Here is a 56,992-nt window from a genome sequence, read left to right on the forward strand (position 1 = left end):
CTTTCATCGGAGCTCAGGATGTAGAACTGCACGTGGACGTAGTTGGTGGCAGCATCCACGGCGTCTGCCATCGTTTTGATGGTCCCGGCATAGTCGCCCAGCAGCCGCCCGGAGTTCCCTGCAAGCATTGGCAGCCCGCCATAGGTGCTATTCATGTCCACCAGCGAATTGAACCAGGCCGGGTTCCCTTCGTGGGTTTGCTCCAGCCGCTCCTCGGCGGAAACCGAACGCATGAACTCGGTGATTTCCTGCTGCACCTCACGGCGCTTGCGCGGCAGCTTGGGGGAACCGATGAGCAGGAAGGCGAGCACCCCGGCGTAGGGGATCAAGAAGATCGCCAGCAGCCAGGCCATGCCCGAGGTGGGCTTGCGGTTGCGTGGCACGAAGATGATGGCCAGTACGCGAATGGCCAGGTCTATGACCACCAGGGCGCTCGCCCACCACCAGGCAGCAGTAAACATGTAGGTGTTTCCCCCGAATTAGTTGAAGATGTTTCCTTTGTACGCTAGTCGATCGGCGGTTCCATCGGGGACAGCGTGTACCGCAGAGCCTGTCGCGTCGGCGGGCACCGGTGTGCAGCGACCAGCTTTCTGCTTCGGGGGCACGAGTCAGCGCGCGCAGGGGCGGGCACCATGGGCGGTGGACGCAGCTGCCGCACCTTGGGGAACCTCTCGCCGTGACGCCCACCGGCACCGATGCTGCACACCAGCAACCGACAGCCGCTGGTCGACAGAAAGCAGGGAGCCCCCGTGGCGACGATCAAGGGAACCACCCTCGAGGAATACTTGGGCAAGGTGCCCGCCGAACTGGCCGATCGGGTCGCGGCGTTACACGGCGCCTTGGCCCGGGCGCTGCCCGAGGCACGGGTGGAGATCAAGTGGGGACAGCCGGCCTTCGTTGATACAACGATCCTTATCTCCTACGCGGCATACACCAGGCACATCAACCTCTATACGACTCTGAGCTCGCGTGCGGCGCTCGCCGAGGCCGGGGACCTGGCTGGATTCACCACGGGCAAGGGCTCGATCCAATTGCCGCACGATGACCCGCTGCCGCTGGAGCTCATCACCCGGATCGCCGCGGCGCGGGCTGCCGAATATCGCGAGCACCACGTGCTCTGGCGCTCCTAGCCTTCACCGGTGTAGGTCCAGTGCCAGGGCTCTCCGGCCACGGTGTTGCTGAATCCGAACGCGCCGGCGTTGGAGAACATCCAGTCCAACGCCGCACCGTCCAGCGTCATGTCGAGGCTGATGCCCAGCCCATGCTCGCTGGTGCCCACGGGGGCCGCGGTGCCGCCGTGGGCAAGCAGGCCATGGCGCTTGACCAGGCCCTCCTGCTCGGCCAAGGTGCGGTAGGCGGAATTCACCTGCACCGCGTGCCCAGCCCGGGCCATCGCCTGCGACAGGGCGGTGAACGCCGAGGCGGCCTCGGGGACCAGGAAGCGCCCGAGGCGTACCTGTACCAGCTGATCCATCGGGATCTTGCCGTTGGCGTGGGCGTTGCCCGGCTGCCGGGCCTGGGCAAGCGCGGTATCCGCCGCCATCGTATCGGGGCCGGTCCCTGCGGCCGGGGTGAGCGCAAAGACGATCCCGAGGATCGAGGCGATGAGCATGACCAGGCCGGTCAGTGCTGCCGCCCATCGGATGGTCCGGGCCACGGGCGAGGGTGGAAGTTGCGAGGGGAAACTCATCATGACTCAAGTCTTCCCGCAGAGCACCGGGTCGCACATCGGGCGACGGGTTGAAACTTCGGGGCGTGAAACGGTACCTACGTCGGAGCCGTGCGGTACCTGCGGGTGAGTTGTTGGGGACCGGGGCCGACTAACGTGGGAACCATGCACACTTGCGTTTGTCGTCAATTGGCGGTTCGGGTCCCTCCTCGTCGCGGGACCACACGGCTCCTGAAGCCCCTCGCGTGAGCGAGCGGGCGGGCGAGCCGGAACCGTTCCCCTGGCGCGGACGCTGGGGATGGCGTTCGGATGTGACCGCGGTGGTGCTCTTCTTAGCGGTGGTGGTGCTGAGCCACGAGTTCCTGTTCATGGCACGGGTCTCGGGCAGCTACCTGGGGGACACCGCGTACTTCGTCTTGGCCGGAGCCGCGGCCATTGGCTGTGCCCGGGTCCTGCCGGGGGTGGCCCTGACACTCATCTGGGTCGGCACCTTGCTGCAGATGCTCTCCGGATTCGACGTCGACATGTCCCAACTCGCAGTCCTGTACGTGGTGGGCATGGTCGCCCGCTACGGGAATAGGCTGTGGGTTTTCATGGCAGGTCTCTCGATCGCCGTCGGGTCGGTGCTGGGCACCTTTTACATCGCCAGGGTTGGGTCCTGGGTGTCCGTGCCGCTGTTCGCGGCCATGGAATCCAACGCCTGGCCGGTCAACAACCAGTTGATCGCGATTTTTGTGGTGGTCACCGCCGTGATGACCTTGCCGTGGCTGTTGGGGTTGCTGGTGCGTCTATTCGCCGGCAAACAAACCGCCGAACGCGGTTCTGCCCAGGCCCGCGAGGAGGCGGACAATGCCCTGGAACTCGTCCGGCTGCGCACCGAGAATGCTGCGCTGGCCCGCGACGTGCACGACGTGGTGGGCCATTCGCTGGCGGTGATCATCGCGCAGGCCGACTCCATCCGGTTTATCCCCGATACCGACGTTCTCCGGATTCGTGAGACCACCGGCACCATCGCCGATGCGGCCCGCAGGTCCCTGGGTGAGGTGCGCCAGGTGCTCTCGCAAACCGCCGAAGCCCCGCCCGCGGCGCGTCTTGCAGCCAGTTTTTCGGCCCCGCCGACAGCCCAGTCCACGGCGTTACAGACCGCGCAACTGGGTCTGGTGCTCCCGGACGCCAGCCAGCTGTCGGCGATTCTGCACAATGTGCGCGGTGCCGGGTACGCGGTCAGCGAGGAAACCCTGGGCGATCCGGTGCCGCTGCCTGCCGAGCTGGTTCCGGCTACCCGCCGGATCATCCAGGAGATGCTCGCCAATGCCCTGCACCACGGCTGCCCCAGCACCCCGATTTATGTGCAGCACTATTGGGGTGCCACCAGCTACACGCTGAGCGTGACAAACTACTTTGATGCGGCACAGGACACCGGACGTAGCGGAACGGGAATTGTGGGCATGCGCCAGCGCCTGGCCAGCCTCACCGGAACCCTGAGCATCGACACCGAGGACGGCACCGCCGGTGCCCCCGACCGGTTCACGATTGCCGCGACATTTCCGATCACCACCGAATGGATGAGAAGTTGACCCACCCCAGGATCCGTGTGGCATTGGTCGATGACCAGCAACTCTTCCGCTCCGGCCTCGCGGTGATCATCGGTGCCCAGCCCGATATGGAGGTCATCGCCCAGGCTGCCGACGGAACCGAGGCGCTGGCCCAGATCTGCACGCACGGCCCCGACGTGGTGCTGATGGACGTGCAGATGTCACCCATGGACGGTGTCGAAGCCACCCGCAGGATCTTCGGCGACGGCGAGGTGAACATGGGCGCTAGACCGAAGGTCATCATGCTGACCACCTTCGACTGGGACGAGCACGCAGCAACAGCCATCAGACACGGGGCCAGCGGCTTCATCCTCAAGGACAGCACCCCGGAATTCGTCTGCGAGTCGATCCGTGCTGTGCATGGCGGCAGTGCGGTGATCGCCCCGCAATCGTTGGCGGCGCTGCTGCGTGACGAACCTGTTTCCACCCCTGAGCTGCCCGGTCAATACTTGGAGCTGACCGAACGGGAACGCGAGGTGTTCAATGCAGTGGCGCTGGGACTGACCAACCAGGAGATCTCCTCGAAGCTGTTCCTGAGCGAGTCGACGGTGAAAACCCACATTGGGGCGATCCTGCGCAAGCTTTCGCTGCGCGACAGGGTGCAGATCGTTGTCTACTCCTATGAGAACTGCATCGGTCGCTGAGCGCGTGCCCGCTCGCGGACTAGGCTCTGTGGGGCATCACACGTGCGTTCGATTGGTGGCGGAAGGGCCCCTGACTGTAGGGTCATGGGTAGCCAAAGAACCTTTTCTCAAAGGATCCGCGGTTAGGCCCCCGTGGAGATTCGCCGTCACCACGGGGGCTGCCTTAATCTTGCGGAACCTCGTTCCACGCCGCCACGGCCTTGGCCTCAAAGACGGCACCCAGGCGTGTGTTTCCCGCCAGGTCGCGTGCGACCCGAAATTCCGTGGCTGCTTCCTTCCCTCGCCCCAACCTGGCCAACAGTTCTCCGCGGACCCCGGCACCAGATGCGATCCTGCCAACGCCCCCTGCCGAACGAGGTCCTCGACCAGCTGCCGTCCCGTCTCCGGCCCCTGAGCCATGGAAACCGCGACGGTCCGGTTCAGCTCCACCACAGGCCCCGGAGCCAATCGGCACAAGGCCCGTAGAGCTGCACGATACGTTCCCAATTGGTTTCCGCAACGCTGGGCGCCACACAATGGCAGGCGGCGATGGCCGCCTGAAGCCCGTAGAAGCCCCTGCCGTGGCCCATCGCGTTGGCACGCTCCAATGCCGCCAGCCCCCGACTGATCTGGGCGTAATCCCAACGGGTGCGGTCCTGGTCAGCCAACAGGATCGGGCTGCCGTCGCGCGAGATTCTGGCAGCGAACCGCGAAGCCTGCATCTTCATCAGGGCGATAAGCCCATGCGCCTCGGGTTCCCGGGGGAGCCGCCCGGCCAGCACCCGGCCCAGCCACAGTGCCTCGTGTGCGAGATCGCGGCGGATCAATTCCCCACCGTTGGAGGCCGCATATCCCTCGGTGAATACGAGGTAAACGACGGCAAGGACCGTGGAGAGGCGTTCGCCCCAGTCTTGCGGCTCGGGTGTCTCAAACGGTATTCGGGCCGCGGCCAGTGTCTTTTTCGCGCGCACGATCCGCTGCTGGATGGTGGCCACCGGTACCATCATCATTCGCGCGATTTCTTCGGTCCGCAATCCGCTGACCACCCGCAGCGTTGGGGCGCCACAGGTCGATGGATTTACGTTTGGCCACAGCGGTGATCCAAGCAGTGGGATTTCTGGGGATACCCTCGAGTGGCCATTGTGCCAAGGCATCGGCCAGTGCTTCCTGCGCGAGGTCTTCTGCGGTCCCCACACCACCGGTCAGCCTGGCCAGCGAGGCCACAATCCGTGCACCCTCGACGCGCCAGAGTGCGTCGAGGGTGCGTTGGGTATCGGGCACGGATTACCTTCCTGGGGGTGTCTGGCTCAGGGCTGTCCCACTTCTTCGCGCCAGGTTTCCTCCTTTTTGAGGTATTCGTTGTCGGCGAATTCCGCAAAATCGGCCATCTCGGTGACACGACGGACCTCGAGCTTGGAGCCGGCACCCAACGGTGCCCGACTGGCCCATTGCACGGCTTCCTCCTTGCTGGAGACCTGCAGGACACAGAAACCGTTGAACAGTTCGTGGACTTCACCGTATGGGCCGTCGGTGACGATCGGTGTTTCCTCCGAGAAATCGATGACGAAGGCGTCCTCGAGGTCGTCGGCTAGTCCCTCGCCGGCCAGCAGCACGCCGGCCTTGAGGAGCGACCCGTTGTAGGCGCCCATTGCACTGATGATTTCCGCGAAGTCGGCGTTTTCGTAAGCTTCCTTCGCAGCTGCGCTCGAGCGCATGATCAACATGAATTTCATGGTGTTCTCCTCGAGGTCTGGAAGGAGCGCAAAAAACGTCCTTCACTCATTACGTCGAACGAAGGACCGCAAAATCGACACCTGGACAAAAGAAGTTTCAGGAGAATGTTTGCCGCCGTCTGTGAGGCCGGTCGTGGCCGAGTCATGGGCGGCAGCAAATACGACCCAGGGGAGCGGGCGGAAGCTGCAGAAGACAAAAAGTCGCTATTTCCGGGTTGAACCTGGAAATAGCGACTTTTACATGGTGCCCTCGGCGGGATTTGAACCCGCGACCTTCCGCTTCGGAGGCGGACGCTCTATCCCCTGAGCTACGAGGGCAATTGGCAGGAAATGTGGTGAAGTAAAGATCTTTTTCCTGCTGGGAACGTAGATGAGCTTAGCAGGTGTCGGGCCCGGAATGACAAATTGACGCCTCCACGGAGGAAGCCTGTGTGGCAGGGGTGATCGATGTGTGCGACGCCGCGCCGTCATAACGACAAAGGACGCTCCCACCCCCGGTTATCCTTGTGAGGTGACTCCTGAAGAACTCTCCACAGCCATTTCCGCCTGCCTCCGCGACGCACTCGACGCGGGGCAAATTTCCGTTGACGTACCTGCGAATGTGCGGGTAGAGCGACCGAAGAGTCGCGAACACGGGGATTGGGCCACCAACATCGCCCTTCAGCTGGGTAAGAAGGCGGGGATGAACCCCCGCGACTTCGCCCAGATCCTTGCGACCCGCCTGGCCGAGATCGACGGGGTGAAGAAGGTCGAGATCGCTGGACCCGGCTTCCTGAACATCACCCTCGAGGCAGGTGCCGCCGGAGAACTGGCCAAGACCATTGTCGAGACGGGTGCCGCCTACGGCACCAACGAGGCATTAGCCGGACACGAGATCAACATGGAGTTCGTCTCGGCGAACCCCACCGGTCCGCTGCACATCGGTCACACCCGGTGGGCCGCACTGGGTGATTCGATCGCCCGCGTGCTCAAGGCCAGCGGCGCGTCGGTCACTTCCGAGTACTACATCAACGACGCCGGCAACCAGATGAATATCTTTGCCCTGTCGGTCTACAACCGCTTGCACGGGCTTCCGGTCCCAGAGGGAGGCTACCCGGGTGGGTACATCCAGGACCTGGCCGATGTTGTTGCCGCCGCTCACCCCGATATCCGCACCCTCACCCAGGACGCGGCACTGCCGATCGTGCGCAAGGCCGCCTACACGGCCCAGATGGCTGACATCAAGGAGACGCTGAACGACTTCGGCGTCGAATTCGATGTGTTCTTCTCCGAGCAGGAGCTGCACTCCGGCGGAGCCGTCGAAGACGCAGTGGCCCGCCTGCGCGAGCAGGGCCACATCGATGACACCGATGGGGCGGTCTGGCTGCGCACCACCGACTTCGGGGACGACAAGGACCGCGTGCTGATCCGCGCCAACGGGGAACCGACCTACTTCGCCGCCGACGCAGCGTACTACCTCTCCAAGAAGGACCGTGGCTTCACCGAGAAGATCTACCTGCTCGGCGCGGACCACCACGGCTACGTTAACCGCCTCAAGGCCATCGCCGCCTGCGCAGGGGACGACAAGGAAAAGAACATCGAGGTGCTGATCGGGCAGCTGATCTCCGTGAACGGTGCCCGGCTGTCCAAGCGCGCCGGCAATATCATCGAGCTGCGCGACTTGATCAACTGGCTTGGCGCCGACGCTCTGCGCTACTCGCTGGGCCGTTACCCGGCCGATTCGCCGATGACCATCGACCCGGAACAGCTCAAGAAGAACACCAACGACAACCCGGTGTTCTACGTCCAGTACGCTCACGCACGTTCCCGCGCCGCCTCCCGCAACGCCGTGGAGAAGGGCGTGGAGCGTACCGACTTCGATGCGACGTTGCTCACCCATGAGACCGAAAACGATCTGCTCGCAGCCCTGGGGCAGTTCCCCTCGATCGTGGCGAAATCCGCCACGCACCGCGAACCGCACCGCATCGCCCGACATATCGAGCTGCTGGCCGGCGCCTACCACTCCTGGTACGCGGCCTGCCGCGTGACTCCCATCGGCGAAGGGGCCATCGAGCCGATTCACCGCACCCGACTCTGGCTCAACGACGCCACCACCCAGGTCCTGGCCAACGGGCTTGACCTGCTGGGCGTCTCCGCGCCGGAAAAGATGTAAGGAAGAACCATGAGCATTTCACCACTGGCGCCCGCCTGGCTCTCCTATCCGGAAGATGCCAACGCGCTGCGTCCCATCGAATGGGCCGGCGGTGTCGCCCGCACCGGGAACGGCGAACTCGCCGTCCAGGGCATCGGCGTCGCCGAGCTGGCCAAGGAATTCGGCACCCCGCTGTTCGTGCTTGACGAAGATGACTTCCGGGCCCGGGCCCGTGGCTTCAAGCAGGCATTCGACGCGGCCTTTGCCGATCTCTGCGGCGGGGTCGATGTCTACTACGCCGGCAAGGCGTTCTTGAGCACCGAGGTCGCCCGCTGGGTCACCGCCGAGGGCCTGCGCCTAGACACCTGTTCCGGCGGGGAAATGGCCGTCGCTCGCGTGGCCGGTGTGCCGGCAGCCAACCTGTCGCTGCACGGGAACAACAAGTCCGTCGACGAAATCCGTACCGCCCTAGAGATCGACCTGGGCCGCATTGTTGTGGACTCCCTCGACGAACTCGAGCGGGTGGCGCTGCTGGCCCGCGAAACCGGCAAACGCGCCAATGTGATGCTGCGGCTGACCCCCGGGGTCCACGCCAGCACCCACGAGTTCATCGCCACAGCGCACGAGGACCAGAAGTTTGGTCTGTCGATGATTGAGCTGGGCGAAGAACCCTCCCCGGCGGCCGCGGCGGTCAGCTATGCCCTGACCCACCCGGAATTGAACCTGTTGGGCTTGCACGCCCACATCGGCTCGCAGATCTTCGAGGCCGAAGGCTTCGAACTGGCCGCGCGCAAGCTGCTTAGTTTTCAAGCGGAGATCAAGAACAAGCACGGTGTCGAACTGCCCGAGCTTGATTTGGGCGGCGGCTACGGCATCGCCTACACCGAGGCAGATACCCCGCGTGAACCAGCGGTGCTGGCTGCCGCGATGGCCGATGTCGTCGCTGCCACGGCTCGCGAACTGGGCATTTCCATCCCGCGGATCTCCATCGAACCTGGCCGTGCGATCGCCGGCACCTCGACCTTCACCTTGTATGAGACGGGGGTGCGCAAGACCGTACAGGTCCAGGCCGAGGACGGCACACTGTCCCCGCGTCGCTACGTCTCGGTTGACGGTGGCATGAGCGATAACGCCCGGCCGGTGCTTTACGATGCCGACTACACCGCGGTGCTTGCTTCGCGTGTGACGGAAAGTGAACCGATTGTTTCCCGTGTGGTTGGTAAACACTGCGAATCCGGTGACATAGTCGTACGAGACGTTTACCTGCCCGAGGATGTTGCCGCCGGTGACCTCTTGGCCGTTCCTGGCACCGGGGCGTACTGCTGGGCATTGGCCAGCAACTACAACTACCTAGGGCGCCCGGCCGTGGTGGCGGTGCGTAATGGCGCGGCCCGCGCCATTATCCGCAGGGAGACGGAAGCTGATCTTTTGGCCCGCGATTTGGGAGCATAGAAATACACGTGAAGACACTTAAGGTGGCCTTGTTGGGCTGCGGAAACGTCGGCGCCCAGGTGGCCCGGATCCTGCTCGAAGACGCGGAGATGCTGGCCGAACGGTCCGGTGCGAAGCTTGAACTTGTTGGCATCGCGGTGCGCAACACCGCAACCAAGCGCGCCGTAGTGATCCCAGAGGGGCTTTTCACCACCGATGCAGAGGCCTTGGTCGACCAAGCAGATATCGTCATCGAACTGCTCGGCGGGATGGAACCCGCTAGTTCGCTGATCCGCCGGGCGCTGTCCCGCGGTGCCTCGGTCATCACCGGAAATAAGGCCCTGTTGGCCGCCCAAGGGCCGGAATTCAACGTCCTGGCTTTTGAATCCGGTGCTCAGCTGCGCTACGAGGCAGCGGTGGCAGGCGCCATCCCGATCCTTCGCCCGATCTACGATTCCCTCTCCGGGGATACCATCACCAAGGTCATGGGCATCGTCAACGGAACCACCAACTTCATCCTCGACGCGATGGACACCACCGGTGCAGCCTTCGCCGACATGTTGGCCGAAGCCCAGGAGCTGGGCTACGCCGAGGCGGATCCCACAGCAGATGTGCAGGGGCATGACGCCGCGGCCAAGGCCGCGATCCTGGCCTCGCTGGCCTTCCAAACCGACTTCGACCTGGCCGACGTGCATTGCGAGGGGATCACCAAGATCACCGCGGAGGACGTTGCAGCGGCCAAGGATGCCGGCATGGTCATCAAGCTGCTGGCCATCGCCGAACGTGGCGTCAACGGAATTGGTGTGCGTGTGCACCCGACGCTGCTGCGCCGCACCCATCCGCTGGCAGCAGTTCACGGAGCCTTCAACGCGATCTTCGTCGAGGCGGAGAATGCCGGCGAACTGATGTTCTACGGGGCAGGAGCCGGGGGAGCCCCCACCGCCTCCGCCGTGCTGGGCGACACCGTCGCGGTGGCCCGCCGCTTGGTGACCGGAGGCCCGCTCCCGGCCATCGCCTTGCAGCAGCCCGCCAAGGTCATGGACTTTGCCGACATCGCCACCAGCTACTGGATCAGCCTGAGCGTCTCCGACGAACCCGGAGTGCTCGCTTCGATCACCGAGATCGTCGCCCATCACGGGGTCTCGATTGAGACGCTGCTCCAAGGCGGCCTGTCGGAAACCGAGGACGGGGTAGCCGAACTACGCATAGTCACCCACCGTTCCACCGAAGCGGCGCTTGCCGCCACCGTGAAGACCATCTCCGAATTGGCTGCAGTCCAAGAAATAACCTCCGTCCTGCGAGTAGAAGGAAACTAAGTGGCCCACCAGTGGCGCGGAGTCATCCGCGAATATGCCGACCGCCTGCCCGTTGACGAGAACACCCGGGTCATCACCCTCGGCGAGGGTGGTACACCGTTGGTCTTCGCCCCGGCTCTCAGTGAGCTCACCGGCTGTGAGGTCTACCTCAAGGTCGAGGGCATGAACCCGACCGGGTCCTTCAAGGACCGCGGCATGACCATGGCGATGACCGCAGCTGTAGCTGCCGGAGCCCAGGCAGTGGTGTGTGCCTCCACCGGCAACACCTCCGCCTCTGCTGCCGCCTACGCCACCCAGGCCGGCCTCAAATGCGCGGTGTTGGTTCCGGACGGCAAGATCTCCATGGGCAAGATGTCCCAGGCCATCGCGCACGGTGCGGACATCATCCAGATCGACGGCAACTTCGACAACTGCCTCGAGGTGGCCCGCAAGCTGAGCGAAAACTACCCGGTGTTCCTGGTGAACTCCGTGAACCCGGCACGTATCGAGGGGCAGAAGACCGGGGCCTTCGAAGTCGTCGATTTCCTGGGCGACGCCCCCGATTACCATGTGCTGCCGGTGGGCAACGCGGGCAACATCACCGCCTACTGGAAGGGCTACCAGGAGTACTCCTCCGAGTACACCAACCAGGCAGGCGAGAAGCTCGCTCCGGTATCCACCAAGACTCCGATCATGTGGGGCTTCCAGGCTGCCGGGGCAGCACCCATCGTGCTGGGCCACCCGGTGACCGAACCGGACACCATCGCCACCGCCATTCGCATCGGCAACCCCGCCTCCTGGAAGCAGGCCGAAGAGGCCCGCGACGATTCCGGCGGGCTCATCGACTCGGTGACCGACGATGAGATCCTTGAGGCACACCGCTGGCTTTCCTCCCGTGAGGGTGTCTTTGTGGAGCCCGGCTCCGCGGCCGGCGTTGCTGGTCTGATCAAGCACCACGCCGCGGGCAACGTCCCGACCGGCAAGAAGATCGTCATCACGGTGACTGGTCACGGTCTGAAGGATCCGGACTGGGCCCTGAAGACCGCCGATGGCAAGCCCGTTACCCCGACCAAGGTCGAGTTCGACGTCGTGGCTGTGGCCTCGGCGCTGGGCCTGGCCTAGGCCGCGGCACAACCTCATGGCGGATACCAATACCGTGCGGGGCCAGATCCGGCCCGGACAATCGATCGCCGTGCACGTCCCGGCCACCAGTGCGAATCTGGGGCCCGGCTTCGACGTGCTGGGTCTGGCCTTGGGCGTCGGCGACACCTTGGTGGTGCACACCCTGGACACCGAGGGCGTCAGCGTGCACATCACCGGGGAGGGCGCCGACACGCTGCCCACCGATGAGTCGCACCTGATTGCCCGGACGATCTTGGAGCGCTGGGCGGAACTGGGCTATGCCCCGTCCGGCCTGCGCATCGAGGCCACCAACAATATTCCGCACGGCCGAGGCATGGGTTCCAGCGCCGCGGCCATGGTCAGCGCACTTGCCGCGGCCAATGCGTTGCTGCCGGCCTCCGCACAGCAGGGACTGGACGAAATCTTCCAGGCCGCCTCGCGTTGGGAAGGCCACCCGGATAATGTTGCCCCGGCCGTTTACGGCGGGCTGACGCTGTCTTGGTGCACCGAGGCAGGGTTCGGCACCGTCCAGGGAGTTTTGCACCGCGACATCGTCCCGGTCATCGCCATCCCGGATATCGAGCTGTCCACCGCCATGGCGCGCGGGCTGCTGCCCGATACCGTGCCGCATGCAGTTGCCGCGGCCAATGGAGGACGGGTCGGCCTGCTCATTCATGCCCTGGCCCACGATCCGTCGCTGTTGCTGCTTGGAACCGAGGACCACCTGCACCAGGAATTCCGCGCTCCGGCGATGGAAGCTTCCGCCGAGCTGATCGCGCACCTGCGCGCGGCCGGCCACGCGGCGGTGGTTTCCGGCGCTGGGCCCACGGTAATGGTGTTGGCAGCAGGCCAGCAACGCGCCCAGGAAGCGGCGGAAGCGATTTCCGCGTTCTCTGCGCAACACCCGAAGCCCCTCTGGCGTGTCCGGATTGAGTCTGTACCCCCAACGGGTGTTAGAGTAGACTTGCTTTAGCACCCGCCTGGAAAGAACCATCCGGCTACCAATGGTTGGTTCACTGCGTTTCGTGCAGCCATCAATTCCTTTCCCCGCCGTGACGGGCGAATCTTGGGGGACTTGATATCACAAACCATTTTCGTTGGGCGAGCTGACACACCCACACCATCCGATTGAAACCGTCAACTCATGTTGGTGATTCGATCCTCTGGTGTGTCTTACGAACGACCGATGCATCCGTCCCGTGATTACGAGACGGTGTCCGGTTGAACCTTCTTCCGCATCTGACGCGGAAACAAGGAGTAGTCATACGTTGCGGATCTCTCTGATGCGATCCGCCCGACGAGGGGAAGGAACCTTCGTGACAGAAACCACCAGCCTCAGTGCAGGCGTGGAAGAAAACAACGCACCCAAGGGCGGCGGACTCGCCGGCCTGAAACTTGCTCAATTGCAGGTGCTTGCGTCCCAGCTGGGTATTACCGGCGGTTCGCGAATGCGTAAGAACGATCTTGTGACCGCGATTTCTAATCACCAGCGCGGTGGCTCTGTGGCCGACCGTGATGCCAAGGCGAAGGCCGAGCCCAAGGTCGATGCAGCAGCAAAGGCCGAGGCAAAGGCGCCGGTCAAGGCAGCATCCAAAACAGAGGCAAAGGCTCCGGCCAAGACCGCCACCAAGGCACCGGCGAAGACCGCTGCGAAGGCTCCGGCCAGGACCGCAACGAAGCTCGCAGTAGAGGCTACCGAGGCGCCCGCAGCAGAGACGAAGACTGCACCGGCACGTCGTAGCCGCCGCGCCGAGTCCTCCGGAACCCTTGCTCCGGCAGCCGAGGCCGCCCCGGCCGCAGCCGTCGAGCCAAAGGTCACCGAGACTCAGGCCACCGAAGCCAAGACCACCGAGGCGCCAGCCGCCGAGGAACGTGCTCCGCGTCGCAACACCCGCAACCGTCGTGCCGAATCCGCCGGTACCTCGGCGACCGAGGCACCGGCGGAAGCCGCCCCGGTCCAGGAGAACACCGCGAGCGAGTCCACCGATTCCAACGAGTCGGCCCAGGATTCCTCCGATTCCCGCAACGATCGCAACGACCGCAGTGACCGCCACGAGCGCAACCGCAACCGTCGCGACCGCAACCGCAACCGCCGCGAAAACAACAACGGCAACGAGTCCTCCGAGCAGGGCGAGCAGGCTGAGTCGGTCGAGGCAAACTCGAACGATGGCAACAATGATCGCTCGAATGACCGCAACAACGACCGTTCAAACGATCGCAACAACGACCGTTCGAACGACCGGAACAACGATCGCAACAACGGTACCGAAGAGCGCACCCGCGAATCTTCCGAGGACCGTGTCGCCAACCGTCGTGAGCGCAACCGCGAACGCAACGAGCGCAACCGCGAACGCAATGCGAACCGCAATGACCGTGGCAACGATCGCTCCAACGACCGGAGCAACGACCGGAACAACGATCGCAACGACCGGAACAACCGTCGCGGCCGCAACCGCAACCAGCCGGACGTCGATGACACAGAGTTCAGCGACTCGGATGTGCTGCTGCCGGTAGCCGGAATCCTGGACGTCCTGGATAACTACGCATTCATCCGCACCTCCGGCTACCTCGCCGGCCCGTCGGACGTCTACGTCACCCTGAACCAGGTCAAGAAGTACAACCTGCGCAAGGGCGATGCAGTAGTCGGCGCCATCCGCGCCCCACGCGAGAACGAGAACCCCAACTCGCGTGCCAAGTTCAACGCCCTGGTCAAGCTCACCGCGATCAACGGCAAGCCCACCGAAGAAAACGTCAACCGCGTTGACTTCTCCAAGCTGACCCCGCTGTATCCGACCGAGCGTCTGCGCCTGGAAACGGATCCGAAGCTCATCGGACCGCGTGTCATCGACCTGGTCGCCCCGATCGGTAAGGGCCAGCGCGGCCTGATCGTTTCGCCGCCGAAGGCCGGCAAGACGCTGATCCTGCAGTCCATCGCGAACTCCATCACCATCAATAACCCCGAGGTTCACCTCATGATGGTGCTCGTGGACGAACGTCCCGAAGAAGTCACCGACATGCAGCGCACGGTGAAGGGCGAAGTTATCGCCTCGACCTTCGACCGCCCGGCAGATGACCACACCACCGTGGCCGAGCTGGCCATCGAGCGCGCCAAGCGCCTGGTGGAAATGGGCATGGACGTCGTGGTCCTGCTGGACTCGATGACCCGCCTGGGTCGTGCCTACAACCTGGCCGCCCCGGCCAGCGGCCGGATTCTCTCCGGTGGTGTCGATTCCTCGGCACTGTACCCGCCCAAGCGTTTCTTCGGTGCTGCACGCAACATCGAAAACGGCGGCTCGCTGACGATTCTGGCCACCGCGCTGGTGGAGACCGGGTCCAAGATGGACGAGGTCATCTTCGAAGAGTTCAAGGGCACCGGCAACATGGAACTGCGCCTGTCCCGCAAGCTTGCGGACAAGCGCATCTTCCCGGCCGTCGATGTCAACGAGTCCGGTACCCGCCGCGAAGAGAAGCTGCTCTCGCCGGACGAGGTGCGCATCATGTGGCGTCTGCGCCGCGTGCTCTCGGGCCTGGATACCCAGCAGGCGTTGGAGACTCTCACGGGCAAGATCCGCGAGACCGCCTCGAACGCCGAGTTCCTGATGCTCATCAACAAAACCACGCTGGGCTCCAAGAACGACGCCTAGCTGCCTTATACGCCCAGTTTCACCGTGCCCGGATACCCGGCGCCGGTGAGGCTGGGCGTTGGTCGTTAACCCCCAAGATCGATATTCGTTCCCTACACTGGGAACCCAGTCGTAGTGAAGGAAGCCGAAATGATGTTTGAGTCCGTACAGGGCCTTCTCGATGAGCATGCAGCCCTCCAGGCCCAGCTCTCGGACCCTGCCGTTTACCAAGACCAGTCCCTGGCCCGCAAGTTGGGCCGCCGCGCGGCCGAACTGAACGGCATTGCCGAGGCGCACCGGCGTTGGAAGCAGGCCACCGAGGACCTCGAAGCCGCCTCGGAAATGGCCGACGAGGACCCCGATTTCGCCGCAGAGGTCGAAGAACTGAACGAGAAGCTGCCGGTGCTCGAGGAAAAGCTGCGCCGGCTGCTGATCCCGCGGGACCCCAACGATGCACGCGACGTGATCCTCGAGGTCAAGGGCGGCGAAGGCGGCGACGAGGCAGCACTCTTCGCCGCGGACCTGTTGCGCATGTACACCCGTTACGCGGAGCACCGTGGGTGGAAGACCGAGATCATCTCCTTCAACGAGTCGGATCTGGGTGGTTACAAGGACGTCCAGATGGCGATCAAGGGCAAGTCGAATGACCCGGCCGAGGGCGTTTACGCGCACCTGAAGTTTGAGGGTGGGGTGCACCGCGTCCAGCGTGTGCCGCAGACCGAATCTCAGGGCCGCATCCACACCTCTGCCGCCGGCGTATTGATCCTGCCCGAGGTCGACGAGCCCGAAGAAGTCGACATTCACCCGAATGATTTGAAGGTCGATGTGTACCGGTCCTCGGGCCCCGGTGGCCAGTCGGTGAACACCACCGACTCCGCGGTGCGCCTGACCCACATCCCCACCGGCATCGTGGTGGCCATGCAGAACGAGAAGTCGCAGATTCAGAACCGCGAGGCCGCCATGCGTGTGCTGCGCTCGCGGCTGCTGGCCCACCAGCAGGCCATCATCGACGCGGAGAACTCCGATATCCGTAAGTCGCAGGTGCGCACCATGGACCGCTCCGAGCGCATCCGTACCTATAACTACCCGGAAAACCGGATCGCCGACCACCGCACCGGCTACAAGGCTTACAACCTTGACCACGTGATGAACGGTGAGCTCGATCCGCTGATCAACTCCTGCATTGAGATGGATGAGCAGGACCGTCTCAACGCCCTCGGCGGGGACCAGGAAAAGTAAGAGAATTGTCCACACTCGAAGGCACCGGCACACCCCTGTCCGGGCACCTCGCCGCTGCCACCGCCGCCCTTGAACGGGCGGGGGTGCCCTCGCCGCGGGTTGACGCCGAACTTTTGGCTGCCCACGTGCTGGATGTTTCACGCGGCCGGTTGGCCACCATGAAGTTGATGGGCAGCGCCTTCGCCCCGGAGGAGCATGCCCGCTTCACCGAATTGATCGGTCGCCGGGCCACCCGCATCCCGCTGCAGCACCTGACCGGACTCGCCCACTTCAGGTATCTGGAGCTGGCCGTGGGACCGGGGGTCTTTGTGCCACGCCCGGAGACCGAATCGGTCGTGCAATTGGCTCTGGACTTTGCCCGGGAGCTGGTGCGGCCGGTGTTGGTAGATCTGGGCACCGGGTCGGGGGCGATCGCCGGGTCATTGGCCCACGAATTGCCCGGATCCAGCGTGCATGCGGTGGAACTCTCCGACGATGCGCTGGTGTACGCGGCGCGGAATCTAAAGCCGCTGGGTGTGCACCTGGTGCAGGGAGACCTGGCCCACGCCTTCACCGAGCTGGATGGCAGCTGTGATGTGGTGGTCTCGAATCCGCCCTATATCCCGGCCAACGCCGTCCCGCGCGAACCGGAGGCTCGGGACCACGACCCGGCGATGGCGCTTTATGGGGGAGGGGCGGACGGGATGGTCCTCCCGGCCGCGGCTACCGCTTCGGCGGCACGGCTGTTGCGTCCCGGCGGCTTCTTCGTGATGGAACACGCCGAGGTCCAAGCCGAGGCCATCACCGCCGTGTTTGCCGCCTCCGGACACTGGGAGCAGGTCACCACCCACCAGGACCTGAACGGACGGGACCGCGCCACCAGCGGTATCCGCCGCTGAAACACCACGAACCATGGAAGAATGAGAGCCGTGACTTCACGATTTGATGCCCGCGATGAGCAGGAGCTGGACGCCGGTTTGGAAGCAGCGCGCGAAGCGCTGACCGATAAGCGCTGCATCGTGATGCCTACCGACACGGTCTATGGCATTGCCGCAGACGCCTTTTCCTCCCAAGCCGTAGCCACCTTGCTGGCTGCCAAGGGCCGCGGGCGCGCCATGCCTCCGCCGGTGCTGATCCCGCAGGCCGCCACGCTCGACGGTCTGGCCGTCGATGTCCCGGACTATGCCCGTGAGCTCGCCGAGAAATTCTGGCCCGGTGCGCTCACCCTGATTTTGCACGCCCAGCCGTCACTGACCTGGGACTTAGGTGAAACTCGTGGCACGGTCGCGCTTCGGGTGCCCGACGACGAGGTCGCTCGTGCGTTGCTGCGTACCACCGGTCCGCTGGCAGTGTCCTCCGCTAACCGAACCGGGAACCGCGCCGCCGATACCGCCGAAGAAGCCTTCGCCCAACTTGGCGAGTCGGTCGAGGTGTATCTGGAAGCTGGTCCACGCCCCGGCGCAGGTGGTGGAATGAGCTCCACCATCATTGATTGCACCCTGACGCCGCCACGCGTGGTGCGCCAAGGCGCTTTAGGCCTGGACGAACTGCGCACCGTGGTCCCCGAATTGCTAGATGTCCACGGCGAAGCGGATCCTCACCTTCCTACTCCTGAGACCACCGACCATGATTCGGAGGATCCGGCACCGACGGAATCCACCGAACCAGCACATGATTCTGCGCAGCCCGGATCCGGAACGGGGTATGCCCCCGGTGCCGAGGTTGCGAACGGCACGCCGAGCACCGACGCCAACCCGGTTGCTGCCGATACTCAAGACGGTACCGGAGCAGGGGAGACCGCCCGCGCGTCATGAGAAGCTACTTGTTGCTGATCGGGATCACCTTCATAACCTCGTATTTGGTCACCCCGGTATTCCGCGCCATTGGCGCGCGTTTCATGCCCAAAATCCCCGTTCGAGACCGTGACGTCCACGAGAAGCCCACCCCCAAACTGGGGGGAGTGGCCATCATCCTCGGGCTCGCCTTGGGTATCGGCCTCGCATCCCAGATGTCGTTCTTCGACGGAATCTTCAGAGCCCCGGAGCCAATCCTGGGCGTGCTGTGGGCGTTGCTGATCATCTTGGTCATGGGAGTGCTTGACGATCTCCTTGATCTGCGCTGGTGGATCAAACTCATCGGCCAGATCGGCGTGGGTCTGGTGATCGTGAAGCACGGGATTATTCTCAAGGCGCTACCGGTCGGCGCACTGCACTTCGACTCACCAGTGGTGCAGGTGGCGGTCACTGTAGTGATCATCGTCGGCACCATGAACGCGATCAACTTCGTGGACGGGCTAGACGGCTTGGCTGCCGGCATCTCTGCCATTGGTGCGGCAACCTTCTTTGTCTATAGCTACATGCTGGCCACACGCGTCAGTGCCGAGGACTACGCGAACTTCTCCGCACTGCTCTGCGCCGTACTGCTGGGCGCGACCCTAGGTTTCCTGCCACACAACTTCAGGCCGGCCTCGATCTTCATGGGGGAGTCAGGTGTCTTGGCGATCGGCATGCTGCTGGCCGTGGCCACCCTCGCTGTCACCGGCGACGTCCTGGGCGAAGACGCCTATCGCTTCCGCAATGTCCCGGCCTTCATGCCCGTACTGCTGCCTCTGGGCGTCATGGTCCTGCCATACCTCGACCTCGCGATGTCCATCATTCGCCGAACAGCCAACGGCAAGTCCCCGTTTACCGCTGACCGGGGACACATCCACCACCGGATGCTTGACCTCGGTCATCCTCCGGCCGTTGCCGCACTGATCCTCTACGCGTGGGCCGCCCTGGTGGCTTCGGGTGTCATCGTGATCTCGCTGGGCAACCGAAAAGTTGCCATCCCACTGTATGTTGCGGGCTTCGTTTGCGTGACCTTAGTCACCTGGTGGCCTATCCTAAAACGTCGCAGGAAGCGGCTTGCAAGGTCCCGCAAGGTCTAGTTGTCGTGCCCTTGAGATAGAGGGCGGATGGCAGGGGCGGGGCCTCCTTCTATCTCGTGTAGAATTCGAATGTCCTCCTTATGGGGGACTTGCCCCCAATCAAGCCTCAATGTCCGGTGGGTGTCCGCCACAAGCGGCCCCGCTGAATGCAAGGGAATTGGAATTACATGACCAAGCCGGAACGCGGCTCGAAGACCAACGGCGCGCTAGTCGCATCGTCGGCTCCGCGTTCCCCTTGGATGGGGATTTTGAAGACCTGCGTGGCCTACACCGTCGGTGCAGGAGTCATCGCATCCATTGCCGCATGGCCGATCCTCGGTTCGTCCGAGGCAGGCTCGCTGGCTTTCGGGTGCGCATTGATCGTGGTGTTTTTCGGGATCAGCCTGATGGTGGCCGAATGGGCCGGACGTTATCGCAGCTCTTGGGCGCTTCCAGCCTTCTTGTTCATGTACGTTGCCAAAATCCTGGGCATGGGTGCCCTGGTTATTTTTTCCGGGTTGCCTAGTTGGGTACTCGCGCCGTACTTCATGTGGGGAGCCGTTGGCTCCTTAGTGCTGTGGCAGTTTGGCGAGATCCGCGCCTTTTCTCGGGCTAGGCTTCCCATTTTCAATCACGAGGATCCTGTGGCCTCCCCTTCAGATGGAGGGGAACATGGAAAATCCTGATCTCAATCCCAACCCCAAGCCCACGACGAAACGGGCATCTGCCCGGGAGTACGTCAACTACGTTGTTGGCGGGCTCATCGCGTGGGGTTTGATAGGCTGGGGTCTGGATCTTTTGCTGGACACCCGCTGGATTGTTTTCCTCAGTGCGCTGATTGGCGCCACTGCAGGATGGTTTCTGGCTCGCCACCATTTGCGGCATCGACGCCGCGGGTTGTCAGCAAGTCATGAGATCGACCAATAGAACTTCACACGGTGGGTGGCGCTTTGCGCCAAATCACCGAATTTGCCCCCGACCGAAACTGCAGAGAGGACAGCGCGTTGACCGCGTTTGCGCTTCCGACGGCCACAGAACCATATGTCCCGCCGACAATTTCCGACACCCACCTTCCCGAGGTGCTGCCTTGGTTAGCCGAGTACGGGACCGGTTTCGGCAAGCAGATGATCATGATCATCCTTTCGATCATCCTGATCGTGTGGTTCTTCAAGGCCGCAATCAAGAACCCGAAGTTGGTTCCAGGTAAGACGCAGTTTTTGGCCGAAAGTGCCTACAGCTTCGTCCGTAACGGCATCGGCCGCGACATCATTGGCGAAAAGAACTTCGCCCAGTGGGTGCCGCTGCTGTTTGCCACGTTCTTCTTCGTCCTGCTGAACAACTTGTTCGGGGCCATCCCGTTCCTACAGATTCCGTCCTTCTCCCACGCCGGTTCGGCCTATGCCATGGCCATCATCATCTATGGCACCTGGATCGCAGTTGGCGTGAAGAACCACGGTATCCGCTACTTCAAGCTTGCAGTCGTTCCCTCGGGAGTACCTGGCTGGATCATGCCGCTGATGGTGCCGTTGGAAATCATTTCCAACTTCATCGTTCGCCCACTGACCCACTCGCTGCGTCTTATGGCCACCATGCTTGCCGGCCACATGATCGTCATGCTTGCTGCCTCCGGCGCACGCCACCTGATCGTTGTCCAGGAATCCCTGGCCATGAACGGCATTGGCATTGCGGTCATCGCAGGCTCGGTGGCCATGTACTTCCTTGAACTTCTGATCATGGTCCTGCAGGCGTTTGTCTTCGCCTTGCTGACCGCCATCTACATCCAGGGTGCCCTGGATGCAGACGCCCACTAAATCGGGCTTGCACCAATAAACAAAGTTTTCCCCTTCATCAGGGAATGACCTCACAACCTGCCGACAGAGTGTCGGTATCTTGAAAGGAACGAAATGGAACTCCACGGCTCCCTTAACATGATCGGCTACGGCCTGGCTGCAATCGGCTCGGCCATCGGCGTGGGCATGATCTTCGCTGCTTACATCAACGGCGTTGCACGCCAGCCGGAAGCACAGCGCATCCTGCAGCCAATCGCCATGCTGGGCTTCGCCCTTGCAGAAGCACTGGCCATCCTGGGCTTTGTCTTCGCCTTCGTCGTCGGCGCCTAGTTCCCTTCGTGGTGGCCCTGCCACTGTCGCAGGGCTATTGCAAATGGAACTTAAGAGATAAGGAAGAGTGAGAATGATCAGCAACGAATTGATCCTCGCTGCAGGTGCGGGCGCAAACCCGCTGCTTCCGAACCCGTGGGAAATTCTTGTCACTGCCGCAGGCTTTGCTGTCCTGCTGTTCTTGGTGGTCAAGTACATTGCCCCGGCATTCGAGAAGTCCTACCAGGACCGTGTCACGGCCATCGAAGGTGGACTTGAAAAGGCGGAGGCCGCACAGGCCGAAGCCAACGCCACCCTCGAGCAGTACAAGGCACAGCTGCTGGAAGCACGCACCGAAGCCAACCGTATCCGTGAGGATGCGCGCGAAGAAGGTGCCCAGATCCTCGCGGATCTCAAGACCAAGGCTGCCGACGAGTCCGCTCGCATCACCGAACAGGCTCAGCGCCAGATCGAAGCCGAGCGTGTGGCTGCAGTAACGTCGCTGCGCGCCGAGGTTGGTACTCTGGCAACTTCTCTGGCCAGCAAGATCGTCGATGACGCTCTTGAGAACGACGAGCGCGCTTCCCGCGTGGTCGATAAGTTCCTGGCTGAACTTGAAACCCAGCAGAACGCAGGTGCTTCGAACTAATGGCAGGTGTATCGAGCGAGTCATTGACCGCGGCGCTTGCGTCGTTGGAAACCAAGCTTGCACACGCGTCCTTGGACATGTCCGCCGAGCTGTTTGGGACGGTTGACGTCCTAGATAGCAACGCAGGCCTGCGTCGCGCACTGACTGATCCGGCCCGTGGGGCCACGGACAAGGCTGGGCTTGTTGCCCAGCTGTTGCACGGCAAGGTCTCGGCGAAAGCCGAATCCACCGTTGCGTCTCTGGCAACCTCGCGTTGGGGCTCGGCACGAGACATTGGCGATGCACTGGAGACCGTGGCGGCAACTGTAGCCATTGCGGTGGCAGAGCGTCAGGGCGGTTCCTCGGGACTGGAGAGGCTCGAAGAAGACCTCTTCGCGTTTATCCGTGTAGTTGGGTCCAGTCATGATCTGCAGCGTGCACTTGATGATCCGCAGGCCTCGGTAGAAGCCAAGAGCGCTCTGGCGCTCAAGCTGGTACCGAACGCCTCGGACGCATCAGCACTGCTGATCCGCCAGGCCGTCGCTTCGCCGCGCGGGCTCAAGCCCGTTGCACTTCTGGAGCGCTTCGTGGAATTGGTGGCTAAGCGCCAGGACCGCTGGATTGCCCAGGTGAGCGTCACCCGTGAACTCACCAGTGAGCAGACAGCGCGCCTGCAGGCAGGCCTAAACAACCTTTACGGCCGGGACTTGAAGATCAATGTAGAGATCGACCCGGCACTAGTTGGCGGCATCCGCATCAAGGTGGGCGATGAAGTTGTTGACGCAACCATTGCCACCCGCGTCTCGGAGCTTCGCCGCCAGTTGGCAAGTTAGGCAGACCCCCGCTTCACCGCGGGGGCCCGCCTGGCAGGCCAGTCACCATAGACTGAATCAAATTTCGGTTGCCGCAACGATTGATCGCGGTGACCACAACTTAGGAGAGCAGGGACTGCAGATGGCCGATTTGACCATCAACGCCGACGACGTCCGCAATGCCTTGAATGAGTTCGCAGCGTCCTACGAACCGGGCAAAGCAGAGCGCACCGAGGTCGGCCGCGTAACCACGGCAAGTGACGGCATCGCCAAGGTGGAGGGTCTTCCCTCCGTCATGGCCAATGAGCTGCTTCGCTTCGAAGACGGCACTCTGGGCTTGGCCCAGAACCTTGATACCCGCGATATTGGTGTTGTAGTCCTTGGCGACTTCACCGGTATTGCCGAAGGCCAGCGCGTTGAGCGCACCGGCGAAATCCTTTCGGTTCCGGTGGGCGACGCCTTCCTGGGCCGCGTGGTGGACCCGTTGGGCGAGCCGATCGATGACCTGGGACCGATTGCGTCCACCGGACGTCGTGCCCTGGAAACTCAGGCACCCGGCGTGACACAGCGTAAGTCGGTTCACGAACCGCTGCAGACCGGCATGAAGGCCATCGACGCGATGATCCCCATCGGCCGTGGCCAGCGTCAGCTGATCATTGGTGACCGCCAGACCGGCAAGACGGCCCTGGCCGTTGACGCCATCATCAACCAGAAGGCCAACTGGGCTTCGGGTGACACCACCAAGCAGGTCCGCTGCATCTACGTGGCAATTGGTCAGAAGGCTTCGACCATTGCCGCTGTGCGCCAGACCTTGGCAGACAACGGCGCCCTGGAGTACACCACCATCGTGGCCTCCCCGGCATCTGACCCTGCTGGTTTCAAGTACCTGGCACCGTACGCCGGCTCGGCCATTGGCCAGCAGTGGATGTACGACGGCAAGCATGTTCTGATCGTCTTTGATGATCTGTCCAAGCAGGCCGAAGCCTACCGCGCCGTTTCGTTGCTGCTGCGCCGTCCGCCGGGACGCGAGGCTTACCCGGGCGACGTGTTCTACCTGCACTCCCGCCTGCTGGAACGTTGCGCCAAGCTCTCTGACGAGCTCGGTGCCGGCTCGATGACCGGCCTGCCGATCATCGAAACCAAGGCCAATGACGTCTCGGCGTTCATTCCGACCAACGTCATCTCGATCACCGACGGCCAGATCTTCTTGCAGTCGGACCTCTTCAACGCCAACCAGCGTCCGGCAGTCGACGTGGGCATCTCGGTGTCCCGCGTGGGTGGCTCGGCGCAGGTCAAGGCCATGAAGAAGGTTTCCGGTACGTTGAAGCTTGAATTGGCCCAGTACCGCGACATGCAGGCCTTCGCCATGTTTGCCTCGGACCTGGATGCTGCTTCCAAGCAGCAGCTGACCCGTGGTGCGCGTCTGATGGAACTGCTCAAGCAGGGCCAGTACGCTCCGTTCCCGGTTGAAGACCAGGTTGTTTCCATCTGGATGGGTACCAAGGGCTACTTGGACGATGTCCCGGTTGAAGACGTTCACCGCTTCGAGACCGAGTTCCTCGCACACATGCGTCACCGCAGCAATGCGTTGACCGTGATTGCCGAAACCGGCAAGCTTGAAGACGAGACCGTCCAGTCGCTCGAGACGAACATTGTCGAGTTCAAGGCAGGCTTCTTCGGTCAGGGTGACGACAAGCTTGTCGCCGCAGGCAACGAAGAATTCGATGCATTGTCCGAGGGTTCCGTCGACCAGGAAAAGATCGTCAAGCAAAAGCGCTGACATCGCCTTTGAGTAGGGGCTGCCGCGCCACCAGGTGTGGCGCGGCAGCCGCTGCGAAGGGATAAGGAAAGGACAAACATGGGAGCCCAGATTCGGGTCTACCGCCAGAAGATTGCATCGACAACGTCGATGGGCAAGATCTTCAAGGCGATGGAACTGATCGCCTCTTCCCGTATTGGCAAGGCACGTGCGCGTGTCTCGGCATCGTTGCCGTATGCCAATGCGATTACCCGTGCTGTTACTGCCGTCGCGTCACAGTCCGAGGTCGAGCACCCGCTGACTACCGAGCCGGAGTCAATCCGTCGTGCGGCAGTCTTGGTGTTGACCGCGGACCGCGGGCTCGCCGGGTCCTACTCCGCCGGCGTCTTGAAGCAGGCAGAGCACCTCGTTGAACTGCTCCACTCAGAAGGCAAGGACGTCAAGACCTATCTGGTCGGCCGCAAGGCCCAGGCGTACTTCGACTTCCGTGGACGGGACTACGCGAAGGTGTGGACCGGTGGAACCGACGCTCCGGATTTTGAAACGGCACGTGAACTTGGCAAGATCCTGCTTCAGGATTTCGCCGAAGAGTTTGAAGCGGGTGGCGTGGATGAGATCCACGTTGTTTTCACCCAGTTCAAGTCGATGGTCGTTCAGGAGCCGACGGTCATTCGTTTGCTGCCGCTTGAGGTCGTTGAGGGAGAGTCTGAGACTCCCGCCGACGAGCTTCTGCCGCTCTACGAATACGAGCCGGAACCGGAGCAGGTACTGGATGCACTGCTCCCGCGCTACATCGAGTCACGTATCTTCAATGCCATGTTGCAGGCGGCGGCTTCCGAGCTCGCAGCCCGTCAGCGTGCCATGAAGTCCGCAGGCGACAACGCCAAGGACTTGATCGAGAAGTACACGCGTCTTCGTAACAACGCCCGCCAGGCCGAGGTTACTCAGGAACTTTCCGAAATTGTTGCCGGCGCTGACGCGCTGAACGGCTAACGGTATGTTTCTACCAACACTTACATCCACGCCATCTACACAAGTGAAGTGAGAGAGATGACTGCCCAACTTAACGAGCAGGGTACCGCTGCTTCGACCGGTGCAACCGGTCGTATCGCACGCGTTATCGGCCCGGTTGTCGACGTTGAATTCCCCGCCGACTCCTTGCCTGCAATTTACAACGCTCTTTCCGCTGAGATTACCCTCAACGGTGAGACCAAGACCATCACCTTCGAAACCAGCCAGCACCTCGGTGACTCAATGGTTCGTGCGATCTCGCTGCAGGCCACCGACGGACTTGTCCGCGGAACTGCCGTGAAGGACTCCGGTGCCCCGATTTCCGTACCCGTTGGCGATGTCGTCAAGGGCCACATCTTCAACGTTCTGGGCGAGCCCCTCGACGTGGAAGCCTCGGAACTCGAAATCACCGAGCGCTGGCCGATCCACCGCAAGGCTCCGGCCTTCGCGAGCCTCGAAGGTTCGACCGAAATGCTGGAAACCGGCATCAAGTCGATTGACCTTCTCACCCCGTACATCAAGGGTGGAAAGATCGGACTCTTCGGTGGCGCCGGTGTCGGCAAGACCGTGCTGATCCAGGAAATGATCACCCGTGTTGCCCGTAACTTCGGTGGTACTTCGGTATTCGCCGGTGTTGGCGAGCGTACCCGTGAAGGTAACGACCTCTGGGTCGAAATGGAAGAAGCCAACGTCTTGAAGGACACCGCCTTGGTGTTCGGCCAGATGGATGAGCCGCCAGGCACGCGTTTGCGCGTGGCACTGTCCGCACTGACCATGGCGGAGTACTTCCGCGATGTGCAGAACCAGGACGTGTTGCTCTTCATTGACAACATCTTCCGCTTCACCCAGGCCGGTTCCGAGGTGTCGACCCTGCTGGGCCGCATGCCTTCGGCCGTGGGTTACCAGCCGAACCTTGCCGATGAGATGGGTCTCCTCCAGGAGCGCATCACCTCGACCAAGGGCCGCTCGATTACCTCGATGCAGGCCGTTTACGTGCCTGCTGACGACTACACCGACCCGGCACCTGCTGCTACCTTCGCCCACTTGGATGCGACCACGGAACTTTCCCGTGAAATCGCTTCCCGTGGCCTGTACCCGGCCATCGATCCGCTGACCTCCACGTCGCGAATCCTTGACCCGCAGTACGTGGGCCAGGCTCACTACGACACCGCGGTTCGTGTCAAGCAGATCCTCCAGAAGAACAAGGAACTGCAGGACATCATCGCGATCCTCGGCATTGACGAGCTCGGCGAAGAAGACAAGATCGTCGTGGCACGTGCACGTCGTATCCAGCAGTTCCTGTCGCAGAACACCTACACTGCTAAGCAGTTCACCGGTGTCGACGGCTCGACGGTTTCCATTGCGGACACCATCGAAGGCTTCACCGCGATCTGCAACGGCGATGTCGACCACATTGCTGAGCAGGCATTCTTCAACATCGGCGGCATGGATGATGTTGAGCGCCAGTGGGCAGACATCCAGAAGTCGATTCACTAGTCATGGCCGAACTCCAAGTCGAAATCGTTGCTGCCGACCACTTCGTGTGGTCCGGTGCGGCGAAACTGGTCAAGGGACGTACCAGCAATGGCGAAATCGGGATTCTTCCCGGTCACGTGCCGATGCTGGCCGTCCTGGCTGCCGGTGATCTGGAAATCGATCCGGTTTCTGGTTCCCGGTTCTCGGTCCAGGTTGACGGCGGGTTCTTCTCCGTTGACACCGACCGTGTGGTGATCGTCGCGGACAACGCCGTCATGGCAGAGTCCGCCGCGGCAGGAACGCGATAGTCCCTGCCTTGAACGAACTCGGCATTCCTGTGCTCATCGTGTTGGCAGCATTGCTGCTTGTGGTGATGTTCTTGGGTGCCATGGGAGTGCGTCGCATTCAGTTGCGGCGCACTCTTGGCACTTTCGACGCCTCCGTCTCCACGTCTCGTGGGAAATGGATGATGGCGATTGCGCGTTACGGATCCGGAGAGCTTGAGTTCCTCAAGCTCTTTTCCGTATCTCCAATCCCGGTGCACCGCTTTGTGCGCACCTCCATCCGGCTTCAAGGCTGGAGGAAGCCGGAGGAAGAGGAAAAGCATCTGGTGCAGCCCGGTAGCGTCATCGTCATGATGGGCTATGAAGGCCGAGATATCTTGATAGCCATGGATTACCAGACCTATAACGGCCTTTCGGCCTGGTTGGAGGCCGGCCCCGTTGCGGGCGTTGGCACCTGGCGCCAGGACTGATCAAGCGATAACAAAAGCCTGGGGCGGGATGATTTGATCATCCCGCCCCAGGCTTTTGTAGCTTCTTCGTGAATTTCGCCTACCGGTTAGCGGTAAGCGAGAAGTTCAAAGAGTCTGTGAAGTTATTAGATACCGACTACGCCGGTGGCCTGTGGCCCCTTAGCGCCCTGTCCAACTTCGAATTCCACGCGCTGGTTTTCTTCCAACGTGCGGAATCCGTTGGTCTGGATTTCCGAGTAGTGCACGAAAACGTCAGCCTCGGCGCCATCGGGAGTGATAAAGCCGAATCCCTTTTCGGCGTTAAACCACTTCACGGTTCCCTGAGCCATGTATTTCTCCTCATATAGTGCGAAAAACAGGCCGTTGCACCGTGCAACGGCCCTGGGTGGTACTCAAGTGAGAAGATACTGGCGTGGGGTTGACCCCGCCGCAGTTACTTCACACCCGCAGCACTGCTTTGGCGGGTATGACTAACCAACACAAAGACTGAGTCAAGCATCACATAGTGGCGTGACATGGGTCAATACTTTACGTTCAGTTGGTCAGCAAAGACTTCACAATGCGAGGTCTTGGCACGTGAACTTGATTCTCCCGTGGTGCTCCCCGGGTGGGCCTAGCCTAGGTATACGCCATTGCGGATGACTTGGACCAACTCAAGATCCGCATCCAGGATGAGCATGTCGGCCGCGAAGCCTCGGTGGAGCCGCCCGGCCTCGTCCACGAGTCCCAGCACGCTTGCGGGAACCTTGGTGGCGGAAATGATGGCCTGGTCCAGTCCCACTCCGGCCGCCACGACCTTGCGCAGAACTTCGAGCATGCTGGCGGTGCCGCCAGCGAGCGAGCCATCGGAAGCCAACCGGGCTTCGCCGTTGGTCACGCTTACAGCAGATGAGCCCAATTCGTAGTTTCCGTCGGCCAGCCCCGTCGCGGCCATTGAATCGGTCACCAGGGCGATGGCTTCGGCCCCCACGACCTCGAACATGGTGCGCACCATGTCAGGGTCAAGATGTACACCATCGGCAATCAGCTCCACGATGATCTTGCCCTGGGCCGCCAGCTCGAGGCAGGCGGCAATTGGGCCAGGAGCGCGGTGATGCATCGGTGGCATCCCGTTGAATAGGTGGGTGACGGTGGGTCGTTCGGTGAATCCGTCGACCCCGGCGCTGGCAAGCTCTTCACGGGCCACCAACAAGGAATCACGGGTGGTTGTGGCATCTGCGTCGGTGTGGCCCAGCGAGGGCACAACACCCTGAGATACGAGCTGCTCCAGCAGGGCGTTGGAACCCTCTAGTTCCGGTGCGTAGGTCATCGTGCGCAGCTGCCCGGCTGCGGCATCGATCAAGGCGTCGACAAAATCAGGATCGGGTTCGGTAATGAATGATGGGTCTTGGGCGCCGCAGCGTGCTGTCGAGAGGAAAGGTCCCTCGGCATGGAGTCCGGCGATCTCCCCTCGCTGGGCGAATTCTGCCAAGACTGCAGCGGCCGCCAGCATGTTCTCACGAGAAGCCGTGACCAGCGAGGCCATCAGTGTGGTGGTCCCCGAACGATGTAGGTGTTCGATCGCCGCGGTGGTCTTCTCGCGGTCCGCGGACGAGAAATCGCCGCCGGCTGCGCCGTGGCAATGCAGGTCGATGAGCCCCGGGATGATGATGGTTCCTTCGGGGGAGCGTCGCATCTCGAAAGCGCCGTCGGAATCGAAGAATGAGAATTCTCGGACATCGCCGGCGAACGCAATGCGGTTGCCTTCCACGGCGATGATGCCCTGGGTGATGTTCCGGCCCGGGGAGATGAGATGGCCGGTCAGTGCATAGCGGTCGGGTGAATCGGTGGAAGTCATGGACCTAGTCTAGGTCCGTGCGGCATTGCTTATGGGAATCTGCGTCAGCGGGTTTCGAGCCGTGACGGACCCCGGCCCCAGAGCCTAGAAGAGCCGGGCCGCCACGTCGTCGAGGCCGCGCATGGCATCGTAGTCGAGGATCAGGCAGTCGATGCCGCGGTCGGTGGCCAGCGTGCGGGCCTGCGGCTTGATCTTCTGCGCGGCAAACAGTCCGCGCACGGGCTTGAGCAGCGGGTCGCGGTTAAGTAGTTCCAGGTAGCGGGTGAGTTGCTCGACGCCGTCGATGTCCCCATTGCGCTTGAGCTCGATGGCCACGGTTGCGCCGTCGGCGTCCCGGGCCAGGATATCGACCGGGCCGATGGCCGTCATATATTCGCGGCGGATCAGCGTGTAGCCGGTGCCGACGGTCTCGATCTGGTCGGCCAGCAGGCGCTGCAGGTCGGATTCGACTCCGTCCTTGATCAATCCGGGGTCGATGCCGAGGTTGTGCTGGGAGTCGTGGATGATCTCCTTGATGTGCACCACCAGCCGGTCGTCCGACTTCTGGTGGGCAACGTGCCAGAGCTCGATGTCGCCCTCGGCTGCTTGTTCCTCGTCGGGTTCCACCACCCGCATCACGGCCGGGGGACTCATCCAGTTCAGCGGCTTGTAGCTGCCGCCGTCGGAATGGACCAGCACCGATCCGTCGGCCTTGACCATCAACAGACGGGTCGCTAGGGGGAGGTGGGCCCTGAGGCGGCCCTCGTAATCAACTGAACACTTGGCAATCACTAAACGCACAGAGTGCACTCTACCGGGTTTCATCCCCGGGGTCCGACCCGGGCACCCGAAGCCGTGGGGTGTGCCGCGGGCAAAACCGACGGTCGAAGTGGGGCAGAATTGATCTATGGCCCGCTCCAATCGTCCAAGTCGCTCCTCCACGCCCAAACCCCGTTCGGGCCGGGTCAATAAGTGGACCCGTGAGGACCCCTCCGCGGATGAGCCCTGGATGGAACGGGCTCGATACGGGGTCCAACGCCTGCAGGATGCGCCCGATGGGCAATGGCACGTGCGCCGGATCTCCGCGATCGGTGCCTCCAAGACCTACAAATGCCCCGGCTGTGGGCACTTCATCGCTCCTGGGACCGAGCATCTGGTGGCCTGGCGCGCTGATCATTGGTCGGGAGACGACGCCTCAGCTGCTGCGCGTCGGCACTGGCACCCCAAATGCTGGGAATCGCGCTCTTACCGCTACTAGCCCGTCCCCAACGCGTAAACCGCACGTGTGCCCTTGGTTCCGAGCAGCTCATCACCGTCATCTTCGTTAAGGGCCGGTAGCGAGCCTGATTCTGCGCTGGCGTTCTCCTGCGGCAGTGCACTGCCGGTGTCGATCGTGAACGACCATGAGGTCGAGGAGCCGTTCCGAATGTCGCGACGTCTCGTGCTCCCTAACCGATGGACCTTTCCCTGGGGCCAAAATGAAGTGAACTGTCGCTTAAATACCTCGAGCCACGGACCTTCCTCAACCGCCTGAGCGGTTCTACAGAAGAAGATTGTCCAGATGAAGGAAATAATTGCTGCAGGTCATTGATGCCTTGCGGGTTCTTCCTTACGCTTAAGCGGAGCTCGCGGTGATCCGCGCCGCGGGCCCTCGAACCGGTCCGCGACAGGACCAACGGGAGTTCCAAGCAATCTTCCATGACTTGAAGGGAAAGCATCATATGAATCGTCTACGGATCACGATGGGCTTGTTGGGTGTTGGAACGATTATGATCACTGGCGCCGGGTGTGCGACCCAATCGGAGGTGCCCATAGCGAGCTCGTCAGCCACCGTGAGCGGGTCCACCGATGTATCGCCTTCAGCGGCTGCTTCCTCGACGCAAGTAGCGTCGGAAACTCAGCAGGGAACCGAGGATCCCGAAGATCTTTACCCAGTGCTGAAGGCTGCTGCCGGGGAGAACGACAAGTTGCCGGCCGAGGCAGATTTGGACGACATTGACCCGGCGAGCGTGCGCTCGCTAGGGAGCTCTGCCTACGCGTCCCAGTTCGTGGCAGTCACCAAGGACAAGGAAGTGTGCTTGATTGCTTGGGCCATTCCCGGCAGTGGCGACGGGACGCCGGTGAACTATGGGTCACCGGGCATTGAATGCGAAGACGTCGACGACGTCGTGGAAGACGGCCTGGGGGTTCGGGTTGAACCTGAGAAGGACGCAAGTGACCTGGTCGCATTCCTGCTGCCACCGGATATGGAAGAGGATCAAGTGAGAAAGACGGTGTTGGCTATTCCCGGTAATCACGAGGACCTGCGTCCGCCGGTGGAAATCAACACGAACGTTGATGGCTCGATCACGTTGGCCATGGACACGGCAACGGCAGACGAGTTGGGGAGTATTGAGATTCCTCGTCCCGATGGCACGACCTTGTCGCTGTCCGAAGATTCCGAGTCCTAAACCGTCACGGGAGTATCCACTTCACGCTGCCGCCGGTTCTCTGGCTCTGGGCCTCGGGTTCCAAGGTCAATTGCTACAGCCGTGCCGTGGCGAAGAATGAGCGCCAAGCGCCCCGCTTCGGTATTGCGCGGCCCCGGCCGGGAGCCGGAGGGGGCGCTGCTAGCGTGCATCCTGCCGGGAAATGAATACCTCACGCAGGATGAGCATGACGGCGGCGGCCGTGGGGATGGCCATCAGAGCGCCGGCCACCCCGAGCAGCGAGCCACCGGCAATCACCGAGATCACGGCCACCGCACCGGGCACTGCAACGGCCTTCTGCATGACCCGCGGGGAGACGAAGTAGGCCTCGATCTGCAGATAGCCGAAGTAGCAAATCGCGTAGATCGCCGCGGTCTGCCAGCCCAAGGTTAGCGAGATCAGCGATACCAGGATTCCCGCGATCACGGCCCCAACCAGCGGGATAAACGCCAGCATGGCCACTAATAAGGTCAGTAGGGCAGCAAAAGGAACCTTGAGGATGCTCATGAGTATTAGGGCAATGGTCGCGTTCAGCAGCGCCACGAAGGCCTGGCCGATTACGTAGTTGCCTACCGAGCGGGTGATGGTCTCGCTCAGTTCCTCGACCCGAGCGCGTCGCGAACGTGGAGCCAGGCGGTAGGCAAAGGCCTTCATCGCCGGCATCGAGGCCAAGAAGTAGATGGCCAACACCAGCACGATCAACACCCCGAACGCGCCCTGAGCGATCACAGAGCCTACGCCCAGCACGCCGCCGAAGATCCCGCCGACGGCTCCGGTGTCGGAGAAGAACTTCCCGATCTCCTCGCTGATCCGATCCGACACCTGGAATTGCGCGTCAAGCGAGACGAAGAACTCCGAATGCAGAAAGTCATCCACGAGCTTCGGGGCACGTTCAATGAACTGCGACGTCTGGGTGCTGAGGGTGGGGATGATGCTGCCGATGAATCCTGCTGCTCCGCCCAGCAGCGCCAGCATGGTGATTATGACCCCGAGAGTGCGGGAAAGTCCGTGCCTGACCATGAAACGAACGATCGGATCGAGTCCCAAGGCAATGAATAAGGCAATGGCGATCCAGATGATCAACGAGCCGACGTTGGTGAGTAAGAAGAACACCAGCAGTGCCAGCCCGATGCCGACAGTAAGTAGGAAGCCGAAGGCGATGGGGTTTGTCTGCGGGGAGATATCCGTACCCGTTGAGGCATCGTCGTGGGTCGGTTCCGGAGGGAAGCCGAAGTTTGCCGGAGGCTTGATCCTGGCTTCAAGTGTTTGTTGCGCGGTGCCCAACAGGCGTTGCCACCAGCGTCGGGAGGTGCCCGGCTGTGCTTGGGGTTGCTGTGGCGCATAGTTGACCCAGTTCGCTGTTTCTCCGGGGCGCACTGATGTTGCTGCAGGCTCGCTGCCTGCCCGGGCGGGATCCGAGGCAGCTTTGCCCGAGGTTCCGGACCCGGTTCCCATGGCAGAAGAACCAGTCGGTGTTGCTTCGTTGTCCCCATCTTGAGTAGTCACAACCTGAGCATATTACTCGCGGAGGGGACTTGGCAGCTTTGGGCCGCTTAACCGACCGCGTCCAAACGTGGCCGATCCCTCATCAGCAATAGGCGTGGTGCTAGGCACATCAGGGAACCGCTTTGGTGAACAACTCGTTAGACTTATGTTGTGCCCTCCTCGTTGGATGACGTTGGACGGCTCCCGAGGCCGAATCTCGACCCCCCTCCGTTAGGTGTAATTGTGCGAAAGATCTTCTCAGCGATCGCTATCATTCTTGGGCTTGCAGCCCTGGTGGTGGGGATCGGCCAGCGTACCGTATGGGCTCCGCCCGAGACGCTGACCGCTTCCCTCGAGCAGCCTGCAGCAGCTCCGGTGACTCTGCTCGAATCCGGGATCGGCACCGTCGCGGGTCATCCCACCGAAATCACCATCAAGGCCGAGGGCAAGTTCTCCGCCTCACTGGTGCGCTCCGCGGACGCCGAGGCATGGGTCGGTAAAGCTGCCCACACCAGCATCACAGGCATCAACGCCGAAGAGCAGAGCATCGAGGCAACCAGCGAAACCGGTGAAAAAGAGGTCCCGAACCCTGCCGGCGCCGATCTCTTCCAGTCGACCGAAAACGCCGACAAGACCATGACCTACCGCTGGACGAACCCCGACGAGGGATCGTGGACGCTGTTGCTGGCCGCAGATGGCAAGGCCGCCGCACCCACCGATGTCTCGGTGACCTGGCCCGGAGATACCGCCACCCCGTTCTCGATGCCGTTGATCATCGCAGGTGCCCTGTTGTTGGTGGCAGGCATCGCGCTGGCCGCAGTACGCACCACCCCGCGTAACGGATCCAAGGGCGGCGGAGGGCGCCGTTCGGCTGTCCGGTCCCCGGCCACCGGTGCTACTCCCGTGGTTCCAGCTCCCAAGGATGGCCCGGGCACCGTGGCCAAGGTCGTGGCCACCGCCTCGGTGCTGGCCCTGGCGTTGGTTCCAGCAGGCCCGGCGCTGGCCAGTGGCGTGCCGGCAGACCCGTCCGCCGTGAGTACCCAGGAAGAACCCAACACCTACCCGGTGGTCTTGCAGAAGCAACTCGAACGCATCTTGGGCGAGGTATCCACGTCGGTGGCCAAGGCCGACAAGTCCAAGAACGCCAAGGACCTTGAGTCCCGGACCACCGGCGCCTTGAAGGTGTTGCGCGAGGGAAACTACAAGCTGCGCAATGACGACGTCAAGATTGATGGTCCGGCAGCCATCGACACCTCGGTCATCCGTTCGGCCGCTGTACCCACCGATGACGGCGCGACATTCCCGCGCTCGATCGTCGTGGTCACCGCGAAGGATTCGGGGGCCTCGACCATCCCGACCGCACTGACCTTGACCCAGGCCGGCCCGCGTGAGAACTACAAGCTCGCCTTCGCCACTCCCATGCTGCCCGGATCCGAGTTCCCCGGCATCGGCGTCGGGGACCAGTCGGTGAAGCTGCTCAGGGATGACGCTGATTCGTTGATCATGACCCCGAAGCAGGCTCTTGAGCGCTTGGCCGGCTACATGGACGATCCGAAATCCAAGCACGCCGATTCCTTCGCCGAGAACGCGTTCCTGACGCTGAACGCCAAGGACCAGAAGGCCCTGGTCGACGCGAACAAGGATGCGAAGATCAGCTTCAAGCGCTCGGTGAACACCAAGGACACCGTCGTGGTCGCAGCACCCGATGGCGGGGCCCTGGTTTCGGGCAACTTCACGTCCATGACCACCGCCAAGCCGAAGGAAGACGGCGGGACCATCGGTCTGGATAAAACCACCGCGAAGATCGTCGGGGTCAAGGACACCAAGAAGGGCATCGAGATCAGCTACGGCGAACCGATGATGCTCTACATCCCAGCCAAGGGCTCGAAGGAAAAGGTCCAGCTGGTGGCCGCCGAGGTCGTTGCCAAGGGCGCCAAGCTGCTGAAGTAGCGACTGAGCGCCCACCCGGCGCAGCAACCGCGGTCCTGAGGGCCCGGTAGACAGTAAACGTGGTGTCATTGCACGCACAGGGAAACCTGCGCCGGTGGTGGCACCACGTTTTTGTGTTCCTGGGCCATGGGATGGCCAACGCTGCCGGGCGACGCGCCGCCGAGGCGTTCTGCCCGTCAGCTAGCCGAAACGCCTTAGCTGGTGCCGGGGTTTTCTCCCGGAGCCCGAAGCGGCCTAAAGTAGGAGGATGACCACCAGCATGCCTGAACCCACTGCACCTTCCTCCCGCGGCGCCATTGATCTGGGCGCCTTCAAGCCGACAGCACCGCCGAACATCGACCCGGCCGCGGGCGAAACCCCGTCCGGCGCCCCCACCTGGGTCCGTGCCGTCGACCAGGAGACCTTCCCGGAAATCGTTGCGCTATCGCAGCAGGTTCCGGTTGTCGTGTCCCTGGGTAGCGGGCGTTCGCCCGCTTCGGCACAACTCGATTCGATGCTCGGCGCGCTCGTCGATGCGAAGGCCGGCACCATGGTGATGGCCACCGTCGACGCTGAGCAGCAGCCGGCCATTGCCCAGGCCTTCCAGGTCACCCAGGTCCCCTCGGTCATCGCTTTGATCAACGGCCAGCCGGTGCCGATGTTCCAGGGCAGCGCCGAGGTCTCGCAGATCCGTTCACTGATCGATGAACTGCTCTCCCTGGGCGTGCAGCACGGGGTGGCAGGCACCGTGGCCCCGTTGGGCACCTCCGCCGCAGAGCCCGTCGAAGCGCCGTTGCCTCCGCTGCACCAAGCAGCATTGGACGCCATCGAGTCCGGTGACCTTCCCGCGGCTGAGACCGCCTACAAGCAGGCCTTGAATGAGAAGCCCAATGACAACGATGCGGTCATCGGACTGAACCAGGTGCGCCTGCTGATCCGCACCGAAGGTAAGGATTTGGCCGAGGTGCGTGCCGCCGGTGCTGCCGGCCCCGACGACCTTGAAGCGCAGCTGGACGTGGCCGACATGGATCTGGTCGGCGGACACGTCGAGGACGCCTTTGCCCGGCTCGTGGCCTTCATTGGCCGGCACGCCGGCGATGAGAAGGAAGCTGCTCGGGCACGGCTCGTGGAGCTCTACTCGGTGGTTGGCGTGGGGGATGAGCGCGTGGTGGCCTCGAGGCAGAAGCTGGCCCGCGTCCTGTTCTAAAAACCCCGCTTGACCGGGCGCTTGAAGGTACGGCCTGCCGTATATGGTGGGCCGTACCTTTGGTTCTGGCTGCTTCCATTTCCCGCCGTGGGGAGCGGATTAGTCCGATGGGATGACGCTTTCTGCCCCTGCGGACTGTTAGTTTCGAGGCATGAGTATTTCCAACACCCCTGAGGGGACCCCGGCACTCTCGATCCGCTCGCTGGGCAAGCGCTTCGGCGAAAACGTTGCAGTCAACGGCATTTCGTTGGATGTTCCCGCCGGATCGTTCTTCGGCTTGGTCGGTCCCAACGGTGCCGGCAAGACCACCGCGCTGTCCATGGCCACCGGCCTGCTGCGCCCCGACGCGGGCCAGGTGTGGCTAAACGGCATCGACGTGTGGGCCGAACCGTTGCGCGCCAAGGCTGCCATGGGCGTGCTGGCCGACGGGGTGCGGCTCTTTGATAGGCTCTCCGGCCGCCAGCTGGTCACCTACGCCGGATTGCTGCGCGGCATGGACCGCGACACCGTCAAGGAGCGCACCGACGACCTGCTGCGCGTCCTGGACCTCGAAGACGCCGGAAACAAGCTGGTGGTGGACTACTCGGCGGGTATGAGCAAGAAGATCGCCCTGGCCACCGCGCTGATCCACTCTCCGAGGGTACTGGTACTTGATGAGCCGTTCGAGGCAGTGGATCCGGTCTCCGCGGCGAACATCCGCGACATTCTGGCAGACTACGTGTCCCACGGCGGCACCGTGATCGTCTCCTCCCACGTCATGGACCTGGTCCAGCGCATGTGTTCACACGTGGCAGTCATCGCCGGTGGCAACCTGTTGGCCGTGGGCACCGTGGACGAGGTGCGTGCCGGCGCCTCCCTGGAAGAACGCTTCGTGGACTTGGTCGGCGGGCGCGGAAACAATGAGGGGCTCTCATGGTTGCACACCTCCTAAGACTCAAACTGGCGCTGCTGCGCAACTCCTTCAGACGCAGCCCCTGGCAGCTGGTGGGCGTCTGCATCGGCGCCCTCTACGGCCTGGGCGTGGTGGTGCTGCTGATCTCCGGCATCGTCTACCTCAACGAGCTGGAAGCCGGGCTGGCCAACCAGATCCTGGTGGCGGCGGTATCGGCGGTCACCCTGGGCTGGGCGATCATCCCGCTGGTCGCCTTCGGAGTTGATCTGACCCTTGACCCTGCCCGCTTTACTACCTTCACGCTCCCGCGGCGCAAGTTGGCTGCCGGGCTGCTGCTCTCGGGCTTCATCGGGATCCCCGGGATCCTGACCCTGGTGCTCTTTGCCGGCCAGACGCTGGCCTGGCGCCAACACCCCGGAATTGCCGCCACGGCACTGCTGGGCGGGGTGCTGGGCGCCCTGATGTGCCTGGCCCTGGCCAGATTGACCACCACCTCGATGGCCCGGTTGACCGGCTCGCGGCGCTTCCGCGAGATCGCCGGCATCGTCGCCTTCATCCCCGTGATCCTGCTGGGGCCGATCTTCGCCACCGCCGCCCAGGGCATGGACGCGGTCTTCGAGTTGCTGCCTCAAGCCGTGCTGGTGCTGGGCTTCAGCCCGTTGGGTGTCTTTGCTGCGCTGCCCGGGGATCTGGCCGCGGGGCAGCCACTGCTGGGCGCCGCACGTCTGGTACTGGGCCTGGTGTACCTCGTCGCGGTGATTTGGGCCTGGGAACGCGGACTGCACAAGTCGATGGAAAACCCGATGGCCCCACGCACCAGTTCCAAGGCTGTGGGCATGGGCGCCTTCGGGCTTTTCCCGTCCACTCCGAGGGGCGCGGTAGCTGCCCGCGCGCTGACCTACTGGCTCAAGGACCCGCGCTACGCCGCCTCGATCGTGGTGGTCCCGCTGCTGCCGGTAGTGATCTGGTTCGCGGCGGCCAATACCGGCTCCCCGGCGGCCATGCTGGTGCTCGGCCCACTGCTGGGCATCCTGATGGCGTTTTCGATCTCCGCGGATGTCTCCTACGATTCAACGGCCTTCTCGCTGCATGTGCTCACCGGGGTCCGCGGCGTCGACGACCGCGCCGGGCGGGTGCTGGCCTGCGCGGTGATCGCGCTGCCGGTGACACTGCTGGCCGCGATCCTGCCGCCGGTCTTGCTGGATATGGGGCACATGCTGCCGGCGATCCTGGGCATCTCGCTCTGCGCCCTGCTGGCCGGGCTCGGGGTCTCCTCGGTTGCCTCGGCCCGCTTCACCTACGCGGTCCCGCTGCCGGGCGAGAGTCCGTTCAAGACCCCTCCGGGGGCCGGGGCACGCATGGCCCTGGTACAGCTGGCCACGTTCGGGATCATGGGCTTACTGCTGATTCCGTCCCTCGGACTGCTGGTGGCCCAGGTCTTGACCGGGAACCAGCTCTTTGGCTGGATCGCGCTGGCCGTGGGCGTGGTGGAAGGCGCTGTGTTACTGGTGGTCGGGATCCGACTCGGCGGCAGGTGGCTCGATGCCCGGATGCCCGAGCTCTTCCAGAACGTGGCAATGAACCGCTAAGTGCCGCCGCACGGTGTGTCGTGCGGGTCTTGGGTGAGTGCACCGAGTCGTTCGGCACAGTGCGCGCCACCTCCCGGCACCCGGCGAGCGGTGCCAGGTTCTCGAGCCAGTGGCCGGCACGCTGGAGCCGGGCCTTGTTATTGAACGCAAGAGCGCTAGTTGGCCGCGGGCGTGCCGTGCACCAGGGCCCCCGAAACGGTGCGCGGCTGCCCACGGCGCAAGTGCCCTGGGAGAGCATGTGCCTCTCCGGAACCCTCAAACGGTTGTTAGACTATGGGACATGAGCATGCCCATGGATCCGTTCCGCAATGACCCGCACACCACCTCCGGCGGCGGTGCCACCACCATCGAGCGCACCGAACTCGCCCAGGAAGTCGAGGCCGGGGACCACGAACGCTTCGCGCACTACGTGCGCAAGGAAAAGATCATGGAGTCAGCGCTCTCCGGCGATCCGGTCATCGCCCTGTGCGGGAAGGTCTGGACCCCGGGTCGCGACCCGCAGAAGTTTCCGGTGTGCCCCGAGTGCAAGGAAATCTACGAGGGCCTGACCGGCGGCGGAGACAAGGGCAAGAAGTAACGCCCCCTCCCGCGTTTCACACAGTAGGACCCAAACCCTCGTTGGGGTGCGTCGGCACGCACCCAGGCACGGGAAGATTTTTAGCGCCGTGGAAGGTGTATGCATGACCGATACCTTGTTCTCACTTGCAGACAAGCTGCCCCTGGAGGATCGTCTTCCTCCCGCCTATCCGGAACGCGCTGCCTGGGGCACCGGCTCGAAGCTGCGTGCCTGGCAGGCAGAGGCCCTGGACAAGTACTTCACCTCCAACCCGCGCGACTTCATGGCCGTGGCCACCCCGGGTGCAGGTAAGACCACCTTCGCCCTGCGCCTGGCCAAGGTGCTGGTTGATGCCAAGACCATCAACCGCATCATCGTGGTGGCCCCCACCGACCACCTGAAGAAGCAGTGGGCCGATGCCGCGGGCCGTGTGGGTCTGGCCATCGACCCGAACTTCAAGAACTCCGATGGCCGGCATGGCGATGGTTACATCGGCGTCGTGGTCACCTACGCGCAGGTCGCCTCCAAGCCGATGCTGCACCGTGCCAAGACCGAGGCCGCCCGCACCCTGGTGATTCTCGATGAGATCCACCATGGCGGCGACGCGCTGTCCTGGGGTGAGGGTATCCGCGAGGCCTTCGAGCCTGCCACCCGCCGCCTGGCACTGACCGGAACCCCGTTCCGCTCGGACACCGCGGCGATCCCCTTTGTCGATTACGCCGAGGGCCACGATGGGATCCGCCGTTCCAAGGCGGACTACACCTACGGCTATGGCCAGGCCTTGCGCGACCATGTGGTGCGCCCGGTGCTGTTCATGGCCTACTCGGGGTACATGCGCTGGAAGACCAGCGGTGGGGAGGAAATGGAAGCCCAGCTCGGTGAGGGCTTCACCAAGGACGTCACCGCCCACGCCTGGCGTACCGCCCTGGACCCTGCCGGGGACTGGATCCCCTCGGTGCTCGCCGCCGCGGACAAGCGGTTGACCCAGGTGCGCCGGACTGTGCCGGATGCCGGCGGCCTGGTGATCGCCACCGACCACGAGGATGCCCGCGGGTACGCGGAGCAGCTGGAGAAGATCTGCGGCGAGAAGGTCACGGTGATCCTTTCGGACGACGCCGGTGCCTCGAAGAAGATCGACGAGTTCTCCTCCGGCGATTCGCGCTGGATGGTGGCGGTGCGCATGGTGTCCGAAGGCGTTGACGTGCCCCGGCTCTGCGTCGGGGTTTACGCCACCAGCACCTCCACCCCGCTGTTCTTTGCCCAGGCCATCGGCCGCTACGTGCGCAGCAGGAAGCGCGGCGAGGTCGCCTCGATCTTCCTGCCCTCGGTGCCGATCCTGATGGCCCTGGCCAATGAGATGGAAACCGAGCGCGACCATGCCCTGGACCGTCCGGAACAACATTTTCAGGACCCTGACTACAACCCCGAGGACGCGCTTCTCGCCGAGGCGAACCGTGAGGAAAAGGCCAGCGATGAGCTGAACAAGGCGAAGTTCGAGGCGTTGAACTCCAATGCCTCCTTCGACCGGGTGCTCTTCGACGGCGGAGAATTTGGTACAGGCGCCGCGGTGGGCTCCGAGGAGGAACAGGACTTCCTGGGCATTCCCGGGCTGCTGGATGCCGACCAGGTGGGCCTGCTGCTGCGCCAGCGCCAGGCCGAACAGGTCTCGCGGCGTAAGGGGCGCAAGGCCCAGGAAGAAACGCCCGAAGCCCCGCTGGTGGATCACCGGGCGCTGATGGATATGCGCTCCACGCTCTCCAAGAATGTCTCGGCCTGGAGCGCGCGCACCGGCACTCCGCACGGAATCATCCACACCAAGCTGCGCGAGGTCTGCGGGGGACCGGCGGTGGCCCAGGCCAACGCCGAGCAGCTGCAGCAGCGCCTGGACAAGCTGCAGGGCTGGTTCATCGGCAAGAAGTAGCACCACCGCAGCAGCATGACGACGTGGTGAAACAAGACAAGGCGCGTTGGCTACCCCGGGGGATCGCCCCCCGGGGTAGCCAATGCGCCTTGCTCTGTCTAGGCAGACCCTGCTGGGCCGCCCTGGATCAGCCCAGGGTCAGCACCGTGACCCCTGCGGTTCGCAGCGCCTCGAAGACCTCGTCATTGTTCGCCGGGTTCACCGCGGCGGTGAGCGGGGACAGTACGGTGGTCTCAAAGCCCTGTTCCCGGGCATCGAGCGCCGTGGCCCGCACACAGTGATCGGTGGCGATCCCCGCCACATCCAGCGAGGTGATGCCGTGTTCGCGCAGCCAGTCGCCCATCAGTGGGCCTGACTCGTCCTCGACCGCTGCATCTTGGATCGCCAGCCGGCCCTCGAAGCCTGAGTAGGCGGCGGTAAAGCGGCCCTTGCGGAACGCTGCATTGAGGAACTGTGTGGCGCCGGCGAGGTTGGGGTGCAACTGAGCACCGTCTGTCTCGGCCACGCAGTGCACCGGCCAGCTGTCCACGAAGTCAGGCTCGGCGGAAAAGTGGGTTCCCGGGTCGATGTGCCAGTCCTGGGTGACCACCAGCACCGCGTAGCTCTTGTGCCTCGCGGCCACCAGCTCGGCGATGGCCGTGGCCACCGTGGCGCCGCCGTCCACCGCCATCGAGCCGCCCTCGCAGAAGTCGTTCTGCACATCGACGATGATCAGGGCACGCGCCTCTGACTGAACAGGGGTACTGATTGGTTCGCTCATGCTGTGATTCTCCTCGTGCTCAGAAGCTGTCAATAAATCGTGTGGGGATCACCGGTTCACCGCGCTGCAGGCGCCGCGAGCTGCTGGGCATCTCCTGGATTGAGTCGGTGTGTCGCTGGGCCGCGCGGCGCACCGCACCGGCGCCGATGAAATCGGTATCCAGCTCGCCGTTGGTCACAAACGTGTTCAGCAGCGGGCGGTCGTTGGCGTCGGGGGCCGGCAGCTCGCCGACCCCGATCAGTTCCTCGGTGGCCCGGTTGCGCTCGTTGAGCCGGCGCACCGCGTACTTGCGTCCGCCCACGGAGACCTTGTTCTTGGCGGCCTTGGCCACATCAACGAAGTTCCCCGAATCATCGCGCCGGGAGACCAGCTTGTAGACCATCGAGGCGGTCGGGTGCCCGGAGCCGGTGACCAGCGAGGTACCCACTCCGTAGGAGTCCACCGGGGCGGAGCCCAGCGCGGCGATGGCGTATTCGTCAAGGTCGGAGGTGACCATGATGCGGGTGTTCTCGTTGCCCAGATCATCGAGCAGCGTGCGGACCCAGCGGGCCTGCTCGACCAGGTCCCCGGAGTCCAGGCGCACCGCGCCCAGTTCGGGTCCTGCGACCTGAACCGCGGTGCGTACCCCGGCTTCGACGTCGTAGGTGTCCACCAGCAAGGCGGTGCCAACCCCCATCGAGGCGACCTGCGCCTCGAAGGCTGCCCGCTCGGAGTCGTGCAGCAGCGTGAAGGAGTGGGCCGCGGTGCCCACGGTCTTGAGCCCGTAGCGGTGCCCGGCCTCGAGGTTCGAGGTGGAATCGAAGCCGGCGATGATCGCCGCCCTCGCAGCAGCCACAGCGGATTCCTCATGGGTGCGCCGCGATCCCATTTCGATGCAGGGCCGGGCGCCGGCCGCGGCGATCATGCGCGAGGCGGCCGAGGCAATGGCCGAGTCGTGGTTCAGCGCCGAGAGGATGAAGGTCTCCAACACGCAGGCCTCGGCGAAGGTGGACTCGAGGATCATCACCGGGGAGTACGGGAAGTAGATTTCCCCTTCGGCGTACCCGTGGATGTTTCCGCTGAACGCGAAGTTCTCCAGATACTTGATGGTCGTGGCATCAACGACCTTAGTGTCCGATAAGAAGCGCAGCTGCTCGTCATCGAAGTGGAAGTTCTTCAGGCCCTCCAGGATCCGTCCGGTCCCCGCCAAGACGCCGTAGCGCCGGCCCTCGGGCAGTCGTCGGGCGAAGGCCTCGAAGACGCTGGGGCGATGTGCCGCCCCGGAATGCAGGGAGGCCTGCAGCATCGTGAGTTCGTAGTGGTCGGTGAACAGGGATGTGGGTTGCTGCCACATGGGCGATGGGCTCCTCGCGGAAAATGGTATGGGACAAAATGCCCGAGTATGGGTTCGTACACCGCTTCCCTTCGCCTTCGCGGGCGCGGATTGCGCCGCCGGGCCCACTGCGGGAAGGGCGCGGGTGGCTCCGTGGAATCCCGCCGATGTGCGTTCGTTAGTAGCCACTCTAAACCCGCGGCAGCCTTCAAGGCGTCATGGGCTGGTGCTCCGGCGTGCTCCGTGACCCGGCGCCGAGGCGGGCACCGATTCGCTTCCGCGTGTAGCGGTCGTAGAATAGGGACTATGCCCACGATGACTGCGATGCCCGATGTGCTTGAACATGTCGAGCAGGCACAAGCCCACGAACTCGACCAGCCCTACCTCCTGATCATCTGGAATGATCCGGTGAACCTGATGAGCTACGTCAGCTATGTCTTCCGCTCCTACTTCGGTTACTCGGAGTCCAAGGCCGAGAAGCTGATGATGCAGGTCCACCAGGAGGGACGCAGCGTGGTGGCCACCGGCAACCGCGAAAAGATCGAGGCCGACGTCTCGGCGATGCACGGCTTCGGCCTGTGGGCCACCCTGACGAAGGGCGACTCCGCCTAACCATGGCACGAGCATTTAAGAACACCAGGCGCGGTTTGGTCGCCTCACTGGAAGCCACCGAACGCCAATTGCTGCGCGGCCTGTTTCAGGACGTCATCACCTTGCTGGAGCCCGAGCGCACCGCCGACGAGGATCCGCTCTGGGCCATGGTCGGGATGGACCCCAACGCGCACCACGAAGACTTTGCGCCGCCCACGGACCGGGCCACCAAGCGCCTGCTGCCCGATGCCGACCCGGACGACGCCGGCGCCTCGCTAGAATTCCGCCGACTGTCCGAGCGCGGCATCCGCGAGAAGAAGATCGGTGCTTTGCGTGAGGCCGCGCTGCTGATGGAATCTTCTTCGTTGCTGCTCTCCACCGAAACCGCCCCGCGCTTCGCCGCGGCCCTGAATGACGTGCGCCTGGTGCTGGCCGAACGCCTCGGGCTGGAGTCCGATCAGGACGCCGAGCGGATCCACGCGCAGGACGACTGGTCGAAGGCCGAGACCGTGGATGAATACCTCGCACTGGTCTACAACTTCGTCACCTGGCTGCAAGAATCCCTCATGCAGGCCATGCTGAAATCCCTGTGAGCAGGGCAACACTGTGTCGGGCATGCTAGCTGTTGGCGCGCAAAACCACGTAGGCTTCGTAAATCATGACAAGTGCGTCCTCCAGCGATAAACGAGAAACCGAGCGACCCCGGGCCAACGCCCCGTTGGGCATCTTCGACTCCGGTGTCGGCGGCCTGACCGTTTCCCGGTCGATCATCGACCAGCTTCCCGGTGAATCGACCATGTACGTCGGTGACACAGCAAATTCTCCCTACGGCCCGCTTCCCATCGCCCAAGTGCGCGCCAACGCGCTGGGAGTGATGGATGAATTGGTTGACGCAGGGGTCAAACTGCTGGTCATCGCGTGTAACTCCGCCTCCGCCGCGGTCCTGCGTGACGCCCGTGAACGCTACACCGCCCGTTACGGGATCCCCGTGGTCGAGGTCATCCAGCCGGCGGTCCGCCGCGCCGTCGCGGCCACCCGCAACGGGAAGATCGGGGTTATCGGGACCCAGGCCACTGTCGGTTCCCGGGCCTACGAGGACGCGTTTGCCGCGGCCCCGCACTACTCCATCACCTCCGTGGCCTGCCCCAGATTTGTGGAGTTTGTGGAGAACGGCATCACCACCGGCACCGAGCTCATGGAAACGGCCGAGGCCTACCTGGCCCCGCTGAAGGCCGCGGGCGTGGACACCCTGGTGCTGGGCTGTACGCACTACCCGCTGCTGACAGGGGTGATCTCCTACGTCATGGGCGAGGACGTCACCCTGGTCTCGAGCGCCGAGGAGACCGCGAAGGATGTCTACCGCGCGCTGATGCGCCATGATTTGGCCCGTACCGCGCCCGAAGCTCCGACGCACCAGTTCCTGGCCACCGGAGATGCCGACAGTTTTGAAATTCTGGCCCGACGCTTCCTGGGCCCCGAGGTTCTCGCGGTCGAGCAAGTTGATCATGTGGCCGCCCACTATCCGACCGGCTCCATCGCGATGATCACCCCCGCGATGGTGGCCCTTTCGAAAGCGAGTGCCTCGTGAAGTTGACGATCATTGGCTGTACCGGGTCTTTCCCCGGGCCGGGATCGCCCGCCTCCTGCTACCTGGTCACCGCGTTCGATGGAGAACGCGACTGGAAGATCCTGCTGGACCTGGGCTCCGGAGCCCTGGGCGTGCTGCAGCGCTACGCGGACATCAAGGACCTGGACGGGATCTTCATCTCCCACCTGCACCCGGATCACTGCATGGATTTGTGCGGCATGCACGTGGCCATCCGCTGGGATCCCAACGGTTGGAACCGGGATCGAATGCTGGTGCACGGCCCCGCGGCCACGGCCGATCGGATGGCCACCGCCTACGGACTGCCGCTGGAAGAAGGCATGCACCCGGATTTCGACTTCCAGCACTGGAAATCCCGAACGCCGGTGAAGATCGGCCCGTTCTCAATCACCCCCTACCCGGTGCTGCACCCCATCGAGGAGTCCTACGCACTGCGCGTGGAGGCCACCGAACCTGCCCAAGATGGTACCTGGCAGACCAGCGTGCTGACCTACTCGGGCGACACCGACGCCTGTGACGAGCTCAATGAGGCAGCGATGGGCGCAGACATGTTCCTGTGTGAGGCCGCCTTCGAGGAAGGCCGCGACGACGGCATCACCGGAGTGCACCTGACCGGGCGGCGCGCCGGGGAAGCTGCAACGGCGGCGAAGGTCGAACGCCTGCTGCTGACCCACATCCCGGTGTGGACAGATATCAATACCGTGGTCAACGAGGCCAAGGAAACCTACGACGGCGGCATCGCCGTGGCGGTCTCCGGGGTCACCTATGGGGTGTTCTCCGGCTCGCAGCTGGGCACACCGAAGTCCCTGCCCACTGCACCGGTATCCATCATCCGCTCGGCTCCCAGCCGGGAATGGCGCGGTACCCGGAACCGGACCAAACGCAAGTAACGTAGCTACCCGGGGGTTTTGGCGGCGTGAGTGCGGATTCAGTACCGCAGCGCCCGCCACACCTTCTGCTGGGCGAGCGCGGAGCAGCGCTCGCCGACTAGACTTGAAGCCATGACTTCAGCATCTACCACAGCAGCAGTGCGCGCCGACGGGCGCGGCGTCGACCAACTCCGTGAGATCACCATTACCCGTGGCTGGTCCAAGCAGGCCGAAGGATCGGCCCTGATCGAATTCGGCAACACCAAGGTGCTGTGCACCGCCTCCTTCACCGAGGGTGTCCCGCGCTGGCTCAAGGGCCAGGGCACCGGCTGGGTCACCGCCGAATATGCGATGCTGCCACGGGCCACCAACACCCGCAACGGCCGCGAGTCGGTTAAGGGCAAGATCGGTGGGCGCACCCACGAGATCTCCCGCCTGATCGGGCGCTCGTTGCGCGCGGTCATCGACACCAAGGCGCTGGGCGAAAACACCGTGGTGCTGGATTGCGACGTGCTGCAGGCCGACGGCGGAACCCGCACCGCGGCCATCACCGGCGCCTACGTCGCGCTGGCCGAAGCCATCGAATGGGCCAAGGAGAACAAGCTGGTGCGCAAGAACGCCACCGTGTTCACCGATTCGGTGGCCGCGATTTCCGTGGGCATCATCGATGGCACCCCGATGCTGGATTTGCCCTACGAGGAGGACGTGCGCGCCGAGACAGACATGAACGTCGTGGTCACCGGGTCCGGTGACTTCGTTGAGGTGCAGGGAACCGCCGAGGGTGTTCCGTTCAAGCGCGCCGAACTCGACTCGCTGCTGGATCTGGCCCTGGTGGGCACCACCGAGCTGACCCGCATCCAGCGCGAAACCCTGGGGCTCTGAGCATGGGCGCGGAACCCCGTCTGGTACTAGCCACCCACAATAAGGGCAAGCTGCGCGAATTGCGTGAGCTCTTGCGCGGGCAGGTCGCAGGCCTCGATGTGGACACCCAGGTTGTTGACGCAGGAGCCGTCGGCGCACCGGACGTGATCGAAGATGCGGTGACCTTTGAAGGCAACGCGCTACTCAAAGCCCGCGCGGCATGCCAGGCCACCGGACTGGTGGCCATCGCCGATGATTCGGGGCTCGCTGTTGACGTGCTCGGTGGGGCGCCGGGGATCTTCGCCGCGCGTTGGTCCGGGAAGCACGGCGACGACGAGGCCAACATCGATTTGTTGCTCGCCCAGCTCGGCGACATCGCGCAGGAACACCGCGGTGCCTCGTTTGTCTGCGCCGCGGCGCTGGCCACCCCGGGCGACCAAGTTGCGGTGGAGCTGGGCCAGCTGGCCGGCAAATTGCTGCACGAACGCCGGGGGACCGGCGGCTTCGGCTATGATCCGATCCTGCGCCCCGATGGCTACGACATCTCCGTGGCGGAACTGTCCAGTGCACAAAAGAATGCGATCAGCCACCGCGGTCTGGCGTTCCGTGCGCTGCTGCCGCAGATCGTCAAGGCGCTGGCCGACCAGGACGCCAGCTAAGCACCAGCTCGCATCCGGCGAGAACAAGAATGGGCGGCCCGTTTCCAGCTTTTTGCTAGAAACGGGCCGTCTTTTTTGTGCCCAATGAGCGGACAGGAATGAGCCGGGGCCGGACTGGTACGGGGGATCAAGACAGTGGGCGCCGGTTCATGCTTTGCGGTGAAGGGCTGGTCGAGGGATGCGAGCGGCGGTATTGATCCTCGAGGGTGTAATCGGTGAGGGCGGCGAAGCGTGGATCGTCGGCGGCGGGCCGGTTGCCTTCGCTGGCCGTAAGCCAGTCGATGGCTGCACCCACCGTTTGGGCGTAGGTTCCCACGGGCCGGTAGCCCAGGGCGAGGGATGCCGTGGTGTCCAGAATGATCGGCGGGATGTGGTTCCACGGGTGATCGGGACGGAGCAGCGTCGTCGTCGAGCAAAATCTCCTGCCATTGATGGCCGAGGTGCGTGGCGATCGCACGGGCGATCTCCAACCCGGTGGGCGCATCGGGGTCGGCACTGTTGAGGATGCGGGTGCCGGGGTTTGCCGCGATGGTTTCAATGAGAGCCGCGGTGTTGGCGGCCGCTGTGGTGTGGTCCGCTCCGCGCCCGGCATGGGCCAAGAACACCGCGGTGCGCCCTTCAAGGGCGCGCTTAACGAAGACCCACTCGCGCGGGTTGGCGGCACCGGCGCCGTGGGCCTTCGAGGCCCGGATGACCGTGACGGGCAGGGAGCTATCAAGGAACACGTGCTCTGCGGCGACCTTGTTGGATCCGTAGCCTTCGGGGGATTGGTACGGGCCGTGGCCGGGGGCCATCGTGGGGTTGGACTCCGTGATGGGCGAAGGAAAATGTGGAGCAGTAGCGGAGTTGATGTGGTTGCCTACTTCATCAACATAGACGGCCTTGCTGGAGAGCATCACGGTGGAATCGACGTCGGCCAACAACGGAAGCAGCGTGGCCGCGTGGGCTGCGGTGTAGCACGCAGCATCGATGACCAGCTCTGCGCCGGGACCGATGGCCCGTGCCAAGCCGGCAGGGTCATGCCGGTCCGAGGTGATGAAGCGGGCACCGGCTGCGGTGAGGAACGCGGGCATCTTCGAGCTGTTGCGGCCCGTGACCTCTACCGCCCAACCTTGTGCCAGGAACCGGCGGGCGGCGGCCAGACCCAGCACGCCGGTGCCGCCCAGGATGAGGGCCCGTTTCATGCGTGGGCGGGATCTGTTGGATCCGATGGATCGGCCGGGGCCTTAGGTGGCGGCTGTCCGGTGGCACCGAAGTGGACCATGGCATCGCGCAGGTATTCGGGGGTGAGCATGAACATCGGTTCCAGTTCCTCCCAGCCCGGTTCCTTGACCTGGCGAGAGTAGGCGGCGTGTGTGGCGCCGATGGGCAGCTGCTCATCGAGCCCGGTGCCGGGGCCCATGAGACTGAGGTGGTAGATCCATATCGACCCGTCGGCCTCCCGATGCCGGAAGGTGGCCTCGAAGACCGCGCGTTCGGCGGGGATCGACTCTAATGCTTCGTCGTAGCGCTCGTGCAGCACCTGAATCCATTCATCGAACCCATCCTCCTGCCCCTCGCGGATGCGCGAACGGCTCAGTTCCAGGCGCAGACCCTCGGGCACCGAGAATGGCATCGGATGGCCGGGGAAGTCGCGGGGCTCGGGACGGAACGGGGTATACGGTTGCTGGCTGTCCATGGGATACATCCTGCCAGCGCACCGGGGAGTAAAGGATACGCGGCACGCGGATCAGTGGCCGTGCCCGATCAAGATTTACTTCGGAGCAGGCTGCAGGCAGCAGGCAGCAGCCGGGCCGTGGACATGGCGCGGGAGGGCTTCGCGCACGGTGCAGGAAGCCCTCCCGAAGGTGCCTCAGTCCTCGGCGTCGAGCAGCTGGCGCAACACGTACTGCAGGATGCCGCCGTGGCGGTAGTACGCCTCCTCGGCCGGAGTGTCGATGCGCACCCGCATGGGGATGGTGCGCGTGGCGCCGTCGGCTTCCACGCTCACGGTGACCTCCGCCGGCAGCGACTCGGTCCCGGCCAACCCGGCGATGGAGAAGACCTCCTCGCCGGTCAGTCCCAGGGATTCGGCGGTTTCACCGTCGCGGAATTGCAGCGGGAGCACACCCATGCCGATCAGGTTGGAACGGTGGATCCGCTCATAGGAGGTGGCCAGCACGGCCTTGACCCCCAGCAGTAGCGTGCCCTTGGCGGCCCAGTCGCGCGAGGAACCCGACCCATAGTCGGAGCCGGCCAGCACCACCAGCGGGATGTTCTCCTTTTGGTAGGCCAGCGAGGCATCAAAGATGGACGTGGTCTCGGTGCCGGGCAGGTGCCGGGTGAAGCCGCCCTCGATGCCGGGAACCAGCTTGTTGCGTAGCCGCACGTTGGCGAAGGTCCCGCGGATCATCACGTGGTGGTTGCCGCGCCGCGAACCGTAGGAGTTGAAATCGGCCGGGGCGACACCCTTATCCATCAGATAAGCGCCGGCGGGGGAGTCCTTGCGGATGGCGCCGGCCGGGGAGATGTGGTCGGTGGTGACCGAGTCGCCCAGATTCACCAGTACGCGCGCGCCGGTGATGTCCGCCAGGGGTTCGGGGATCCGGCCCACGCCCTCGAAATACGGCGGGGACTGCACATAGGTGGAGGTGTCGTCCCAGGCGAACTGGTCGCCGTCCGGGATGTGCATCGAGCGCCAGTTTTCATCCCCGTGGTACACATCCGCGTACCCCTTGGTGAACATTGAGGCCTCGAGGTTCGCATCGACCACGGCCTTGACCTCGGCGGAAGTGGGCCAGATATCCCGCAGGTAGACCGGGTTGCCCTCGGTGTCCTCGCCCAGGGAGTCGTTGAGCAGATCCACGTGCATCGATCCGGCCAAGGCGTAGGCGATGACCAGTGGCGGGGAAGCCAGGAAGTTCATCTTCACCTCACCGTGGATCCTGCCCTCGAAGTTCCTGTTGCCCGAGAGCACCGAGGCTACCGTCAGGTCGTGCGAGTTCACCGCCTCGGACACCTCCGGGATCAGCGGGCCGGAGTTGCCGATGCAGGTGGTGCAGCCGTAGCCGACCAGGTTGAAGCCCAGGGTCTCCAGGTACGGGGTCAGCCCGGAGCGGTTGTAGTAGTCGGTGACCACCCGGGAGCCCGGTGCCAGGGTGGTTTTGACCCACGGCTTGGAGCGCAGCCCTAGCTCGACGGCCTTCTTGGCCAGCAGGGCAGCACCAAGCATCACGGTCGGGTTGGACGTGTTGGTGCAGGAGGTGATGGCGGCGATAACCACCGAACCATGGTCCACGGTCTCGGCGTTCCCACCGACATCGATCTGGGTGGGCGTCGAGGGCCAGGTGAGCACCGCCTCGCCGGAGTAGTCGCGCGGGGGCTCATCGCGGTCGATCCGCGAGCTGATGGCCACCGGGTCGCTGGCCGGGAAGGACTCCTCGGAGGCATCATCGAGTCCGCCGGAGATGGCATCCTCATGGGTGTCCCCGGCCAGCAGGCGACGCACTGCTCCCTGCGCGGCGGCCAGCGGGATCCGGTCCTGCGGGCGTGTGGGCCCGGCCAGCGAGGGCTGCACCGTCCCGAGATCGAGTTCGACGACCTGGCTGAAGTCCGGAACGTGGTCCGGATCGTGCCAGAGCCCCTGCGTCTTGGCATAGGCCTCAACGAGTTTGATCTGGTGCTCTTCGCGGCCGGTCAGGCGCAGATAATCCAGGGTCTCGGAGTCGATGGGGAACAACGCGCCGGTGGAACCGTATTCGGGGGACATATTGCCCAGCGTGGCGCGGGTGGCCAGCGGGACGTTGGATACCCCGGGGCCGAAGAAGTCAACAAACTTGCCCACCACACGGATCTTGCGCAGCAACTCGGCGACGGTGAGCACCAGGTCGGTGGCGGTGGTGCCCTCGGGCAGCTCACCGGTGAGCTTGAGCCCCACGACCTGGGGGATGAGCATGCTCATGGGCTGGCCGAGCATGGAGGCCTCGGCCTCGATGCCGCCCACGCCCCAGCCCAGCACACCCAGACCGTTGACCATGGGGGTGTGCGAGTCGGTGCCGACCAGGGTGTCAGGGTAGGCAGCGGTGCCGTCGGGCCCTTCGCGGGTAAAGACCACCCTTGAGAGGTACTCGAGGTTGACCTGGTGGCAGATCCCGGTGTCCGGCGGGACCACCAGGAAGTCGTCGAAGGAGTGCTGGGCCCAGCGCAGCAGCTGGTAGCGCTCTTGGTTTCGTTTGAATTCGAAGTCAGCGTTGACCGAGAAGGCATCGCTGCGGGCGAAGACGTCGGCGATCACTGAGTGGTCGATGACCAGTTCTGCCGGGATCAGCGGGTTGACCTTCTTAGGGTCCCCGCCCAGCGCGGTCATCGCATCGCGCATCGCGACCAGATCCACCACGCAGGGGACGCCGGTGAAGTCTTGCATCAGTACCCGGGCCGGGGTGTACTGGATTTCGTTTTTTGCTTCGGCCGCCGGATCCCAGGAGGCCAGGGCGTTGATTTGTTCGGCGGTGACCAGCCGGCCGTCCTCGTTGCGCAGCAGGTTTTCCAGCAGCACCTTGAGACTGTAGGGCAGACGGGCGGAGTCCTTGATGGCGTCGATCCGGTGAATTGTATAGTTGCGGCCATCAACGTCGAGGTTTGAGCGGGAATTGAAGGAGTTTGCCGGCATGGAAGCGTGGTCCTTTCGAACTTACGTGGCCGCCCGCACATACGTGGGATGCTTGACGGCCGGATGATGGGCTTGTCGAAAAAGCGGTGTGCGGCACGTGCCGCGGGCTTGGCGTCGTCCACACCTCCAGGGGGCCGGGAAACGGTGGTGTTCGGGGCCCCGTTCCGGGTCATACCGGTGCTCCGGCGTCGGCCAAAGCGGGGTGTCCACTTCATTTCAACCTACCGCCACTGGGACGAATTGAACATGGCTGGTCGATCAAGCGCCCCGTTCCGTGGACGGCGTGTGGTGAGGGTTTCGGTGTTCGGGCATGGTGTCGGCGGAAAGCCCGGGGCAGCGGTTGCTTGACCGGTCGATAGATCCCGGGCCATCCTTGGTCACAGGAGTTATTCGGGATTGAGGGGACCATGAAGAAGTTTTCGCTCACCGCCATTGCCCGCACCCAGCTGCAGGAGGCCACCGCGACGTCCCATGGGCGTGCTGCCAGCACGGTATTTGGAGGAAACGAACACACCCTGCGCCAAACGGTGATGGGACTCGTCGCCGGGACCGAATTGCAGGAACATCCCAACCCGGGGGAGGCCACTGTCATGGTACTGCAGGGCCGGATCCGGTTGAGCTCGGGCACCCAGTCATGGGAAGGACGGACCGGGGACCTGCTGGTCATGCCCGCAGGCACATCGCAGATCACCGCGTTGGAAGATTCCGGTTTGCTGCTGAGCGTCGCCAAAACGGACCGCGGGCAGGCTCGCGTCACGGGGTAGAAGTCCTCGAATCGGCGCAGCAGTGTTCATCCGGCAGCAGGCTCCGTCCGCTGCCGGACCCGGAACGTCGTAGCCCGCGTCGGCTAGCCCTGGTTGCTGAAGGCCGCGTCGAAGGATGCTTCGGGTAGCTTCCAGAGCAGTGAACGGATGTAGGACACTGCCTCGCGTGCCCCGTGCAGGCGGTCCATGCCCGCGTCCTCCCATTCGATGGAGATCGGCCCGGTGTAGCCGATGGCGTTCAGCGCCCTGAACGCATCTTCCCACGGTAAGTCCCCGTGCCCGGTGGAAACGAAGTCCCAGCCGCGGCGTGGGTCGCCCCAGGGTAGGTGCGAACCCAGTACTCCGGCGCGTCCGTTGGGGGTGCGCATCCGGGTGTCCTTGCAATCGACGTGGTAGATGCGCTCCTTGAAGTCCCAGATGAATCCGACCGGGTCGATGTTCTGCCACATCATGTGGCTGGGGTCCCAGTTGAATCCGAAGGCCTCCCGATGTCCGATGGCTTCGAGCGTGCGGACCGATGACCAATAGTCGTAGGCGATTTCCGAGGGGTGGACCTCGTGAGCAAAGCGCACGCCCTGCTCGTCGAAGACATCAAGGATCGGGTTCCAGCGGTCGGCGAAATCTTGATAACCGGCGTCGATGACCGCGGCCGGGACCGGGGGAAACTGCGCGACGTAGGGCCAGATCTTGGACCCTGTGAACCCCACGACGGTGTCGACTCCGAGCTTGCGGGCCACCCGGGCGGAGCGTTTCATGTCCTCGGCGGCACGTTGGCGTACGCCCTCCGGATCTCCGTCGCCCCAGGTATAGGAGCGCACCAGCGCCTGGTGACGAAAATCGATGGGGTCATCGCATACGGCCTGGCCGGTGAGGTGGTTGGAGATCGCATAGAGGTTTAGCCCGTGGCGCTCCAGGATGTCCAGGCGCGATTGCAGGTAGGCATCATCCTCGTCGGCCAACTTCAGATCGAGGTGGTCTCCGGAGGCAGCGATCTCCAGGCCGTCGTAACCCCACTCTGCCGCGTGGGCGGCAACCTGTTCCAGAGGCAGATCGGCCCATTGACCGGTGAAGAGCGTGACCGGGTGGGTCGAGGATGTGGTGCTCATGGCGCTGTCTCCTTGTGCCGGGCCGATGGTGGCCCTTTCGGTGGTGCGGGGTGCCGGGGCGGCGCGTACGGGTCTCAGGTGGCCATGGCCGCGGCGCGGTTCATGACCTGATGATCGACGGCGTCGGGGGCCAGGACGTGCCCGATCACCAGCATGCTGGCTCCGCGCACTCCTGCCATGTCCGCCGCTGCGGAGCCCACGATCACCAGGTGCTGGGTGGCCAGCGGGGTGGAGCGGAAATAGACTTGTTCGCGGACCCCGGCAATCACGTGTTCGCCGGCGCTGGCCAGTCTGCCGCCGAGCACAATCACCGAGGGGTTAAGCAGGTTCACGCACATGGCCAGGACCGATCCGATGTCACGTCCGGCCTGCCGCAGCACCTGGATCGCGGCGGTGTTGTTGTCCTCGGCGAGCTTTCCCACATCCGATGCGGTGTGCACGGCATATCCTTGAGCCGCGAGGTTCGCTGCGACGGCGCCGCCGCCGGCCAACGCTTCGAGGCAGCCGGTGTTCCCGCACCTGCACGGGGTGCTTGCGCCGCCCGGGACCTGAACGTGGCCAAGGTCCCCAGCGGATCCCTGGGCACCGCGTTGCAATGCGCCGCCGCTGATCAGCCCCACCCCGATGCCGGTGGCGACCTTGACGAACATAAGGTTCTCGGTGTCCGGCCAGCTCAGGGACTGTTCACCCAGGGCCATGATGTTCACGTCGTTATCCACCAGAACCGGCACGTCGAAGGTTTGTTGGATGGTGCCGGGGATGTCGAAGTCGTTCCAGCCAGGCATGATCGGCGGCTTGGTGGGTCGTCCGGTGGAATGCGCGACGGGTCCGGGGACCCCGATCGCGATGCCCGAGAGGGTGGAGGCGTCGCGCCCGTTGCGCTGAAGCAGCTCGGTGAACCTGGCAACGACCCAGTCGAGCACCGGCACCGGGCCGTTGGTGATGTCGAGGTCCGCGCGCAGGTGGTCGATGATGTTTCCGGCCAAGTCGGTCAGGCCCAGAATGGCGTGTGCGGCGCCGAGATCTGCGGCGAGTACCGTGCGCGATTCGGGGGCAAAGGCGAAGGTCGAGGGGGGACGGCCGCCGGAAGAGAGAGCAGCGCCGACGGCCCCGACGAGCCCGGTGTCCAGCAAGGCATCAACACGGGTGGCAATGGTGGAACGGGAGAGTCCGGTCAGCGTCGCCAACTCGGATCGCGTTCTTGGTTGACCGTTGCGCAGGTACTGGAAAAGGTCGCCTGCCCCCGTTCCGGTGTTGGGTGCTTTGGGGTTAATTGTCGTCAAGGCCATGAGTCTAGTGAAGCATATTTGCCAGAAGATAGTAGTTGTCGTCACAACTAATGTGAACTGCTTCTCGACTTTTGCTCGACAATAATCAAAAGTCTGTGTAACGTCCATCACTATGAACTACGACCAAGACACCGAGAGCACCCCCGGCGGGAGCACCCTGCTGGAAATGCGGGGCATCGAAAAACGCTTCCCAGGCATCGTTGCCCTGCGTGAGGTCGCCTTCGAGGTCACCGCCGGCGAGGTCCATTGCCTGTTGGGGCAGAACGGTGCCGGGAAATCCACCTTGATCAAGGTGCTGGCCGGAGTCCACCAGCCCAACGAAGGCCAGATCCTGCTCGACGGGAAGGAGATCGGATTCTCCAACCCCGACGAAGCGATCAAGGCCGGCATCGGCACCATGTACCAGGAACTGGACCTGGTCGAAACCCTGACCGTGGCGGAGAACATCTTCTTAGGCCACGAAAAAGCCAGAGCAGGATTCAGCTCCCGCAAGGCCGAGCACCGCGCCGCGGCCGGGCTGTTGACCCGGCTGGGACACCCGGAGATCCTTCCGGAAATGGAGGTCGGCGAACTCTCGGCCGCGGGACAGCAAATCGTATCCATGGCCCGAGCCCTCTCCCGCGACGTGCGGCTGATCATCATGGACGAGCCCTCCGCGGTGCTGGACTCCGAAGAGGTCCGCAATCTCTTCGACACGGTTCGATTCCTGACGGCCAGCGGCGTCGCCGTCATCTACATCTCGCACCGCCTCGAGGAAATCCGGGTGATCGGGGACCG

At 63.6% G+C, this 56,992-nt stretch carries 54 protein-coding genes, 1 tRNA gene and 1 pseudogene (2 of these 56 only partly in view); 40 read left to right on the forward strand and 16 right to left on the reverse strand.

Annotated features, from left to right (window positions below):
• Nucleotides 1-461, reverse strand: partial view of a cardiolipin synthase gene (gene cls / locus ADIAG_RS04035; RefSeq protein ID WP_007270034.1) — the 5' portion only. 1,048 nt of this gene lie to the left of the window's left edge; only the first 461 of its 1,509 coding nucleotides appear in the window; it begins with the start codon at nt 459-461; its stop codon lies off the left edge, out of view.
• 288 nt (nt 462-749) lie between these two features.
• Between cls and ADIAG_RS04040 the strand changes: the two genes are divergently transcribed.
• Nucleotides 750-1,130 (forward strand): iron chaperone, encoded by a 381-nt coding sequence (locus tag ADIAG_RS04040; protein ID WP_161623933.1) that lies wholly within the window; start codon nt 750-752, stop codon nt 1,128-1,130.
• Here the strand turns inward: ADIAG_RS04040 and ADIAG_RS04045 are convergent.
• Complete coding sequence (locus ADIAG_RS04045; RefSeq protein WP_083873907.1) at nt 1,127-1,693, reverse strand: M15 family metallopeptidase; 567 nt, start codon at nt 1,691-1,693, stop codon at nt 1,127-1,129. The genes ADIAG_RS04040 and ADIAG_RS04045 overlap by 4 nt on opposite strands.
• A gap of 221 nt (nt 1,694-1,914) precedes the next feature.
• On the opposite strand from ADIAG_RS04045, the gene ADIAG_RS04050 reads away from it, so the two are divergent.
• Nucleotides 1,915-3,246, forward strand: a complete 1,332-nt coding sequence (locus ADIAG_RS04050; RefSeq protein WP_007270037.1) for a sensor histidine kinase — start codon at nt 1,915-1,917, stop codon at nt 3,244-3,246.
• A complete protein-coding gene (locus tag ADIAG_RS04055; protein WP_007270038.1) occupies nt 3,231-3,908 on the forward strand; it encodes a response regulator in 678 nt (225 codons plus the stop codon). The genes ADIAG_RS04050 and ADIAG_RS04055 overlap by 16 nt, the downstream gene beginning before the upstream one ends.
• 163 nt (nt 3,909-4,071) lie before the next feature.
• Here the strand turns inward: ADIAG_RS04055 and ADIAG_RS04060 are convergent.
• The 3 genes and pseudogenes from ADIAG_RS04060 to ADIAG_RS04070 all read right to left on the reverse strand — a co-directional run bounded on the left by ADIAG_RS04060 (nt 4,072) and on the right by ADIAG_RS04070 (nt 5,938).
• Nucleotides 4,072-5,168, reverse strand: a pseudogene (locus ADIAG_RS04060) (RNA polymerase sigma factor).
• A gap of 26 nt (nt 5,169-5,194) precedes the next feature.
• On the reverse strand, nt 5,195-5,620 hold the full coding sequence (locus ADIAG_RS04065; RefSeq protein ID WP_007270040.1) for a YciI family protein: 426 nt from the start codon (nt 5,618-5,620) through the stop codon (nt 5,195-5,197).
• Nucleotides 5,621-5,862: 242 nt separating this feature from the next.
• Nucleotides 5,863-5,938 (reverse strand) — tRNA-Arg (locus ADIAG_RS04070).
• A gap of 193 nt (nt 5,939-6,131) precedes the next feature.
• Here ADIAG_RS04070 and argS point away from each other — a divergent pair.
• The 21 genes from argS to ADIAG_RS04170 all read left to right on the forward strand — a co-directional run bounded on the left by argS (nt 6,132) and on the right by ADIAG_RS04170 (nt 27,887).
• Nucleotides 6,132-7,772, forward strand: coding sequence for an arginine--tRNA ligase (argS, locus tag ADIAG_RS04075; RefSeq protein WP_043473273.1), 1,641 nt, complete (start codon nt 6,132-6,134; stop codon nt 7,770-7,772).
• A gap of 9 nt (nt 7,773-7,781) precedes the next feature.
• Nucleotides 7,782-9,203 carry a diaminopimelate decarboxylase gene (gene lysA / locus ADIAG_RS04080; RefSeq protein ID WP_007270042.1) on the forward strand — a complete coding sequence of 474 codons (1,422 nt, stop codon included), beginning with the start codon at nt 7,782-7,784 and terminating at the stop codon, nt 9,201-9,203.
• A gap of 8 nt (nt 9,204-9,211) precedes the next feature.
• On the forward strand, nt 9,212-10,498 hold the full coding sequence (locus ADIAG_RS04085) for a homoserine dehydrogenase (RefSeq protein WP_007270043.1): 1,287 nt from the start codon (nt 9,212-9,214) through the stop codon (nt 10,496-10,498).
• On the forward strand, nt 10,499-11,599 hold the full coding sequence (gene thrC, locus ADIAG_RS04090) for a threonine synthase (protein ID WP_007270044.1): 1,101 nt from the start codon (nt 10,499-10,501) through the stop codon (nt 11,597-11,599).
• A gap of 16 nt (nt 11,600-11,615) precedes the next feature.
• Nucleotides 11,616-12,572 carry a homoserine kinase gene (gene thrB / locus ADIAG_RS04095; protein WP_007270045.1) on the forward strand — a complete coding sequence of 319 codons (957 nt, stop codon included), beginning with the start codon at nt 11,616-11,618 and terminating at the stop codon, nt 12,570-12,572.
• 343 nt (nt 12,573-12,915) lie between these two features.
• On the forward strand, nt 12,916-15,243 hold the full coding sequence (gene rho / locus ADIAG_RS04100; RefSeq protein ID WP_043473276.1) for a transcription termination factor Rho: 2,328 nt from the start codon (nt 12,916-12,918) through the stop codon (nt 15,241-15,243).
• A 132-nt stretch (nt 15,244-15,375) separates the two neighbouring features.
• A complete protein-coding gene (prfA, locus tag ADIAG_RS04105; protein ID WP_043473507.1) occupies nt 15,376-16,461 on the forward strand; it encodes a peptide chain release factor 1 in 1,086 nt (361 codons plus the stop codon).
• 5 nt (nt 16,462-16,466) lie between these two features.
• Complete coding sequence (prmC, locus tag ADIAG_RS04110; protein ID WP_007270048.1) at nt 16,467-17,339, forward strand: peptide chain release factor N(5)-glutamine methyltransferase; 873 nt, start codon at nt 16,467-16,469, stop codon at nt 17,337-17,339.
• Nucleotides 17,340-17,360: 21 nt separating this feature from the next.
• Nucleotides 17,361-18,254: an L-threonylcarbamoyladenylate synthase gene (locus ADIAG_RS04115; protein ID WP_007270049.1), complete on the forward strand. Its 894-nt coding sequence runs from the start codon at nt 17,361-17,363 to the stop codon at nt 18,252-18,254.
• Entirely contained in the window at nt 18,251-19,369 is a 1,119-nt protein-coding gene (locus ADIAG_RS04120; protein ID WP_007270050.1) for an MraY family glycosyltransferase, read from the forward strand. Before ADIAG_RS04115 ends, ADIAG_RS04120 begins: the two co-directional genes overlap by 4 nt.
• Before the next feature lie 167 nt (nt 19,370-19,536).
• A complete protein-coding gene (locus ADIAG_RS04125; protein WP_007270051.1) occupies nt 19,537-20,034 on the forward strand; it encodes a hypothetical protein in 498 nt (165 codons plus the stop codon).
• Nucleotides 20,021-20,275 carry a hypothetical protein gene (locus ADIAG_RS21805; protein WP_007270052.1) on the forward strand — a complete coding sequence of 85 codons (255 nt, stop codon included), beginning with the start codon at nt 20,021-20,023 and terminating at the stop codon, nt 20,273-20,275. The genes ADIAG_RS04125 and ADIAG_RS21805 overlap by 14 nt, the downstream gene beginning before the upstream one ends.
• 77 nt (nt 20,276-20,352) lie before the next feature.
• The gene (atpB, locus tag ADIAG_RS04130) at nt 20,353-21,159 is read left to right on the forward strand and encodes a F0F1 ATP synthase subunit A (RefSeq protein WP_051059827.1); all 807 of its coding nucleotides are present in this window, start codon (nt 20,353-20,355) and stop codon (nt 21,157-21,159) included.
• A 93-nt stretch (nt 21,160-21,252) separates the two neighbouring features.
• Nucleotides 21,253-21,468: a F0F1 ATP synthase subunit C gene (locus ADIAG_RS04135; RefSeq protein ID WP_007270054.1), complete on the forward strand. Its 216-nt coding sequence runs from the start codon at nt 21,253-21,255 to the stop codon at nt 21,466-21,468.
• Nucleotides 21,469-21,541: 73 nt separating this feature from the next.
• Complete coding sequence (locus tag ADIAG_RS04140) at nt 21,542-22,096, forward strand: F0F1 ATP synthase subunit B (protein ID WP_007270055.1); 555 nt, start codon at nt 21,542-21,544, stop codon at nt 22,094-22,096.
• Nucleotides 22,096-22,908 (forward strand): F0F1 ATP synthase subunit delta, encoded by an 813-nt coding sequence (locus ADIAG_RS04145; protein WP_007270056.1) that lies wholly within the window; start codon nt 22,096-22,098, stop codon nt 22,906-22,908. Before ADIAG_RS04140 ends, ADIAG_RS04145 begins: the two co-directional genes overlap by 1 nt.
• 121 nt (nt 22,909-23,029) lie before the next feature.
• Nucleotides 23,030-24,667, forward strand: a complete 1,638-nt coding sequence (gene atpA, locus ADIAG_RS04150; protein ID WP_007270057.1) for a F0F1 ATP synthase subunit alpha — start codon at nt 23,030-23,032, stop codon at nt 24,665-24,667.
• A 78-nt stretch (nt 24,668-24,745) separates the two neighbouring features.
• Nucleotides 24,746-25,639 carry a F0F1 ATP synthase subunit gamma gene (locus ADIAG_RS04155; protein ID WP_007270058.1) on the forward strand — a complete coding sequence of 298 codons (894 nt, stop codon included), beginning with the start codon at nt 24,746-24,748 and terminating at the stop codon, nt 25,637-25,639.
• Nucleotides 25,640-25,696: 57 nt separating this feature from the next.
• Nucleotides 25,697-27,154, forward strand: coding sequence for a F0F1 ATP synthase subunit beta (gene atpD, locus ADIAG_RS04160; protein WP_007270059.1), 1,458 nt, complete (start codon nt 25,697-25,699; stop codon nt 27,152-27,154).
• A 2-nt stretch (nt 27,155-27,156) separates the two neighbouring features.
• A complete protein-coding gene (locus tag ADIAG_RS04165; RefSeq protein WP_007270060.1) occupies nt 27,157-27,441 on the forward strand; it encodes a F0F1 ATP synthase subunit epsilon in 285 nt (94 codons plus the stop codon).
• A gap of 8 nt (nt 27,442-27,449) precedes the next feature.
• Entirely contained in the window at nt 27,450-27,887 is a 438-nt protein-coding gene (locus ADIAG_RS04170; RefSeq protein WP_043473279.1) for a DUF2550 domain-containing protein, read from the forward strand.
• Nucleotides 27,888-28,012: 125 nt separating this feature from the next.
• Here the strand turns inward: ADIAG_RS04170 and ADIAG_RS04175 are convergent, their stop codons facing one another.
• The 3 genes from ADIAG_RS04175 to nucS form a co-directional block, all read right to left on the reverse strand.
• Complete coding sequence (locus tag ADIAG_RS04175; RefSeq protein WP_007270062.1) at nt 28,013-28,216, reverse strand: cold-shock protein; 204 nt, start codon at nt 28,214-28,216, stop codon at nt 28,013-28,015.
• A 284-nt stretch (nt 28,217-28,500) separates the two neighbouring features.
• A complete protein-coding gene (gene nagA, locus ADIAG_RS04180) occupies nt 28,501-29,724 on the reverse strand; it encodes an N-acetylglucosamine-6-phosphate deacetylase (protein ID WP_007270063.1) in 1,224 nt (407 codons plus the stop codon).
• Between the two features lie 84 nt (nt 29,725-29,808).
• Nucleotides 29,809-30,504: an endonuclease NucS gene (gene nucS, locus ADIAG_RS04185; protein WP_043473518.1), complete on the reverse strand. Its 696-nt coding sequence runs from the start codon at nt 30,502-30,504 to the stop codon at nt 29,809-29,811.
• Nucleotides 30,505-30,712: 208 nt separating this feature from the next.
• Here nucS and ADIAG_RS20730 point away from each other — a divergent pair, with 208 nt between their 5' ends.
• Both ADIAG_RS20730 and ADIAG_RS04190 read left to right on the forward strand, forming a co-directional pair.
• Nucleotides 30,713-30,961, forward strand: a complete 249-nt coding sequence (locus ADIAG_RS20730) for a hypothetical protein (protein WP_321162808.1) — start codon at nt 30,713-30,715, stop codon at nt 30,959-30,961.
• Between the two features lie 511 nt (nt 30,962-31,472).
• Nucleotides 31,473-32,153: a hypothetical protein gene (locus ADIAG_RS04190; protein WP_152426041.1), complete on the forward strand. Its 681-nt coding sequence runs from the start codon at nt 31,473-31,475 to the stop codon at nt 32,151-32,153.
• A 159-nt stretch (nt 32,154-32,312) separates the two neighbouring features.
• On the opposite strand, the gene ADIAG_RS04195 is transcribed toward ADIAG_RS04190, so the two are convergent.
• Nucleotides 32,313-33,626, reverse strand: a complete 1,314-nt coding sequence (locus tag ADIAG_RS04195) for an AI-2E family transporter (protein WP_007270066.1) — start codon at nt 33,624-33,626, stop codon at nt 32,313-32,315.
• A gap of 273 nt (nt 33,627-33,899) precedes the next feature.
• Between ADIAG_RS04195 and ADIAG_RS04200 the strand changes: the two genes are divergently transcribed.
• The 6 genes from ADIAG_RS04200 to ADIAG_RS04225 all read left to right on the forward strand — a co-directional run bounded on the left by ADIAG_RS04200 (nt 33,900) and on the right by ADIAG_RS04225 (nt 41,750).
• Nucleotides 33,900-35,606: a hypothetical protein gene (locus tag ADIAG_RS04200; protein ID WP_007270067.1), complete on the forward strand. Its 1,707-nt coding sequence runs from the start codon at nt 33,900-33,902 to the stop codon at nt 35,604-35,606.
• 259 nt (nt 35,607-35,865) lie between these two features.
• A complete protein-coding gene (locus ADIAG_RS04205) occupies nt 35,866-36,792 on the forward strand; it encodes a tetratricopeptide repeat protein (protein ID WP_007270068.1) in 927 nt (308 codons plus the stop codon).
• A 151-nt stretch (nt 36,793-36,943) separates the two neighbouring features.
• Nucleotides 36,944-37,723 (forward strand): ABC transporter ATP-binding protein, encoded by a 780-nt coding sequence (locus ADIAG_RS04210; RefSeq protein ID WP_007270069.1) that lies wholly within the window; start codon nt 36,944-36,946, stop codon nt 37,721-37,723.
• Nucleotides 37,705-39,273 carry a hypothetical protein gene (locus ADIAG_RS04215; protein WP_007270070.1) on the forward strand — a complete coding sequence of 523 codons (1,569 nt, stop codon included), beginning with the start codon at nt 37,705-37,707 and terminating at the stop codon, nt 39,271-39,273. The genes ADIAG_RS04210 and ADIAG_RS04215 overlap by 19 nt, the downstream gene beginning before the upstream one ends.
• Nucleotides 39,274-39,553: 280 nt before the next feature.
• On the forward strand, nt 39,554-39,850 hold the full coding sequence (locus tag ADIAG_RS04220) for a DUF3039 domain-containing protein (RefSeq protein WP_043473285.1): 297 nt from the start codon (nt 39,554-39,556) through the stop codon (nt 39,848-39,850).
• 103 nt (nt 39,851-39,953) lie between these two features.
• On the forward strand, nt 39,954-41,750 hold the full coding sequence (locus ADIAG_RS04225; RefSeq protein WP_007270072.1) for a DEAD/DEAH box helicase: 1,797 nt from the start codon (nt 39,954-39,956) through the stop codon (nt 41,748-41,750).
• A gap of 127 nt (nt 41,751-41,877) precedes the next feature.
• Here the strand turns inward: ADIAG_RS04225 and ADIAG_RS04230 are convergent, their stop codons facing one another.
• Entirely contained in the window at nt 41,878-42,510 is a 633-nt protein-coding gene (locus ADIAG_RS04230; protein ID WP_007270073.1) for an isochorismatase family protein, read from the reverse strand.
• Nucleotides 42,511-42,529: 19 nt separating this feature from the next.
• Nucleotides 42,530-43,843, reverse strand: coding sequence for a nicotinate phosphoribosyltransferase (locus ADIAG_RS04235; RefSeq protein WP_007270074.1), 1,314 nt, complete (start codon nt 43,841-43,843; stop codon nt 42,530-42,532).
• Nucleotides 43,844-44,137: 294 nt separating this feature from the next.
• Between ADIAG_RS04235 and clpS the strand changes: the two genes are divergently transcribed.
• From clpS to rdgB, 6 genes are all read left to right on the forward strand, one after another.
• The gene (gene clpS, locus ADIAG_RS04240; protein ID WP_007270075.1) at nt 44,138-44,434 is read left to right on the forward strand and encodes an ATP-dependent Clp protease adapter ClpS; all 297 of its coding nucleotides are present in this window, start codon (nt 44,138-44,140) and stop codon (nt 44,432-44,434) included.
• Nucleotides 44,435-44,436: 2 nt separating this feature from the next.
• Nucleotides 44,437-45,006: a DUF2017 domain-containing protein gene (locus ADIAG_RS04245; RefSeq protein ID WP_007270076.1), complete on the forward strand. Its 570-nt coding sequence runs from the start codon at nt 44,437-44,439 to the stop codon at nt 45,004-45,006.
• Between the two features lie 65 nt (nt 45,007-45,071).
• A complete protein-coding gene (gene murI, locus ADIAG_RS04250) occupies nt 45,072-46,001 on the forward strand; it encodes a glutamate racemase (RefSeq protein ID WP_007270077.1) in 930 nt (309 codons plus the stop codon).
• On the forward strand, nt 45,998-46,909 hold the full coding sequence (locus tag ADIAG_RS04255) for an MBL fold metallo-hydrolase (protein ID WP_007270078.1): 912 nt from the start codon (nt 45,998-46,000) through the stop codon (nt 46,907-46,909). Before murI ends, ADIAG_RS04255 begins: the two co-directional genes overlap by 4 nt.
• 111 nt (nt 46,910-47,020) lie before the next feature.
• Entirely contained in the window at nt 47,021-47,770 is a 750-nt protein-coding gene (rph, locus tag ADIAG_RS04260) for a ribonuclease PH (RefSeq protein ID WP_043473289.1), read from the forward strand.
• 2 nt (nt 47,771-47,772) lie between these two features.
• Nucleotides 47,773-48,408 (forward strand): RdgB/HAM1 family non-canonical purine NTP pyrophosphatase, encoded by a 636-nt coding sequence (rdgB, locus tag ADIAG_RS04265; protein WP_007270080.1) that lies wholly within the window; start codon nt 47,773-47,775, stop codon nt 48,406-48,408.
• Here rdgB and ADIAG_RS04270 read toward each other — a convergent pair.
• The 3 genes from ADIAG_RS04270 to acnA form a co-directional block, all read right to left on the reverse strand.
• Nucleotides 48,405-49,592: an NAD-dependent epimerase/dehydratase family protein gene (locus ADIAG_RS04270; RefSeq protein ID WP_007270081.1), complete on the reverse strand. Its 1,188-nt coding sequence runs from the start codon at nt 49,590-49,592 to the stop codon at nt 48,405-48,407. The genes rdgB and ADIAG_RS04270 overlap by 4 nt on opposite strands.
• A complete protein-coding gene (locus ADIAG_RS04275; RefSeq protein ID WP_007270082.1) occupies nt 49,589-50,086 on the reverse strand; it encodes a DUF6176 family protein in 498 nt (165 codons plus the stop codon). Before ADIAG_RS04275 ends, ADIAG_RS04270 begins: the two co-directional genes overlap by 4 nt.
• Nucleotides 50,087-50,260: 174 nt before the next feature.
• Nucleotides 50,261-53,056 carry an aconitate hydratase gene (acnA, locus tag ADIAG_RS04280; RefSeq protein ID WP_007270083.1) on the reverse strand — a complete coding sequence of 932 codons (2,796 nt, stop codon included), beginning with the start codon at nt 53,054-53,056 and terminating at the stop codon, nt 50,261-50,263.
• Nucleotides 53,057-53,463: 407 nt separating this feature from the next.
• Between acnA and ADIAG_RS04285 the strand changes: the two genes are divergently transcribed.
• Complete coding sequence (locus ADIAG_RS04285; protein ID WP_007270084.1) at nt 53,464-53,820, forward strand: cupin domain-containing protein; 357 nt, start codon at nt 53,464-53,466, stop codon at nt 53,818-53,820.
• 83 nt (nt 53,821-53,903) lie between these two features.
• On the opposite strand, the gene ADIAG_RS04290 is transcribed toward ADIAG_RS04285, so the two are convergent.
• Complete coding sequence (locus ADIAG_RS04290) at nt 53,904-54,926, reverse strand: sugar phosphate isomerase/epimerase family protein (protein ID WP_007270085.1); 1,023 nt, start codon at nt 54,924-54,926, stop codon at nt 53,904-53,906.
• A gap of 74 nt (nt 54,927-55,000) precedes the next feature.
• The gene (locus tag ADIAG_RS04295) at nt 55,001-56,215 is read right to left on the reverse strand and encodes an ROK family transcriptional regulator (RefSeq protein WP_007270086.1); all 1,215 of its coding nucleotides are present in this window, start codon (nt 56,213-56,215) and stop codon (nt 55,001-55,003) included.
• Nucleotides 56,216-56,327: 112 nt separating this feature from the next.
• On the opposite strand from ADIAG_RS04295, the gene ADIAG_RS04300 reads away from it, so the two are divergent.
• Nucleotides 56,328-56,992, forward strand: partial view of a sugar ABC transporter ATP-binding protein gene (locus ADIAG_RS04300; RefSeq protein ID WP_007270087.1) — the beginning only. Its footprint extends 874 nt past the window's final position; the window shows 665 of its 1,539 coding nt (coding positions 1-665); it begins with the start codon at nt 56,328-56,330; its stop codon lies beyond the right edge, outside the window.

The sequence above is a fragment of the Paeniglutamicibacter gangotriensis Lz1y genome (assembly GCF_000348945.1).
GTDB lineage: Bacteria > Actinomycetota > Actinomycetes > Actinomycetales > Micrococcaceae > Paeniglutamicibacter > Paeniglutamicibacter gangotriensis.

Bases quoted from the DNA above. Each gene is read 5' to 3' on its own strand.
- ADIAG_RS04140 (WP_007270055.1), top strand. From the start codon at position 21,542: ATGATCAGCAACGAATTGATCCTCGCTGCAGGTGCGGGCGCAAACCCG.
- ADIAG_RS04045 (WP_083873907.1), bottom strand. From the start codon at position 1,693: ATGATGAGTTTCCCCTCGCAACTTCCACCCTCGCCCGTGGCCCGGACC.
- ADIAG_RS04115 (WP_007270049.1), top strand. From the start codon at position 17,361: ATGAGAGCCGTGACTTCACGATTTGATGCCCGCGATGAGCAGGAGCTG.
- ADIAG_RS20730 (WP_321162808.1), top strand. From the start codon at position 30,713: ATGGAACGGGCTCGATACGGGGTCCAACGCCTGCAGGATGCGCCCGAT.
- clpS (WP_007270075.1), top strand. From the start codon at position 44,138: ATGACTGCGATGCCCGATGTGCTTGAACATGTCGAGCAGGCACAAGCC.
- ADIAG_RS04285 (WP_007270084.1), top strand. From the start codon at position 53,464: ATGAAGAAGTTTTCGCTCACCGCCATTGCCCGCACCCAGCTGCAGGAG.
- ADIAG_RS04155 (WP_007270058.1), top strand. From the start codon at position 24,746: ATGGGAGCCCAGATTCGGGTCTACCGCCAGAAGATTGCATCGACAACG.
- ADIAG_RS04220 (WP_043473285.1), top strand. From the start codon at position 39,554: ATGAGCATGCCCATGGATCCGTTCCGCAATGACCCGCACACCACCTCC.
- thrB (WP_007270045.1), top strand. From the start codon at position 11,616: ATGGCGGATACCAATACCGTGCGGGGCCAGATCCGGCCCGGACAATCG.
- ADIAG_RS04145 (WP_007270056.1), top strand. From the start codon at position 22,096: ATGGCAGGTGTATCGAGCGAGTCATTGACCGCGGCGCTTGCGTCGTTG.
- ADIAG_RS04275 (WP_007270082.1), bottom strand. From the start codon at position 50,086: ATGGACAGCCAGCAACCGTATACCCCGTTCCGTCCCGAGCCCCGCGAC.
- ADIAG_RS04065 (WP_007270040.1), bottom strand. From the start codon at position 5,620: ATGAAATTCATGTTGATCATGCGCTCGAGCGCAGCTGCGAAGGAAGCT.
- ADIAG_RS04125 (WP_007270051.1), top strand. From the start codon at position 19,537: ATGACCAAGCCGGAACGCGGCTCGAAGACCAACGGCGCGCTAGTCGCA.
- rph (WP_043473289.1), top strand. From the start codon at position 47,021: ATGACTTCAGCATCTACCACAGCAGCAGTGCGCGCCGACGGGCGCGGC.
- ADIAG_RS04175 (WP_007270062.1), bottom strand. From the start codon at position 28,216: ATGGCTCAGGGAACCGTGAAGTGGTTTAACGCCGAAAAGGGATTCGGC.
- rdgB (WP_007270080.1), top strand. From the start codon at position 47,773: ATGGGCGCGGAACCCCGTCTGGTACTAGCCACCCACAATAAGGGCAAG.
- ADIAG_RS04205 (WP_007270068.1), top strand. From the start codon at position 35,866: ATGCCTGAACCCACTGCACCTTCCTCCCGCGGCGCCATTGATCTGGGC.
- ADIAG_RS04195 (WP_007270066.1), bottom strand. From the start codon at position 33,626: ATGGGAACCGGGTCCGGAACCTCGGGCAAAGCTGCCTCGGATCCCGCC.
- ADIAG_RS04225 (WP_007270072.1), top strand. From the start codon at position 39,954: ATGACCGATACCTTGTTCTCACTTGCAGACAAGCTGCCCCTGGAGGAT.
- ADIAG_RS04295 (WP_007270086.1), bottom strand. From the start codon at position 56,215: ATGGCCTTGACGACAATTAACCCCAAAGCACCCAACACCGGAACGGGG.
- ADIAG_RS04235 (WP_007270074.1), bottom strand. From the start codon at position 43,843: ATGTGGCAGCAACCCACATCCCTGTTCACCGACCACTACGAACTCACG.
- prfA (WP_043473507.1), top strand. From the start codon at position 15,376: ATGTTTGAGTCCGTACAGGGCCTTCTCGATGAGCATGCAGCCCTCCAG.
- ADIAG_RS21805 (WP_007270052.1), top strand. From the start codon at position 20,021: ATGGAAAATCCTGATCTCAATCCCAACCCCAAGCCCACGACGAAACGG.
- ADIAG_RS04245 (WP_007270076.1), top strand. From the start codon at position 44,437: ATGGCACGAGCATTTAAGAACACCAGGCGCGGTTTGGTCGCCTCACTG.
- ADIAG_RS04230 (WP_007270073.1), bottom strand. From the start codon at position 42,510: ATGAGCGAACCAATCAGTACCCCTGTTCAGTCAGAGGCGCGTGCCCTG.
- ADIAG_RS04290 (WP_007270085.1), bottom strand. From the start codon at position 54,926: ATGAGCACCACATCCTCGACCCACCCGGTCACGCTCTTCACCGGTCAA.
- ADIAG_RS04215 (WP_007270070.1), top strand. From the start codon at position 37,705: ATGGTTGCACACCTCCTAAGACTCAAACTGGCGCTGCTGCGCAACTCC.
- ADIAG_RS04135 (WP_007270054.1), top strand. From the start codon at position 21,253: ATGGAACTCCACGGCTCCCTTAACATGATCGGCTACGGCCTGGCTGCA.
- murI (WP_007270077.1), top strand. From the start codon at position 45,072: ATGACAAGTGCGTCCTCCAGCGATAAACGAGAAACCGAGCGACCCCGG.
- atpA (WP_007270057.1), top strand. From the start codon at position 23,030: ATGGCCGATTTGACCATCAACGCCGACGACGTCCGCAATGCCTTGAAT.
- ADIAG_RS04165 (WP_007270060.1), top strand. From the start codon at position 27,157: ATGGCCGAACTCCAAGTCGAAATCGTTGCTGCCGACCACTTCGTGTGG.
- ADIAG_RS04210 (WP_007270069.1), top strand. From the start codon at position 36,944: ATGAGTATTTCCAACACCCCTGAGGGGACCCCGGCACTCTCGATCCGC.
- atpD (WP_007270059.1), top strand. From the start codon at position 25,697: ATGACTGCCCAACTTAACGAGCAGGGTACCGCTGCTTCGACCGGTGCA.
- ADIAG_RS04120 (WP_007270050.1), top strand. From the start codon at position 18,251: ATGAGAAGCTACTTGTTGCTGATCGGGATCACCTTCATAACCTCGTAT.
- ADIAG_RS04190 (WP_152426041.1), top strand. From the start codon at position 31,473: ATGATCACTGGCGCCGGGTGTGCGACCCAATCGGAGGTGCCCATAGCG.
- ADIAG_RS04270 (WP_007270081.1), bottom strand. From the start codon at position 49,592: ATGAAACGGGCCCTCATCCTGGGCGGCACCGGCGTGCTGGGTCTGGCC.
- lysA (WP_007270042.1), top strand. From the start codon at position 7,782: ATGAGCATTTCACCACTGGCGCCCGCCTGGCTCTCCTATCCGGAAGAT.
- nagA (WP_007270063.1), bottom strand. From the start codon at position 29,724: ATGACTTCCACCGATTCACCCGACCGCTATGCACTGACCGGCCATCTC.
- acnA (WP_007270083.1), bottom strand. From the start codon at position 53,056: ATGCCGGCAAACTCCTTCAATTCCCGCTCAAACCTCGACGTTGATGGC.
- ADIAG_RS04055 (WP_007270038.1), top strand. From the start codon at position 3,231: ATGGATGAGAAGTTGACCCACCCCAGGATCCGTGTGGCATTGGTCGAT.